Source organism: Kitasatospora sp. NPDC101183 (assembly GCF_044767945.1).
Classification (GTDB): Bacteria; Actinomycetota; Actinomycetes; order Streptomycetales; family Streptomycetaceae; genus Kitasatospora.
On the sequence record NZ_JBIWOW010000009.1, the window covers coordinates 1 to 55180 of the forward strand.

Here is a 55180-nt window from a genome sequence, read left to right on the forward strand (position 1 = left end):
CTGGGCCCCGGCGCTATCCCCCCCAACTGCCCAAAATCTCACCCCGTGACAACCGTATACACTAAAAAGAAGACTGATAAAAGGCACCCCCCCCCCCCCGCGGGGGGGGGGGCGGCCCGGCCGCCCGCGCGGGACGGCCCCTCGGCCGTGAGCGGAAAACACCGAGCCCCCGGCGTTCAGGCCGGGGGCTCGGTGGCTGTGAAGTTGACTGTTAAATGTTGCTTACTTCGTCAGGTCCGGACCGGACGAGGCGACCTCGGCGGGGGTGTCCGCGACGGCCGACTTCTCCTCGCCGCGGAAGGTGAACTTGGCTTCCTTGCCCTCGCCCTCGACGTCCACGACGACGATGTGGCCGGCCCGCAGCTCGCCGAAGAGGATCTTCTCGGAGAGGTGGTCCTCGATCTCGCGCTGGATGGTGCGGCGCAGCGGACGGGCACCCAGGAGCGGGTCGTAACCGCGCTTGGCCAGCAGCTTCTTGGCCTCGACGCTGAGCTCCAGGCCCATGTCCTTGTCCTTGAGCCGCTCGTCCACCTTGTCGATCATCAGGTCGACGATCTTGATGATGTCTTCCTCGGACAGCTGGTGGAACACCACGATGTCGTCGACGCGGTTCAGGAACTCGGGGCGGAAGTGCTGCTTGAGCTCCTCGCCGACCTTCGCCTTCATCCGCTCGTACCCGGACTGGGAGTCACCCGTGGCCGCGAAGCCCAGGTTGAAGCCCTTGGAGATGTCCCGGGTGCCGAGGTTGGTCGTCATGATGATGACGGTGTTCTTGAAGTCGACCACGCGGCCCTGGGAGTCGGTCAGTCGACCGTCCTCCAGGATCTGCAGCAGCGAGTTGAAGATGTCCGGGTGGGCCTTCTCGACCTCGTCGAAGAGGACGACGGAGAACGGCTTGCGGCGGACCTTCTCGGTCAGCTGGCCGCCCTCCTCGTAGCCCACGTACCCGGGCGGGGAGCCGAACAGCCGCGAGACGGTGTGCTTCTCGGAGAACTCGGACATGTCGAGCGCGATCAGCGCGTCCTCGTCGCCGAAGAGGAACTCCGCGAGCGTCTTGGAGAGTTCGGTCTTACCGACGCCGGACGGGCCGGCGAAGATGAACGAACCGCCGGGGCGCTTCGGGTCCTTGAGGCCCGCACGGGTGCGCCGGATGGCCTGGGAGAGCGCCTTGATGGCGTCCTTCTGGCCGATGACGCGCTTGTGCAGCTCGTCCTCCATGCGCAGGAGACGGGAGGTCTCCTCCTCGGTCAGCTTGAAGACCGGGATGCCGGTGGCGGTGGCCAGGACCTCGGCGATGAGCTCCTCGTTGACCTCCGCGACGACGTCCATGTCGCCGGCCTTCCACTCCTTCTCGCGCTTGGCCTTGGCCTGAAGGAGCTGCTTCTCGTCGTCGCGCAGGGACGCGGCCTTCTCGAAGTCCTGCGCGTCGATCGCGCTCTCCTTCTCGCGGCGGACGTCGGCGATCTTCTCGTCGAACTCGCGCAGGTCCGGCGGCGCGGTCATCCGGCGGATGCGCATCCGGGAGCCGGCCTCGTCGATCAGGTCGATGGCCTTGTCCGGCAGGAAGCGGTCCGAGATGTAGCGATCGGCCAGGGTCGCGGCGGCGACCAGGGCGGCGTCCGTGATGGAGACCCGGTGGTGGGCCTCGTAGCGGTCGCGCAGGCCCTTGAGGATCTCGATGGTGTGCGGCAGCGAGGGCTCCGCGACCTGGATCGGCTGGAAGCGGCGCTCCAGCGCGGCGTCCTTCTCCAGGTGCTTGCGGTACTCGTCCAGCGTGGTGGCACCGATGGTCTGCAGCTCGCCGCGGGCCAGCATCGGCTTGAGGATGCTGGCGGCGTCGATGGCGCCCTCGGCGGCGCCCGCGCCGACCAGGGTGTGCAGCTCGTCGATGAACAGGATGATGTCGCCGCGGGTGCGGATCTCCTTGAGGACCTTCTTCAGGCGCTCCTCGAAGTCACCGCGGTAGCGCGAGCCGGCCACCAGGGCGCCCAGGTCCAGCGTGTAGAGCTGCTTGTCCTTGAGCGTCTCCGGGACCTCGCCCTTGACGATCGCCTGGGCCAGGCCCTCGACGACGGCCGTCTTGCCGACGCCGGGCTCACCGATCAGGACCGGGTTGTTCTTGGTGCGGCGGGACAGCACCTGCATGACCCGCTCGATCTCCTTCTCGCGCCCGATGACCGGGTCGAGCTTGGCCTCGCGGGCGGCCTGGGTGAGGTTGCGGCCGAACTGGTCCAGGACCAGGGAGGTCGACGGGGTGCCCTCGGCGGGCCCGCCGGCCGTGGCCGACTCCTTGCCGCCGCTCGTCTGGTAACCGGAGAGCAGCTGGATGACCTGCTGGCGCACCCGGTTGAGGTCGGCGCCCAGCTTCACCAAGACCTGGGCGGCGACGCCCTCGCCCTCGCGGATCAGGCCGAGCAGGATGTGCTCGGTGCCGATGTAGTTGTGGCCGAGCTGCAGGGCCTCCCGGAGCGACAGCTCCAGGACCTTCTTCGCCCGGGGGGTGAAGGGGATGTGGCCGGACGGGGCCTGCTGCCCCTGGCCGATGATCTCCTCGACCTGCTGGCGAACGGCCTCAAGAGAAATCCCGAGGCTCTCCAGGGCCTTGGCGGCGACGCCCTCGCCCTCGTGGATCAGACCCAGGAGGATGTGCTCGGTGCCGATGTAGTTGTGGTTGAGCATCCGGGCTTCTTCCTGAGCCAGGACGACAACCCGCCGCGCGCGGTCGGTGAACCTCTCGAACATCGTTTATCGCTCCTCAGAGCGGTCGGGCAGTTCGGGGTCCGTCCCCGCCCTGTCCTTCCGCATGCTAGTCCCGCTCAGCGGCGCGGCCCACGGATTCACTCCCCGGTAGAGGAGCGAGATGCTGCGCGACCAGCCGACACCAATCCCAACCTGATGCTGGGAATCGGTGTTCCCACAGGTGGGCCGGATGCACCGGAATCCGCTACGCCATCGGCGAACAAGAGCCGCCGGGGCGGAGCCGGACCGGCTGCGGCCGGTCGCCCATACTGCCCCTGGACGGGCTCCTGGAACCCGTCCACCTGCATTCATACCCGGTATCGGGACGGTTCTCGCGCAGTTTCCGCGGTGGCGGTGTTCGCCTGGCGAGAAGTCCGGCCGCGGCGGCGGCCGTTCAGCCTCTCCGGAACGGTCCGTACGCCGTCCCGGGGGTGTCCGCGTTACCGCTTCGCCCCTACAGCGTTGCACAGGCCGTGATTGTTCCGCCGTCCGAACCCGTGCCCCCGACGCCCCTCGGCGCCGGCCCCGGGGCGTGCGCCGCGGGGCGCGGAGGAGGTTCCTCCGCGCCCCGCGCGTGTGTCATCGTCGCCGTCCGCGGCCTCCGGAGCCCCGCACCCGCTCCGGTCCGCCGTCGGCGCCGGGGTCAGGACGCGTTGGCCTTGTCGTAGGCCTCGCGCACGGTGCTCGGCACGCGGCCGCGGTCGTTGACCTCCAGGCCCTGCTCCTTCGCCCACGCCCGCACCTTGGCGGTGTCCGGGGCGCTGCCGGCTGCCGGGCGCTGCGCGGCGCTGCGGCCCGGGCGGCGGGCGCCGGCGAGCCGGCCGCTCTGCTTGCGGCCCTTCTCCACGTACGGCGCCAGCAGGCCGCGGAGCTTGTCCGCGTTGGCGCTCTTCAGATCGATCTCGTAGGCAACGCCGTCGAGCGCGAACGTGACCGTCTCGTCCGCCGAGCCGCCGTCGAGATCGTCTTCAAGAATGACCTGCACCCTCTGTGCCACGGGCTTCCCTTTCCGCTAAACGACGCATTGCCTGAGGAAAGGAAAGCGCCTTTCTCCGGAAAACACAAACCCTTGACCGGCGCGGAGCCGCTCAGAGGTGCAGCAGCATGCGCGAGTTGCCCAACGTGTTGGGCTTCACCCGCTCCAGGTCAAGGAACTCGGCGACACCTTCATCGTACGAGCGGAGAAGTTCTTCATAGACGTCCGTGGCGATCGCCGCCGGGTCCGCGGCGGTCTCTTCCGCTTCGTGAAGCTCGCCGATCTCGACGAAACCGTGTTTCGCGAAGAAGGACACCTCGAACGTCAAGCAGAAAATCCGACGGACGCCGAGCCAGCGCGCCGTCTGCAACAGCTTCTCCAGCAACAGGTGGCCGACTCCCGTTCCCCGGCAGGACGGATCGACCGCGAGCGTCCGGACCTCGGCGAGGTCCTCCCACATCACATGGAGTGCTCCACAGGCCACGACGGTTCCGTCGTCGTCCCGTTCCGCGACCCAGAACTCCTGAACGGATTCGAACAGTGTGACAGTGGGCTTGTCCAGCAGAATGCCGTCGCGCGCATAGGTGTCGATGAGGCTGCGCACGGCCCGTACGTCGGTGGTCCGCGCACGGCGGATGGTGACCTCCATGGCGGGGACGTTATCGCGTCGCGCCGGGCGCGGTCTCCCCGGTATCCGGTTCGGGCCGCGGGGAATCCGCCGGGGGCGGATCGGAGGGGAACAGGGCGGCCACCCGCAAGGCGTCCCGCAGGGCCTCGCGCTGCTCCGGGGACATCAGGCCGAAGAAGTGCACCAGGGCCGCCGCCGGATTGTCACTGGTGGCCCAGGCGTCGTTCATCAGGGCCGCCGTGTAGGCCTCTCTCGACGAGACCGGTTCATATCGATAGGCCCGGCCGGCCCGCTCGCGGCGGAGCCAGCCCTTTCTGTGGAGCTTGTCCAGGACGGTCATCACCGTCGTGTACGCGATTTCGCGTTCCGACTGCAGATCCAGGAGAACCTCGCGAACCGTCACCGGTCGGTTCCACCGCCACACCCGGGTCATGATGGCGTTCTCAAGTTCGCCGAGTTGCCGGACCATAGTGCCGCCAGGATAGGGAGTGAATGGGGCAAATCTTGTGAAGTGCGCCAAACCGGCGCGCCGCCACCCCCTAATCGGGAATGGCGGCGCGAGGGGTCCTGCGGGGCGGCCGACGGACGCCGGGCGGATCAGTCCAGGTCTTCCTTGGCCTTCTGGGCACCGCCCTGGCTGCGGATGATCGCCCGCACCAGGAACCCGAAGCCGATCGCCATGACCAGCGGCGGCACGATCGCGCTGACGTAGTCCATCAGGTCACTCCTCCTCGGTCTTCTCCGCCGACGCGGCGGAAGCCTTCGGCTCCGGCTTCACCAGCGGGAAGAGCACCGTCTCCCGGATGTTCTTGCCGGTCAGCAGCATGATCAGGCGGTCCACGCCGAGGCCGAGGCCACCGGTCGGGGGCATCGCGTACTCCAGGGCGCGCAGGAAGTCCTCGTCCACCTGCATCGCCTCGACGTCGCCGCCGGCCGCCAGCAGCGACTGCGCCGTGAGGCGGGCGCGCTGCTCGACCGGGTCGACCAGCTCCGAGTAGGCGGTGCCGATCTCGGTGCCGAAGATGACCAGGTCCCACTTCTCGGCCACGCCCGGCTGCGAGCGGTGCTGGCGGGTCAGCGGGGAGACCTCGGTCGGGTAGTCCTTGATGAAGGTCGGCCGGACGGCGTTCTCCTCCAGCAGGCGCTCGACCATCTCCAGCACGATCTGCCCGTGGCCCCACTCCTTCTCGAAGGGGATGCCGTGGGCGGCGGCCAGCTTGCGCAGCTCCTCGACCGTGGTGTCCGGGGTGACCTCGGCGCCCAGGCGGGCGGAGATGCCCGGGTAGACGGAGACCTCCTCCCACGGCTCGGCCAGGTCGATCTCGTGCTCCACGCCGTGCGCGTCCACGCCCGTGATCACCGTGGTGCCCAGGGCGTCCCGGGCCGCGTTGACGATCGTCGCGCGGATCAGCTCGGCCTGGGTGTCGTAGTCGCCGTACGCCTCGTACGACTCCAGCGAGGTGAACTCCGGGTTGTGCGTGGAGTCCGCGCCCTCGTTGCGGAAGTTGCGGTTGATCTCGAAGACCTTCTCCGCGCCGCCGACCACGAGCCGCTTGAGGTACAGCTCGGGGGCGATGCGCAGGTAGAGGTCGATGTCGTACGCGTTGATGTGCGTGACGAACGGGCGGGCGTTGGCGCCGCCGTGCACCGGCTGCAGCATCGGGGTCTCGACCTCGATGTAGCCGCGGTCCTCGTAGGTGCGGCGGATCGAGCGGACGACCTTGCTGCGCAGCTGCAGGATCTCGCGCGCCTCGGGGTTCACGATCAGGTCGACGTAGCGCTGGCGGACCCGGGCCTCCGGGTCGGTCAGGCCCTTGTGCTTGTCCGGCAGCGGGCGCAGGCACTTGGCGGTGAGCTCCCAGCGGTCCACCATCACCGACAGCTCGCCGCGGCGGGAGGTGATCACCTCGCCCTCGACGCCCACCTGGTCGCCCAGGTCGATGTCGGACTTCCAGGCCGCCAGCCGCTCCTCGCCCAGCTTGTCCAGGGAGAACATCACCTGGAGGTCGCCGCTGCCGTCGCGCAGGGTGGCGAAGCAGAGCTTGCCGCCCGTACGGGACAGGACCACGCGGCCGGCGATGCCGACCCGCTCGCCGGTGGCGGTGTCGGGCTCGAGGTCCGGGTGCTTGGCACGCAGGTCCGCGATGGTGCTGGTGCGGGGGAAACCGACCGGGTACGGGTCGACACCGGCCGCCCGGAGCCGGTCGAGCTTCTCGCGCCGGACGCGCATCTGCTCGGGAAGGTCGTCGGTCGCGGGAACAAGGCTCTGATCGCTCACCCCACAAGGGTAGCCAGCCCCACACCGTGCTCCGCGACCGGATAAACCCCTGAGGGGGCCGCCCCCGTCCGGGGCGGCCCCCTCAGGGGCGGGGGCGGGGCGGGTCAGCCGGTGCCGGTGGCGAGTTCGATGTCCTCGGGGGTGGAGCCGGCGGGGGGCTGGGGGGCGGTGGGGGGCTTGGGGCGGCGGCCGAAGAGTTCGGCGGGGGTGGGCATCCGGTGGGGGCGGGGCGGGGCCGGCGGGGTGGCGGCGGGCTGCGACGGGCGGGGGTCGCGGGGGTCGCTGCTGCTCATGGTGATCCGTCCTCCAACAGGGATGGGGAGACTGCTCGGGCGTGCGGCGGGGTTCGGTACGGCCACCAGGTGGCGCGGCTGCCCCGCGGTGAGGGCGAGCCGCTCGCGCACGGCCGCCTCGGCCAGCGCGTGGCAGCGCCCGGCGAGGCGGGAGCGGCGGGACCGCTCGTGCTGCCCGCAGGGCTGGCGGCTGAGCCCGCGCAGGGCGGTGAGGTCCTCCGGGCCGGGCAGGTAGCCGTCCGAGACGGCCTCCTCCAGCCGCTCCAGGTACCCGGGGGCGCTGCCCGGCAGGGCGGAGCGGTAGCGGCCGAGGTCGGCGAGCAGGAAGGCGCGCAGGCGGCCGCCCTCCTGGACGGCCTCGTCGATCGCCTCGGTCAGGTACAGCGCGTCCTGGACGTCCTCGGCCCACAGTTCGGCGCCGGGCCCGGCGAAGGCCGTCCGGTCGGGGCCCTGGAGGTGGACGGGGACGGCGGGGTGCAGGGCTTGGGCGAGGGCGCGGCGCAGCACGCGGACTTCGTCGGCGCTGAAGGCCATGCCGCCGCGCGATCCGTGTGGCGTAGGCATGGGTTGACACTACGTGAGGAATATCCGATTTGTCGGTAGCGTCGCGCCGAACACCGCACGATCGGCCCGCACGGGAAGGCCGGTCAGGTCGGGCGGTTGCGCTCGAAGACCAGGCGCAGGCCGATCAGGGTCAGCCAGGGCTCGTGCACGTCGATGCTGGTCGCCTCGCCGAGGACGAGGGTGGCGAGGCCGCCGGTGGCGATCACCTGGACGTCGTCCGGGTCCTTGGACAGCTCCTTGGCCATCCGCTCCACCAGACCGTCGACCTGCCCGGCGAAGCCGTACAGGATGCCGGACTGCATGCCCTCGACGGTGTTCTTGCCGATCACGTTGCGCGGGCGGGCCAGTTCGATCTTGCGCAACTGGGCGCCGCGCGCGCCCAGGGCGTCCACGGAGATCTCGATGCCGGGGGCGATCGCGCCGCCGACGTAGTCGCCGCGGGCGTTGACGGCGTCGAAGGTGGTCGCCGTGCCGAAGTCCACGACGATGCACGGGCCGCCGTACAGGTGGTTGGCGGCCAGGGCGTTGACGATCCGGTCGGCGCCGACCTCCTTGGGGTTGTCCATCAGGACGTGCACCCCGGTCTTCACGCCGGGCTCCACGATCACCGCGGGGACGTCGCCGTAGTAGCGGCGGGTCACCTCGCGGAGCTCGTGGAGCACGGCGGGGACGGACGAGCAGATCGCCAGGCCCTCGACCACCGCCTCGTGCACGGCGGTGTGGTTGCCCATCAACCCCTGCATCAGCACGGCCAGTTCATCGGCCGTGCGGCGCGGATCGGTGGAGATCCGCCAGTGTTCCACCACGTCCTCGCCGTCGAACAGGCCGAGTGTGGTCTGGGTGTTGCCGACGTCGATGGTGAGGAGCATGGGGCGCTTTCTGCGAGTCGGGGCAGGCCTGCGGCGTCCGGGCGGACGGTCAGGCGCGCAGGTCCAGGCCGATGTCGAGGATCGGGGAGGAGTGGGTGAGCGCGCCCACGGCCAGGAAGTCGACACCAGTCTGGGCGACCTCGCGGGCGGTGGCCAGGGTCAGTCCGCCGGAGGCCTCCAGCTTGGCCCGGCCGGCCACCAGCGCGACGGCCTCCTTGAGCTGCTCGACGGTGAAGTTGTCCAGCAGGATGAGGTCCGCACCGGCCTCCAGCACCGGCGGGATCTGCTCCAGGGTGTCGACCTCGACCTCGACCTCCAGATCGGGGTAGGCCGCGCGGACGGCCCGGAAGGCCTCGGCCACGCCGCCGGCGGCGATCACGTGGTTGTCCTTCACCAGCGCGGCGTCCGAGAGCGCCATCCGGTGGTTGACGCCGCCGCCGCAGCGGACCGCGAACTTCTGCAGGGCGCGCAGGCCCGGGGTGGTCTTGCGGGTGTCGCGCACGACCGCGCCGGTGCCCTCCAGGGCGTCCGCCCAGGCGGCGGTGGCGGTGGCGATGCCCGACAGGTGGCAGAGCAGGTTGAGGGCGCTGCGCTCGGCCGTCAGCAGGTCGCGGGTGCGGGAGCGGATCGAGAGCAGCACCTGGCCGGCCTCCACCCGGTCGCCGTCCGCGACGTGGCGCTCGACCTCGAACTCCTCCTCGCAGACCAGCGAGACGACGGCCTCGGCGATCCGCAGGCCGGCCACGGTGCCCGCCGCGCGGGCGGTGAAGTCGGCGACGGCGACGGCGTCGGCGGGCACGGTGGCCACCGAGGTGACGTCCTCGCCGCCTGCCAGGTCCTCGGCCAGGGCCAGGGTGGCGACGTCCTCGACCTCGATCGGGTCCAGCCCGGCCTCCTCCAGCAGCTCGGCGAGCTGCGGGTCCAGGCCGGTCTCGTAGCCCTCGCCGTCCCCGCAGGCGCAGCCGTCGCCGCAGCCGCCCTGGTCCGCGTCGGCCAGGGGGAGTTCCTCGTGGGAGTGGGTCATGGTTCTACTGCTCCTCAGGGGTGCTGACAAGGTCGCCCGAGGGGGCGAGGGTGGTGATCAGGTGGCGCCGCCAGTGGGCGTCGTCGCGCTCGGGGAAGTCCTCGCGCCAGTGGCCGCCGCGGGTCTCCTCGCGCTGCTCTGCGGCCGCGACTAGGGCGGTGGCGACCAGCAGCAGGTTGGCGGCCTCCCAGGTCTCCACCCGGGGGTCGGCCGGCTTCTCCTCGGCCACGTGGGTGCGGGCCTGCTCGGCGAGCAGGGCCAGCCCGGCCGAGGCCTCGGCCAGCGAGGCGGCCGAGCGCAGGACGCCCGCGCCGTGCGACATCAGCCGCTGGATCTCGGCGCGCGCCTCGGAGGCCGGCAGCGGCACGGCGCGGGCGGCCTCCGCGGCGGCCGTGTCCACGGTGCGCTCGGGCAGGTCGCCCGCCGCGTGGCGCTCGGCCAGGTCGGCGGCGATCCGCTCGGCGAAGACCAGGCCCTCCAGCAGGGAGTTGGAGGCCAGCCGGTTGGCGCCGTGCACGCCGGTGCAGGCGACCTCGCCGCAGGCGTACAGGCCGGGGACGGAGGTGCGGCCGTGCCGGTCGGTGCGGACGCCGCCGGCGGCGTGGTGCGAGGCCGGGGCGATCGGGATCGGCTCGGTGACCGGGTCGACGCCGTGCGAGCGGCAGGTGGCGAGGATGGTCGGGAAGCGCTGCTCCCACATCTCGGCCCCGAAGTGCCGCCCGTCCAGGTACATGTGGTCGGCGCCCTTCTCCTGCATGCGCCGGGTGATCGCCTTGGCGACGATGTCGCGCGGGGCGAGTTCGGCCAGCTCGTGCTGCCCGACCATGAAGCGCACGCCGTCCGCGTCCACCAGGTGGGCGCCCTCGCCGCGCACGGCCTCGGAGACCAGCGGCTGCTGGCCGGCGGCGTCCGGGCCGAGCCAGAGCACGGTCGGGTGGAACTGGACGAACTCCAGGTCGGCGGCGGCGGCGCCGGCCCGCAGGGCCAGGGCTACGCCGTCGCCGGTGGAGACGGCCGGGTTGGTGGTGGCGGAGAAGACCTGGCCCAGGCCGCCGGTGGCGAGCACCACCGCGCGGGCCCGGACGGCGCCGACGCCGTCGCGCTGGCCCTCGCCCATCACGTGCAGGGTCAGCCCGGCGGTGTGGCCCTCGGCGTCGGTCAGCAGGTCCAGGACGAGGGCGTGCTCGATCAGTTCGAGGTCCGGGTCCTCGCGGACGGCGGCGACCAGGGCGCGGGACACCTCGGCGCCGGTCGCGTCCCCGCCCGCGTGCACGATCCGGTGGCGGTGGTGGCCGCCCTCGCGGGTGAGGAGGATCTCGCCGTCCGCGCCGCGGTCGAAGGCCGCACCGACCGCGATCAGCCGGCGGACGGCGTCGGGGCCCTCGGTGACGAGGGTGCGCACGGCCTCCTCGTCACAGATCCCGGCCCCGGCGACCAGGGTGTCGTCCAGGTGCTGCTCGGGGGTGTCGCCCTCGCCCAGGGCGGCGGCTATGCCGCCCTGGGCCCAGCGGGTGGAACCCTCGTCCAGGACCGCCTTGGTGACCACCATGGCCCGCAGGCCGGCCTTGCGGACGTTGAGGGCGACGGTGAGGCCGGCGATGCCGGAGCCGACCACGACCACGTCGGTGGCAGCGGTCCAGCCCGGGGCCGGGGCGGTCAGGCGGTGCGTAACGGACATGGCTCAGCTGCTCCTTCAGCGCGTGGCCGAGGTGGCCGCGCCTTCCTCGCCACGGTACGCCGCGTCCCCGCGCAGCAGTCCGCTGCCCTCCGGGGCCTCGGCGGGGTCGCCGCCGAAGCCCGTGATGCGGTTGTCCCCGTCCACGAAGACGACCTTCGGCTCGTAGCCCTTGGCCTCGGCCGTGTCCATCTGCCCGTAGGCGATGAGTATGACGAGGTCGCCGGGGTGGACCAGGCGGGCGGCGGCGCCGTTGATGCCGATCACGCCGGTGCCGCGCGGGCCGGCGATGGTGTACGTCTCCAGCCGGGCGCCGTTGTTGATGTCGACGATGTGGACCAGCTCGCCGGGGAGCAGGTCGGCGGCGTCGAGCAGGTCCTCGTCCACCGTGACGGAGCCGACGTAGTGCAGGTCGGCCTGGGTCACGGTGGCCCGGTGGATCTTGGACTTGAGCATGGTGCGGAGCATTGCGGGTCACGCCTCCTGTGAGTGCATGCCTGAGGGGGTGTTTGAGCTAGCGAACGATGATGCGGACGTTGTCGATCAGGCGGGTCGAGCCCACCTTCGCGGCCAGCGCCAGCACCGCCTCGCCCTGGAAGTCGTCCGCCGCCTCGGTGAAGGCGTGCGGGTCGATCAGGGCGAGGTAGTCGAGCTCGACGCCTTCGGCGTCCTCGAGGACGGCCGTGGCGGCCTCGCGCACGGCCTTCGGGCCCTGCGCGGCGGCGTCCCGGCCGGCGAACAGGGCCTTGGAGAGGGCGAGCGCGCGGGCGCGCTCCTCCTCGGAGAGGTAGCGGTTGCGCGAGGAGCGGGCCAGGCCGTCCTCCTCGCGGACGGTCGGCACGCCGACGATCTCCACGTCGAAGTCCAGGTCGGCCACCATCCGCTGGATGATCGCCAGCTGCTGGGCGTCCTTCTCGCCGAAGAAGGCGTAGTCCGGGTCCGTGATGTGCAGCAGCTTGGCGACGACGGTGAGCACCCCGTCGAAGTGGCCGGGGCGGGTGGCGCCCTCGAAGCGCTCGCCCATCGGGCCGGCGGTCATGCGCACCTGCGGCTCGCCGTTGGGGTAGACCTCGTCGACGGACGGGGCGAAGACCACGTCGGCGCCGTTGTCCTCGGCGAGCTTCACGTCCTCGTCGAGGGTGCGCGGGTAGCGCTCCAGGTCCTCGCCGGCGCCGAACTGCAGCGGGTTGACGAAGACCGTCACCGCGACCCGGCCCTCCGGGCCGACCTGCTTGCGGGCGGCGCGGACCAGCGCGGCGTGGCCCTCGTGCAGCGCGCCCATGGTCATCACGACGGCGTTGTCCACGGGCCGCTCGTCCGGCCAGAACGCGGCCTCGAAGTCGTCCACGGTGCGGGTGACGACGGCCCGGTGGACCTTCGGCGCCCGGTGGGCCTTGTTCGGCTGCTTGCCGCGTGCCATCAGCGCGTCTCCTCGTTCAGTACGTCCAGCAGCGCCGCCGCCGACGTCTCGTCGATCGTTCCGCCCGCGAGCGCGCGCTGGGCGGTGGCGCGGGCCATCGCCCGGTACGCGGCCGGGATGTCGGGGGACACCGTACTGAGCTGCGCCAGGTGGCGCCGTACGGTGCCCGCGTCGCCCCGCGCGACCGGCCCGGTGAGGGCCGCGTCGCCGGAGCGCAGGCTGTTGTCCAGGGCGGCGCCGAGCAGCGGGCCGAGCATCCGGCCCGGCTCGGCGATCCCGGCGGTGCGCAGCAGGTCCATGGCCTGCGCGACCAGGGTGACCAGGTGGTTCGCGCCGTGCGCGAGGGCCGTGTGGTAGAGCGGGCGGACGTCCTCGGGCACCCACTCCGGCTCGCCGCCCATCTCCACGACGAGCGCCTCGGCGACCGGCCGCAGCTCCTCGGGGGCGGTCACGCCGAACGGGCAGCCGGCCAGCCGGGCGAGGTCCACGGAGGTGCCGGTGAAGGTCATCGCCGGGTGCAGGGCCAGCGGCAGCGCCCCGGCCCGGGTGGCGGGCTCCAGGACGGCGACGCCGTGCGCGCCGGAGGTGTGCACCAGCAGCTGGCCGGGCCGTACGGCGCCGGTGGCGGCGAGCCCGGCGACCAGGTCGGCCAGGGCGTCGTCGGGGACGGTCAGCAGCACGAGGTCGGCGGCGGCCATGACCTGCGGCGGGGTGACGATCCGCACGCCCGGCAGCAGCGCGTCGGCGCGGCGCCGGGAGGCGGCGGACACCCCGGAGGCGGCGACCACGGTGTGCCCGGCCAGCTGCAGCGCGGCGCCCAGCGCGGGGCCCACCCGGCCGGTGCCGACCACACCCACCGCGAGGCGGGCCGGCCGGCTGCCGGGGTCGCTCGGATCGTCGAGCGAGGAGAATTCGGAGGAACCCAACGTTTCGTCCCTGAATATCCGTTCCGGTCCACCTGCGGGTACCGGACGTACCGCACCAGTCTACGGGGCCGTCAGTCCGCCGCTCCGGCCCGGATCAGGCCCGCCTCGTAGGCGAGGACGACGGCCTGGACGCGGTCGCGCAGGCCGAGCTTGGCCAGGATGCGGCCGACGTGGGTCTTCACGGTGGCCTCGGAGAGGACCAGCCGGGCCGCGATCTCGCCGTTCGACAGGCCCTGGGCGACGAGCAGGAACACCTCCCGCTCGCGTTCGGTCAGCGGCGCGATCGCATCGGAGCCGGGGGCGGTGTTCGGGGTGGGCAGCACCTCGGCGAAGCGGTCGATCATCCGGCGGGTGGTGGTCGGGGCGACCACGGCCTCCCCGCCGTGCACCGAGCGGATCGCGGCCACCAGCTCCGTCGGCGGGACGTCCTTGAGCAGGAAGCCGCTGGCACCGGCCTTGAGCGCGGCGAAGGCGTACTCGTCCAGGTCGAAGGTGGTGAGGATCAGCACCCGCGGGGCGTTCGGCAGCGGGCTGCCGTCCTCGGCCAGGCAGATCCGGCGGGTCGCCTGGACGCCGTCCAGGCGCGGCATCCGGACGTCCATCAGGATCACGTCCACCGGGGTGTGCCGCAGCCGTTCCAGGGCCTGGGCGCCGTCGCCCGCCTCGGCGGCGATCTCGATGTCGCCCTGGGACTGGAGGATCATCCGGAAGCCGGTGCGCAGCAGCTCCTGGTCGTCGACGAGCATCACGCGGATGGTCAAAGGTGGCTCCTGGGCAGTCAGTGCGCGGTCTTGAGGGGGAGGGTGGCGCGGATGCGGAAGCCGCCGCCGGGGCGGGGGCCGGTTTCGAGGTTGCCGCTGACCATGCCGACGCGTTCGCGCATGCCGATGAGGCCGTGGCCGAGGCCGTCGGCGCCGCCGGTGGTGAGGTGGTCGGTGGTGGTGGTGCCGCGGCCGTCGTCGTCGATCTGGACGGCGAGTTCGCGGTCGCCGTAGTCGACGGTGACGTGGGCGTGGGCGTGGGGTCCGCCGTGTTTGCGGACGTTGGTGAGGGCTTCCTGGACGATGCGGTAGACGGTGAGTTCGACGCCGCGGGGGAGGTCGAGGGGGTCGCCGGTGGTGGTGTAGTCGACGCGGAGCCCCGCGGTGCGGACCTGGTCGAGGAGTTCGGGGAGCTCCTCGACGCCGGGCTGGGGGACGTAGTCGTCGGTGGTGTCGCTGGTGCGCAGGACGCCGAGGAGGCGGCGCATCTCGACGAGGGCCTGGCGGCCGGTGGTGGCGATGGTGGTGAGGGCCTGTTTGGCCTGGTGGGGGTTGTTGTCGAGGACGTACGCGGCGCCGTCGGCCTGGACGATCATGACGGAGACGTTGTGGGCGACGACGTCGTGGAGTTCGCGGGCGATGCGGGCGCGTTCGGCGGCGACGGCGACCTTGGCCTGGGCGTCGCGTTCGCGTTCCAGCCGGGCGGCCCGGTCCTCCAGCTCCGTCAGGTACGCGCGGCGCACCCGGGTCAGCCGGCCCCAGGCCCAGCACAGGATGAACGGCGTGCTCATCAGCAGCATGATCAGCGCCGCCTCACCCAGGCCGTACGGGTGGGTGTGCGCGTCGCCCGAGTTGTCGATCACGGTCTTGACCGGGTGCATCCGCCAGTACACCAGCGGCCCGGCGGCGGCCCCGGCGACCAGGGCCAGCCGGGAGGTCCACTTGTGGCCGAAGGCGGCGCCCGTGTAGGCGAAGACGAGGTAGGCGATGGAGGAGATGCCGGGGTCGACGTTGGCCGCGATCTGGCCGAGGGCGACGCCGGTGGCGCCGCCCACGGTGACGTCCGGGTAGCGCCGCCGGAAGACCATCAGCAGCGGAAGCAGCAGCGCGACCACGATCTGCGCGTCGAGGCGCCAGCCGGTGTCGGAGCTGCCGTCGTTCGGCAGGACGCCGAGGAACAGCACGACCGCCGCCCAGGCGGAGTCGACCACCATGGGGTGTCGGCGGAGCCAGGCGTTGAGTCGATGCACGTGTCCAGCGTAGGCAGTCGGGCACGGTGCCCAGGTCCGCCGGTAGGGCGATCCGCCCCTACTCCGTAGGTCGGAGACGTCCCCGTGGTGGGGGGAGGGGCGGCTCCGGGGCCCGGTAGCGTCCCGCTGCATGACGTGGATGCGGTGGGCGCCCGCCCTGGAGAAGGCGCTGTACGACCCGGAGGGCGGTTTCTACCGCAGGCCCGAGGGCCCGGCCGGGCACTTCCGCACCTCGGTGCACGCCTCGCCGAGGTTCGCCCGTGCGGTGGCCCGGCTGCTGCTGGAGGTTGACGAGGCCCTCGGCCGGCCGGAGGAGCTGGCCCTGGTCGACGTCGGGGCCGGGCGGGGGGAGCTGATCACCGGGGTCCTGGCCGAGCTGCCCGAGGGGGTGCGGGCGCGGCTGCGCCCGTACGGCGTCGAGATCGCGGACCGGCCGGCCGGACTGTTGTCCACAGCCCTGTGGACGAGCGAGCCGCCGCGCGGGGTCAGCGGGCTGCTGTTCGCCAACGAGTGGCTGGACAACGTGCCGCTGGACGTCGGGGAGGTGGACGACGCCGGGGCGCTGCGCTACGTCGAGGTGGAGACCGCGACGGGCGAGGAGCGGCTCGGCGGGCCCGTCTCGGCGCAGGACGCGGCCTGGGCCGCCCGCTGGTGGCCCGTCGAGGAGCCGGGGGAGCGGGTGGAGTTCGGCGGCCCCCGCGACGCCGCCTGGGCGCGGGCCGTCGCCGGTCTGGAGCGGGGCCTGGCCGTCGCCGTCGACTACGGGCACACGGCCGGGCGGCGGCCGCCCTTCGGCACGCTGGCCGGCTTCCGGGACGGCCGCGAGGTGGCGCCCGTACCGGACGGCTCCCGCGACGTGACCGCGCACGTGGCCCTGGACGCGATCGCCGTGCCCGGTCTCCACAGCCTGTGGACGGAGCAGCGCGCCGCCCTGCGCGCCCTCGGCGTGAGCGGCGGGCGGCCGCCGCTGGCGCTCGCCTCCACCGACCCGGCGGGGTACCTGCGCGCGCTGAGCGGCGCGGGGGAGGGGGCCGAGCTGACCGACCCGGCGGGGCTGGGCGGCTTCGGGTGGCTGGTGCAGGCCGTCCGCATCTCGGTACCGGAAAGCCTGGAGCCCCTGGCGGGATGGCAGACTCTGGGGTCATGAGGGAGACCACGGTCGGCATCGGGGCGGGAGCCGAGAACTTCACCGGCGAGGCGGGCACCACCGACATGGTGCTCAACATCGGCCCGCAGCACCCCGCCACCCACGGCGTGCTGCGGCTGCGCCTGCTGCTGGACGGCGAGCGGATCGTCACCGCCGAGCCGGTGATCGGCTACATGCACCGCGGCGCGGAGAAGCTGTTCGAGGCCCGGGACTACCGGCAGATCATCATGCTGGCCAACCGGCACGACTGGCTCTCCGCCTTCTCCAACGAGCTGGGCGTCGTGCTCGGCGTCGAGCGGATGCTCGGCATGGAGGTCCCCGAGCGGGCGGTGTGGGTCCGCACCCTGCTCGCCGAGCTCAACCGGGTGCTCAACCACCTGATGTTCCTCGGCTCGTACCCGCTGGAACTCGGCGGCATCACGCCCGTCTTCCACGCCTTCAACGGCCGCGAGGACCTCCAGCACGTCCTGGAGGAGGCCTCCGGCGGGCGGATGCACTACATGTTCAACCGGGTCGGCGGCCTCAAGGAGGACCTGCCGGCTGGCTGGCTCGGCCGGGTCCGCACCGCCGTCGGCGTCGTCCGCTCGCAGCTGCCCGTCTTCGAGGACCTCGTCCTCGGCAACGAGATCTTCCGCGCCCGCACGGCCGGCGTCGGCGTCCTCACCGCCGCGCAGGCCCAGGCGTACGGGGTCAGCGGGCCGATCGCCCGCGCCAGCGGCCTGGACCTCGACCTGCGCCGGGACGAGCCCTACCTCGCGTACGGCAGCGAGGAGTTGAGGCAGGTGCTCACCGTCGTCACCCGCGAGGAGGGCGACTGCCTGGCCCGCTTCGAGTGCCTGCTGGAGCAGACCCACAACTCCCTGGACCTCGCCGACGCCTGCCTCGACAAGATCGCCACCCTCGCACCTGGGCCCGTCAACCAGCGGCTGCCCAAGGTGCTCAAGGCCCCCGAGGGCAGCACCTACACCTGGACGGAGAACCCGCTCGGGATCAACGGGTACTACCTGGTCTCGCGCGGCGACAAGACGCCGTGGCGTCTCAAGCTGCGCTCAGCGTCCTTCAACAACATCCAGGCGCTGACCGAGCTGCTGCCCGGGACGCTGGTGGCGGACATGGTGGCGATCCTGGGGTCGATGTTCTTCGTGGTCGGGGACATCGACAAGTAGTCGACAGGCAATGGGGACTACGGCTTCTTCTTGGCCTTGACCGGGTCCGCCGGGTGCGGGGCCACCTTGCGGTCGCCCTTGGTGGCGATCCGCTCCTCGCACAGGCGGGCCAGCACCCCGTACGCGGCCTTGCCCATCAGCTCGGTGAGCTCGGGGCGGTAGCTGACGTACACCGGCTCGGCGCCCTGGTGCGCGGCAGGGGCGCCGGTGCACCACCAGTGCAGGTCGTGGCCGCCCGGGCCCCAGCCGCGGCGGTCGTACTCGCCGATCGAGACCTGGAGGTAGCGGGTGTCGTCGGGGCGGTCGATCCAGTCGTAGGTGCGGCGGATCGGCAGCTGCCAGCAGACGTCCGGCTTGAACTCCAGCGGCTCGTGGCCCTCCTTGAGCGCCAGCGCGTGCAGGGCGCAGCCGGCGCCGCCCGCGAAGCCGGGGCTGTTCACGAAGATGCAGGCGCCGTTGACCCGGCGGGTCTGGCGGTCGCCGTCCTCGTCCAGCATGGTGACGCCGCCGTCCGTGACGAGCCGCCCCTTGGCGTCGGTGCCGTGCGGGTGGTTCTCCCACAGCTCGGGGGTGAGGCGCTTGGCGTGCTTCATGACGCGCTTCTCGTCGTCCTCGTCCGAGTAGTGCGCGCCCAGCGTGCAGCAGCCGTCCGAGGCGCCCCGGCCCTCGCGGATGCCGTGGCAGCCCTGGCCGAAGACGCAGGACCAGCGGGAGGTCAGCCAGGTGAGGTCGCAGCGGAAGACCTGCTCGGCGTCCTCCGGGTCGGCGAACTCGACCCAGGCGCGCGGGAAGTCGAGCGGGACCTCGTCGCGGGGGATCTCGCGGCGCAGGGTCGGCATCGCGAGATCGACGGGGGTGGGGGAGGCCGCGGGCTTCGCCTTGGCCTTCTTCTTGGACGTTTCTGCTGGTGCCACCCGGTAAGGGTAGAGCTTTCGCGCGGCCCGGGAGGGACGGGCGTGCGGCGCGGGGGCGAATTGCGGCGTGCGCCCGCGGCGCCGGGAGGTACGGTCTTCGACGACCGGGAGAACTGGCGGGCCGTCAGATTCGAGCGCTTTTGGGGCGGTTTGAACCGAATCGGCCCTCCGGTCCGTCGCACCGGACAGACGCCCACCCCGAGCAGGAGCCACCCCCGCCGTGACCGTGCAGCCCCGCGCCGCCGCCCAGACGGCCGTCCTCGCCGCCCTCGCGGTGCTGGCCGCCGGCTGCGCCTCCGCCGGCCCCGCGCTGCGGGCCCGCTCCGCCTCCGCGCCGCCCGTCTGCGACACCCCCTTCGTGGTGGGCCACCGGGGCTCCCCGCGCACCGCGCCCGAGAACACCATGGCCTCCTTCGACAGCGCCCTCGACCAGGGCGCCGACTGGCTGGAGACCGACGTCCAGACCACCCGCGACGGCGTCCCGGTGCTGATGCACGACGCCACCGTGGACCGCACCACCAACGGCAAGGGCGCCGTCGGCGACCTCACCGCCGCCCAGGTCGCCGCCCTGCGGGTGACCATCGGCCCCGGCCCCGCCCAGCCCGTCCCCACCCTGGAGCAGCTCCTCGAGCGCCTCGACGGCAGCAACGCCACGCTGCTGATGGAGATCAAGTGGCAGCGCACCCCCGAGGACGTCACCCGGATCGCCCGGATCGCCGCCGGCAGCGGCGCCCACGTCGTCCTCTACAGCTTCTCCGCCGACCACCTGCGCCGCGCCCACGCCGCCGCCCCCGCCCTGCCGATGGTGCTCATCCAGGGCTCCGGGCTCGCCGAGAACCCGGGGGACCTGCCGCTGCGCGGCGTGGCCCTGGAGTCCACGCTGGCCGGCGCCGCCCGGATCGCCGAGGAGCGCAAGGCGGGCCGCGAGGTCTACGTCTGGACGGTCGACGACGAGGAGAACTGGCAGACCATGGCCGCCCGCGGCGCGGACGGCCTGATCACCGACCTCCCCGGCCCGGCCCGCCGCTGGGCGGACGCCAACTGCCGCCCCGAACGCCGCGTCGCGCCCCGAGGTCACTGACCGCGTACCGTCAGTGACCAGCGCGAATACCTCCGCAACCGGCCTGCCCCGGGGCCGGATCGCGTAGCGTGGAGAGTTATGCGACTCGGTGTACTCGACGTAGGTTCCAACACGGTCCACTTCCTCGTGGTGGACGCCCATCCGGGCGCTGCCCCCGTACCCGCGTACTCCCACAAGGCCGAGCTGCGCCTGGCCGAACTGCTCGACGAGGACGGCGCGATAAGCGAGACCGGCGTCGAGCGGCTGGTCGGCCACATCGCCTCCTCGCTGCGCGTCGCCGAGGACAAGGGCGTCGTCGACATCCTGCCCTTCGCCACCTCCGCCGTCCGCGAGGCCGCCAACGGCGAGGCCGTGCTGCGCCGGGTCGCCGCCGAGACCGGCGTCGAGCTGCGGGTCCTCTCCGGCCAGGACGAGGCCCGGCTGACCTTCCTCGCCGTGCGCCGCTGGTTCGGCTGGTCCTCGGGCCGGCTGCTCAACCTCGACATCGGCGGCGGCTCCCTGGAGATCGCCTGCGGCCCGGACGAGCAGCCCGACGTGGCCTGCTCGCTGCCCCTGGGCGCCGGCCGCCTCACCGCCCGCTGGCTGCCCGAGGACATCGCCGACCCGGACGGGCTGCGCGACCTCAGGCGCCACGTCCGCGCCGAGATCGCCACCGTGGTCGGCGAGATCACCCGGCTCGGGCCCCCGCAGCACGCCGTCGCCACCTCCAAGACCTTCAAGCAGCTCGCCCGGATGACCGGCGCCGCCCCCGCCGACGCCGGCCCGTACGCCGACCGCCGCCTCACCCGGGGCGGGCTGCTGGCCTGGCTGCCCCGGCTGTCCGCGATGACCGTCGCCCAGCGGGCCCAGATCCCGGGCGTCTCGGAGGGCCGCGCCAAGCAGCTGCTCGCCGGCGCGATCGTCGCCGACGCCGCGATGGACCTGTTCGGGCTGGAGGAGCTGGACGTCTGCCCGTGGGCCCTGCGCGAGGGCATCATCCTGCGCCGCCTGGACGCCATGGACAGCCCCGCCGACCGCCGCCCCGCGCTGACCAGCTGAGCGCCGAGGAGCGGGGACCCGTTCCCCGTTCGGAGCGCGGTCCGCTTACGCTGTCTCCCGTGGTGCAACCAGCGGACGAGGACGGGGCGCGGGAGGGCCGCGCTCCCGGGGACGGGCGGCAGCGGTCGGACGGCCCGCGCCGTCGGCTCGGCGAGGCGGTCAAGGGCGCCACCGCCGCCCAGGCCGCCAAGGCCGTCCAGGCGGCGCAGCGCACGGCCAAGAAGGCCGCCGCGAAGAAGACCACCGCCCGGAAGCCGCAGAAGCAACAGAAGCCGCAGGCGCTGCAGAAGCCGAGCAGGCGGACGGACGCCGACGGGCAGGCCGCCGAGACCCGCACCGCCCGCGCCGCGGGCGCCGCCAAGGCCGCCGTCCAGTCCGTCCGCTCGGTCAAGGCCGCCAAGCGCGACGCCGCCCGCCCCCCGCTGCTGCGCACCACCGACCGCCTCGTCCTGCCCCGCCACCCCGGCCTGCACATCCCCGACACCAAGGTGGCCCTGTCCACGGCCTCGGTGTACCCGGCGAGCACCGTCGTCGCCTTCGAGCTGGCCGCCAAGCTCGGCTACGACGGCGTCGAGGTGATGGTCTGGAACGACCCCGTCAGCCAGGACCTCGACGCCCTGCGCAAGCTCTCCGACACCCACCAGCTGCCCATCCTGGCCGTGCACGCGCCCTGCCTGCTGATCACCCAGCGGGTCTGGACCACCGACCCCTGGACGAAGCTGGTCCGCGCCCGCGCCGCCGCCGAGAAGCTCGGCGCGAGCGCCGTCGTCGTCCACCCGCCGTTCCGCTGGCAGCGCCAGTACGCCCGCGAGTTCGTCGAGGGGATCAACCGGATGGCGGGGGAGACGGACGTCCGGTTCGCCGTCGAGAACATGTACCCCTGGCGCTACAAGGACCGCGAGGTCCTCGCCTACGCCCCCGGCTGGGACGTCACCGACGAGGAGTACCGGCACTTCACCATCGACCTCTCGCACGTCGCGACCTCCCGGATCGACACCTTCGCGATGGTCGAGCGGATGGGGGACCGCCTCGCCCACGTGCACCTCGCGGACGGCAGCGGCTCCGGCAAGGACGAGCACCTGATCCCCGGCCGGGGCAAGCAGCCCTGCGCCGACCTGCTGGAACACCTCGCCCGCACCGGCTTCGACGGCCACGTGGTGCTGGAGGTCAACACCCGCCGCGCCACCTCCCCCGCCGAACGCGAGGCCGATCTCGCCGAGGCCCTCGCCTTCACGCGCCTGCACCTGGCCGCCCCCTCGCGCGTACGCTGACGGCCGGGCCCGCACGGGAACGAACGGCCGTACCGAGGGGGACCGGTGACGAACGGCCAGGACTTCAGCGAGCCGTGCGACTTCCGCGAACCGGCCGCGAGTTCCGGCTCGGTGGCAGCCGCGTACGACCGCGGGCGGCCCGGCTAGCCGGACGGGCAGGTCGTTGAGCCGTACGTCCTGGACCTCACCGTCGCCGTCACTCCGGCCTGAAGCAGGCCTGAAGTCCGCCGGAAGCCCGCCAGGAGCCCGCCCGATCCCGGCTCGACCGGGGTGACCGCATCGCGGACGGCCCGTCCGTCCGCCGGACGGCGGGCGTAGGCTCGGTACCCACAACGGCCCCCGCACCCTCCCACCGGCGGGGCGCCGGCGAGAGCCCCGAAGGAGTGGAGCACAGTGCCCGAGCTGAGGTCCCGTACGGTCACCCACGGTCGCAACATGGCAGGCGCCCGGGCGCTCCTCCGGGCCGCCGGCGTAGCCCGCGAGGACTTCGGCAAGCCGATCATCGCGGTCGCCAACTCCTTCACCGAGTTCGTCCCCGGCCACACCCACCTCCAGCCGGTGGGCCGGATCGTCTCCGAGGCGATCAAGCAGGCGGGCGGCATCCCGCGCGAGTTCAACACCATCGCCGTCGACGACGGCATCGCCATGGGCCACGCCGGCATGCTCTACTCGCTGCCCTCGCGCGACCTGATCGCCGACTCCGTGGAGTACATGGTCAACGCGCACTGCGCCGACGCCCTGATCTGCATCTCCAACTGCGACAAGATCACCCCCGGCATGCTGATGGCCGCCCTGCGCCTCGACATCCCGACCGTCTTCGTCTCCGGCGGCCCGATGGAGGCCGGCAAGGCCACCCTCGTCGACGGCACCGTGCGCAAGCTCGACCTGATCGACGCGATCTCCCAGGCCGTCAACGAGAACGTCTCCGACGAGGACATCGCGATCATCGAGGAGAACGCCTGCCCCACCTGCGGCTCCTGCTCGGGCATGTTCACCGCCAACTCGATGAACTGCCTCACCGAGGCGATCGGCCTCTCCCTGCCCGGCAACGGCTCCGTCCTCGCCACCCACACCGCCCGCAAGGCCCTCTACGAGAACGCCGGACGGACCGTCGTCGAGATCGCCCACCGCTACTACGACGGCGACGACGCCTCCGTCCTGCCCCGGGCGGTCGCGAGCCGCGCCGCCTTCGAGAACGCCATGGCCCTCGACATCGCCATGGGCGGCTCGACCAACACCATCCTCCACCTGCTCGCCGCCGCCCAGGAGGCCGAGCTGGACTTCGACATGCAGGCCATCGACGCGATCTCGCGCAGGGTGCCCTGCCTGTCCAAGGTCGCGCCCAACGGCTCGTACTACATGGAGGACGTCCACCGGGCCGGCGGCATCCCCGCCATCCTCGGCGAGCTGTACCGCGCCGGGCTGCTCAACGAGGACGTCCACACCGTCCACGCCGACTCGATCGCCGAGTGGCTCAAGACCTGGGACGTGCGCGGCGGTTCGCCCTCCGCCGAGGCCGTCGAGCTGTGGCACGCCGCCCCCGGCTGCGTCCGCTCCGCCGAGGCCTTCTCCCAGTCCGAGCGCTGGGAGTCGCTGGACACCGACGCCGCCGAGGGCTGCATCCGCAGCGTCGAGCACGCCTACTCCGTCGAGGGCGGCCTCGCCGTGCTGTACGGCAACCTCGCCGAGGACGGCTGCATCGTGAAGACCGCCGGCGTCGACGAGTCGATCTGGACGTTCAGCGGCCCCGCCGTGGTCTGCGAGTCCCAGGAGGACGCCGTCGAGGCGATCCTCGCCAAGCGCATCACGGAGGGCGACGTCGTCGTCATCCGCTACGAGGGCCCCAAGGGCGGCCCGGGCATGCAGGAGATGCTCTACCCGACCTCCTTCCTCAAGGGCCGCGGCCTCGGCAAGGCCTGCGCCCTGATCACCGACGGCCGCTTCTCCGGCGGCACCTCGGGCCTGTCCATCGGCCACGCCTCCCCGGAGGCCGCCTCCGGCGGCACCATCGCGCTGGTCGAGGACGGCGACACCATCGCCATCGACATCCCCGGCCGCACGATCTCCCTGGAGGTCCCGGACGAGGTCCTCGCCGAGCGCCGCGCCGCCCTGGAGGCCGCGGGCGGCTACCGGCCGAAGAACCGCGACCGCCAGGTCAGTCAGGCCCTGCGCGCCTACGCGGCGATGGCCACCTCCGCCGACAAGGGCGCCGTCCGGGACGTCACCCTGCTCGGCTGAGCACCGCCCACCCCGGGGAGCCGTTCCGAACGACGGGACGGCTCCCCGGGCTCTGCGGCTTCCGGGGGATAATCGACGGCGTGAGCGAGCAGCCCCCCACCACCGCACCCGCCCCCGGCGCCCCCGAGCCCGAGGCGATCCGTTTCTTCGGCACCACCTGGCTGAACCGTGACGGCGACTACTGGCTGCGCCGGATCGGCTTCTCCGCCGGCGCCCTGCTGGCCACGGCCGCCGCCGCCCTCGTGCTGCGCTTCGGCGTGGAGGGCGTCAGCCTCTCCAAGAGCGGGGGCTTCCTCAACGGGCTGCTGACCGCCGCCATCGCGATCTGTTCGATGATGGCCGTCATGCGCACCTGGAAGGTGCTCACCGAGGGCAAGGACCGGCTCAGCGGCTGGATGGCCGAGGACAAGTCGCTCGCCGCGGTCTGGCTGATCGGCGGGGCCGGCACCCTCGCCGCGTACTTCGCCCGCAGCCTGGTCGAGGCCCCCGGCGAGTCCGTCAAGCGCGCGGCCTACGAGCAGGCCCTCGCCCAGCACGCCGAGCGCCGGGCGGGCCGCAGCGGCCGGCCCGACGCCAAGGCGCCGGGCCGGGGCAAGCGCAAGCGCTGACGGCGGTCAGCTGCGGCTGACCGTGCCACACCCGGCGGGGCTCTCCGACAGGCCCTTGCTGCGGTCGTACGGGTCGCTGGTCGGACCGGTCCGCTCGGGGCCGGGGACGGCCCGGGCGAACTGGCGGAACTGCGGGTGCAGGAAGCCGTCGTAGACGTAGCAGGCGCTGTTGCCCTTCGTCGCCTGCGACTTGGCGACGACCAGCTTCTTCGGCTCGACCTGGTAGTGCTTCGGGTCGTAGAAGCGGTAGTCGTCGACCCTGCGGACGATCGTGCGGGCCGTCCAGTCGGCGCCGGAGGACTCGGACGCGCGGACCACCAGGCCCACCGGGTGGGCGGTGCCGCCCTGGGGGTCCGGCTGCGGCGGGGTGCCGGGCGAGGCCTGCCGGTCGTCGGCCAGCTTCTCGGCGTCGGGGCCGGGCGCCACCGGGTAGACGTACGTGAAGTCGGTGTGGACCAGGATGCCGCCGTCGCCGTCGCCCTCGTAGGTGAGCTGGCCCTGGACCTTGACGACCTCGCCGATCAGGCGCGCCTCGCGCGGGTCGAATCGGGCGAACCAGCCGGTGGCGTTGGCGCTCTCCTTGGGGTGGTCGAGCGCGTTGACGGCGTCGGCGCGGTCCTGGCTGTCGAGGAGCGCCAGCGCGGCGTCCGGGCGGGCGCCCGCGATGACCTTGGGGTCGAGGTTGGCGGCGGTCAGGTAGTCCTTGACCAACTGCAACCGCGTGGCGACCTGGTCGGCGGAGAAGACGCCGACGTCCTTGGCCTCGGGCAGCACGAACGCCTCGGCGCCGTTCGGCCAGCCCTCGGCCGGGGAGCCGGCCCAGGGGCGGGTGAGGGTCGGCTGGTCCGGGTCGGTGGTGGGCGGCGCGGTGGTGGGCCTGGCCGTCTCCGGGGCGACGGTCGGCACGGGCACGGGCGCGGGGGCGCCGGAGGTGTCCGAGGAGCCGCCGTGCAGCCAGGTGCGCAGCCCGTCCACGTTCAGCGCGGCGAGCAGCACGGCGACCGTCAGCAGCACGAACAGCGGCGCCTGCCAGTTCCGGGAGCGGACCGGCTTCAGGTTGCCCCACGCGTCGTACGCCAGGGCCTTCGGCTTGCGGCCGAAGCGGCGCTCGGGCTCCGGCCCGTCGTTGACCGAGCGGCGGCCGCCCGGGTCGACGGGCGGGGTGTGCTTCCACCGCGCGGAGAGCATGCGGGTGCGCCCGCTCTGCTCCTTGACGCTGGCGCCCTTGACGAACTCCTCGTCCAGGACGAGGTCCGCGAACGGGTCCTTCCCGCCCGCCTCGTCACCCTCGTCGGGGCGCGGTTGCGGATCTTCGGCTATCGGCATCGCGCCAGTATGCCGACGGGGTGTGACGATTGGTCGATCGGGGGCACACCTTGTGGTGAACTCGCGCGCATGGCGCGCGAGTTCGGTGCGTTTTACCCCGGAATGCGCCGGTCTCAGCCCTTGCGGGAGCGCTTCACCGACCCGACCACGCCGACCACGCCCAGCAGCAGGGCGGCGGGCAGGAGCGATTCGAAGAACGCCCAGATCAGGCCGGCGTCACTGAGCAGCCACTGCGCCAGGGTGTTCAGCACCAGCAGTCCGCCGGCCGCCGGGAGCGCCGACTTCCACGGGTGCGCCTCCGCCCAGCGCGCCAGCCGCCGGTCGGTCGTGTCGCGGCGCAGCTGCCCGCCGACCGAGCCGACCAGGAAGAAGAAGAACAGCCCCCAGCCGGCCGGACCGGCCAGCATGCTGAGCGTCCAGTTCCCGGTGATCGCCTCGATCCCCAGGGCGGTCGCTCCCACCACCGCACCGACCCCCGCGGCCGTCCGCCACGGGCCCACCGTCGCCGAGGCGACGGCGAGTTGCCGGTTCTCACGTCGGGACATCTCGTCGTGTGCCATACCTCCACGGTGCTCCCGTGCGGCCCCGCGGGCCATAGGGGAAACCCCCGAGTTTCCCCTGAGGGCCTCCTCCACCCGGCAGAACCGCCCACGGGCCGGACACTCCCGCCCCGCCCGCCCGTACGGTGCGAGGATGGCGGCAGTACCGAGGTGAGGAGCCGGACATGGCCAGCAGTGGGGCACGCGGGGCGAGCGGACAGAAGATCGCCTTCCTGGGCACCGGAAAGATCGGCGAGGCGCTGCTCTCCGGACTGCTGCGGGCCGGCAAGGACCCGGCGGACGTGCTGGTGACCGCCCGCCGCCCCGAGCGGGCCGCGGAACTCGCCGGGCGCTACGGCGTGACGGCCGTCTCCAACTCCGAGGCGGCGAAGCTCGCCGACACCCTGATCCTCGCGGTGAAGCCCCAGGACATGGGCGCCCTGCTGGAGGAGCTCGCCCCGCACGTCGGCGCCGACCGGCTGGTGATCTCGGCGGCGGCGGGCGTCCCCACCGCCTGGTTCGAGGAGCGGCTCGCCGCCGGGACGCCCGTCGTCCGGGTCATGCCCAACACGCCCGTCCTGGTGGACGAGGGGATGAGCGTGATCTCCGGCGGCTCGCACGCGACCGAGGAGCACCTGGTGCGGGCGGAGGAGATCTTCTCCTCCGTCGGCAAGGCCCTGCGGCTGCCCGAGGCCCAGCAGGACGCGGCGACCGCGCTGTCCGGCTCCGGCCCCGCGTACTTCTACTTCCTGGTCGAGGCGATGACGGACGCGGGCATCCTGCTCGGCCTGCCCCGCCAGGTGGCGCACGACCTGATCGTGCAGTCCGCGATCGGCGCCTCGGTGATGCTGCGCGACTCCGGCGAGCACCCGGTGAAGCTGCGCGAGGCGGTCACCTCCCCGGCCGGCACCACCATCGCGGCGATCCGCGAGCTGGAGAACCACGGGGTGCGGGCCGCGCTGCTCGGCGCCCTGGAGGCGGCCCGGGACCGCTCCCGGGAGCTGGCCTCCGGCGGGAAATGACCGCTGCGCGACCCCTCCCGCAAACGCCGTACACCCCCTACGCTCTCGGCCAACATCGTCGTACCGGCCAGTAGCGAGGTCCCGCATGAGCGTCGAAGCACCCCTGGCCGTCCCGCCCGTCCCGCCCGGCCTTCGCGCCGGGCGGGCCGCGCTCGCCGTCAGCTTCCTGCTCCAGGGTGTCACCTTCGCGCTGCTGGTCACCTGCATCCCGGAGATCCAGCACCGGTACGGGCTGAGCGACGGCCTGCTGCCCGTCTTCCTGGCCGCCGTGCCGATCCTCGCCGGGGTCGGCTCGCTGACCTCCGAGCAGCTGGTCAGGCGCACCGGCGCCCGGGCCGTGCTCCGCGTCGTCCAGCCCGCGATCTGCCTCAGTCTGGCGGCCGTCGGCCTCGGCGACGCCCTGTGGCAACTCGCCCTCTCCCTCGGCGCGTTCGGCCTGCTGGTCGGCGCCCTGGACGCCAGTATGAACATGCTCGGGGTCGGCCTCCAGCACCGCTACGGCCGCTCGATCATGATCGGCTTCCACGCCGCCTTCAGCCTCGGCGGCATCCTCGGCGCCGCCGTCGCCGGGCTCGGCTCGCACTACGACCTCGGCCTGCCGCCGCTGTTCGGTGTCAGTGCCCTGGTGATCGCCCCGCTCGCCCTCCTCACCGGCACGCGGTTCGCCGGACCGGCCGAACTCGGCGACGCCGTACGGGAGGCCGCCGAGGCCGCCGCCCGCTCCATCCCCTGGCGCCCGCTGCTGCCGCTCTGCCTGGCGATGGCCTTCGCGTACATCGCCGACGCCTCCGTCTCCAACTACAGCGTCAAGTACCTCACCGACGGCCTCGGCAGCCGCGAGGACCTCGCCAAGCTCTCCTACCTCGGCTACATGGTCGCCATGCTGCTCGGCCGCGCCCTCGGCGACCGCGCGGTGCAGCGCTTCGGCGCCGTCCCCGTGGTGCGCGTCGGCGCCGCGCTGGCCGCCCTCGGCTTCGCCCTCGCCGCCGCCGCGCCCGGCACCTGGGCGGGCATCGCCGCCTTCACCGTGCTCGGCTTCGGCATCTGCGCGATCATCCCGCAGGTGTTCGCGGCCGGCGGCCGGCTCTTCCCCGCCGACTCGGACGCCGCCGTGGCCCGGCTCAACCTCTTCAACTACGTGGGCTTCCTGATCGGTTCGCCGCTCGTCGGCGCCATCGCCGACGCCGGCTCCTACCGCTGGGCGCTGCTCGCCCCGATGCTGCTGGTGCTCGCCGTCCTGCCGCTGGCCGAGCGCTTCGCGCCGGCGCCCGTCCTCGCACCCGCCACGCCCTGACACCGGGGCGGACACCTCCACCCGCTACGGTGGAGGCCATGCCCGAAGCCGAGCGTGACACCCCCTGCGGCCTGCACCTCTTCTGGGACGAGGCCGTCACCGCCTACGACTTCGGCCCCGGCCACCCGATGGACCCGACCCGGCTCGCGCTCACCATGCGCCTGGTCGAGGCCCTCGGCCTGAGCACCGGCCCCGGGGTGAGCGTCCGCTCCGCCCCGCCCGCCGGGGACTCCACCCTCGGGCTGGTGCACACCCGGGAGTACGTCGAGGCCGTCAAGCACGCCGCCGCCCACCCCGAGCTCTCCGACCCCCGCCACGGCCTCGGCACGGAGGACAACTGGGGCTTCGCGGCCGTCCATTCGGCCTCCGCGCTGATCGCCGGCCAGTCCGTCGCCGCCGCCGAGGCCGTCTGGCGCGGCGAGACCCCGCACGCCGTCAACTTCACCGGCGGCCTCCACCACGCCATGCCCGACAGGGCCTCCGGCTTCTGCGTCTACAACGACCCGGCCCTCGCCATCGCCCGGCTGCTCGAACTCGGCGCCGAGCGCGTCGCCTACGTCGACGTGGACGTCCACCACGGCGACGGCGTCCAGCAGGCCTTCTGGAACGACCCCCGGGTCCTCACCGTCTCCCTGCACGAGCACCCCGCCACCCTCTTCCCGCAGACCGGCTGGTCCACCGAGACCGGCGGCCCGGCCGCCCCCGGCTCCGCCGCCAACCTCCCGCTGCCCGCCGGCACCGGGGACGCGGGCTGGCTGCGCGCCTTCCACGCCCTCGTGCCCGACCTGCTCGCAGCCTTCCGCCCGCAGGTCCTGGTCACCCAGCACGGCGCGGACACGCACCTGGAGGACCCGCTCGCCCACCTCGCCGTCACCGTCGACGCCCAGCGGCTGATCGCCGAGGAACTGCACGGCCTCGCCCACCGGCTGACCGGCGGCCGCTGGGTCGCCACCGGCGGGGGCGGCTACGCCGTGGTCGACGTCGTCCCGAGGACCTGGACCCACCTCGTCGCCACCGCCGCCGGCCGGCCCGTCGACCCCGCCACCGAGACCCCCGAGGCCTGGCGCGCCGAGGTCTACCGCCGCACCCGCCGCCCCGCGCCCCTGCGCATGACGGACGGCGCGCGCCCCGCCTGGCGCGACTTCGACGCGGGTTACGATCCGGCCGACCGACTCGATCAGGCCATCCTGGCGGCCCGCCGCGCGGTGTTCCCCCACCACGGACTGCTGGCCTGAAAACGGCGTTTCGGCCGCCGGGGGACCGGGCGGTGCGTACCCCGACCGGGGCCATCCGCCGGGCGGCTACGTACTGCAACAGTCCTATCTCTCACCGTACGAGGACTGCATCTCCCCTCTTCCCACTGGTACCACCCATAACTACTCTGGGGATACACGTGTGCCGGTGGAGTCACCGGAGGGGAAGCCGGTGCCTTGCACACGGGTTAAGGGTCGGGTGATGGTCATGAGTTCCGTCGAGCGCCCCCTGCAGGAAGTCGTCTTCCTGACCGTGGCGGAGGTCGCCGCGGTCATGCGGGTGTCCAAGATGACGGTGTACCGCCTGGTGCACAGCGGAGAGCTGCCGGCCATCAGGGTCGGACGTTCCTTCCGGGTGCCCCAGCAGGCGGTGCACGAGTACCTGAAGGAGTCCTACGTGCGGCTCGAGAGCGCGTAGTCCGCGGCGTTCGAGCCCGGGTCCGCACCAGTGGGCCCGGGCCCGTTCGCCGTGGATTTCCCGGGCGTTCCCCGGATCACAGGAGTGCGATTTAGGGCCCCGGGCACCCGACGGGTAGGCTAGGCCCTCACGTCAGTCGTATGGACTCCGTCTCACTAGGGCGAGAGTCTCAGTGAGCGAGGGTTGTTCCGTGGGCTCTGTCATCAAGAAGCGTCGCAAGCGTATGGCCAAGAAGAAGCACCGCAAGCTTCTCAAGCGCACGCGTATCCAGCGTCGCAACAAGAAGTAAGCGCCCCGGCCGCGCCTAGCGCGCCCAGCGCCCCCATCGCCCGCCCAGGCCCTCGTGGCCAGGGCGGGCGATGTCGTTTCACGGCCCGGCAGGGCGGCGCGGTACGGTGCACGCAGGCCGCTCGGTCGAGGGAATGGGGTGTGGCACCGTGGGCGTCGTCGTGCTCGTCACCGGCGTGGCACGCCATCTGGGTGCCCGGTTCGCCGCCGAGATCCGCCGCCGCCCGGGCGTCGACCTGGTGGTCGGCGTGGACGTGCAGCCGCCCCGCCTCCCCCCGGAGGAGCCGCAGGGCCCGGCCGCCCCGTACCGCTTCCACCAGCTGGACCTGCGCCGCCCGGCCGTCTCGCGGGTGATCGCCGAGCACCGGGTGGACACCGTGGTGCACCTGAGCGTCAGCGCCACCGGACTGGGCTCCACCAACCGCTCCGCGGTGAAGGAGTCCAACGTCATCGGCACGATGCAGCTGCTCGGCGCCTGCCAGAAGGCGCCCGGCGTGCGGCGGCTGGTGGTGAAGTCGACCACCGGCGTCTACGGCTCCGCGCCCCGGGACCCCGCCGTGTTCAGCGAGCGGATGCAGCCCAAGGACCAGCCCGGCGGCGGCTTCGCCAAGGACGCGGCCGAGGTCGAGGGGTACGTACGGGGCTTCGCCCGGCGCCGCCCGGACGTCGCGGTGACGGTGCTGCGTTTCGCCAACATCGTCGGCCCGGACGCCGAGTCCCCGCTCATCGAGTACTTCGGGCTGCCCGTCCTGCCGACCGTCCTCGGCTACGACCCCCGGCTGCAGTTCGTCCACGAGGACGACGCCGTCGCCGTGCTCTGCCGCGCCGCGGGCGAGCCGGAGCCCGGCACCGTCAACACCGGGACCTTCAACGTGGCCGGGGAGGGCGTGCTGTTGCTCTCCCAGTGCGCCCGCCGGCTCGGTCGCCCCATGCTGCCGCTGCTGCTGCCCGCCGTCTCCTGGATGGCCGTCCTGGCCCGGCAGACCCGGCTGGTGGACGTCTCGCCCGAGCAGCTGCGGCTGCTCACCCACGGCCGGGTCGTGGACACCGCCCGGCTGCGCGAGACCTTCGGCTACCGCCCGGCCTTCGGCACCCCGGAGGCCTTCGCCGACTTCGCGGACGCCCAGCGGCCCGGGCTCCTGCCGCCCGAGCGGCTGGCCGCCCTCACCGACCGGATGTCCGCCCTGCTGGGGCCGGAGCAGCCGGCCGCACCGACCCGCCCCCGCAGCCCGAGGAGCTGAACCCGCGATGAGTGCCGCAGCCGAGAACACGCCGGGCGAGGCCAAGGTCATCCCGATCGAGTCCGCGCCGAGCTGGACGACCCCCGAGCCGCCGGCCCTGGCCGACCGGATCGCCACGGCCGTGGGCGGGGCGCTGTCCGGGCAGCTCGGCCCGGCGGCCACCCGGGTGCTGGGCAAGGGCTGGGAGGGCAGGGCCGCCGAGGGCCTGTCCTTCCTGCGCCGCCGGCTCACCGGCGACTACGAGGTGGACGAGTTCGGCTTCGACCGGGAGCTCACCGAGGAGGTGCTGCTCTCGCTGCTGCGCCCGCTGGCCGAGAAGTACTTCCGGATCGAGGTCCAGGGCGTCGAGAACATCCCGGCCGAGGGCGGCGCGCTGATCGTCGCCAACCACTCCGGGACGATCCCGCTGGACGCGCTGATGACCCAGGTCGTCATCCACGACCACCACCCGCGGCAGCGGCACCTGCGGATGCTCGCCGCCGACCTGGTGTTCGTGCTGCCGGGGATCAACGAGCTGGCCCGCAAGGCCGGTCACACCCTGGCCTGCAACGAGGACGCCCAGGCGCTGCTGGAGCGCGGCGAGGTCGTCGGGGTCTGGCCGGAGGGCTTCAAGGGCATCGGCAAGCCCTTCTCGGAGCGCTACAAGCTGCAGCGCTTCGGGCGCGGCGGCTTCGTGGCCTCGGCGCTGAGGGCGAAGGTGCCGATCGTGCCCTGCTCGATCGTCGGGGCGGAGGAGACGTACCCGATGATCGGGAACGTGAAGACGCTGGCCCGGCTGCTGGGCCTGCCGTACGTGCCGATCACGCCGACCTTCCCGTGGCTGGGCCCGCTCGGGGCGGTGCCGCTGCCGACGAAGTGGACGATCCGCTTCGGTGAGCCGATCGCGACCGACGGGTACCCGGCGGAGGCGGCGGACGATCCGATGCTGGTCTTCGACCTGGCGGACGAGGTGCGCGAGACGATCCAGCACTCCCTGTACCAACTCCTGGTGCAGCGCCGCTCGGTGTTCTTCTGACCCGCACCCGTACGGGCCCCGGTGAAACGTCCACCGGGGCCCGTACGGGTTTCAGCCGCCGAGGATGCGCAGCCCGGGCAGCAGCCCCGGGATGAGCGGGGGCACGTCCACGCCCTGTGGCGGGGCCGCTCCGGCCGGGTTGGGGGTGGCGACCTGGGGCGGCTGCGGCGGGGCCGCGTCGGTGCTGGGCGAGGGCTTGGCGCCGGTGAGGCCGTTGGTGAGGTTGCCCACCAGGCCGTTGACGGCGTCCGCGCCGCCGGGCAGGGCGCTCGGCAGGCCGCCGCCCTTGGTGCCGTTGCCGGTGGCGCCGTTGCCCGGGTTGGCCGGGGTGCGGTCGCCGGTGGCGGGGTTTCCGGCGCCGGCGGAGCCCGCGCCGCCCTGGGGCTGGTCGGTGCCGGGGGTGGTGCCCGCGCCGGCCGGGGAGCCGGCGGAGGTGCCGGGGGCCTGGCCGGTGGTGCCGTCGCCCGCTCCGTCGCCGGGCCGTCCGTCGCTCTTGGCGGCGGGCTGGGCCAGGTGCAGGGGCGCGACGTCCTCGCTTATGTCGTCGAAGAGGCGGTTCACCAGGTCGGCCTGTTGGGTGAGTTGGACGGGCAGTCTGCCCTCCAGCTCCGTCCAACGGCCGTCCTCGTCCTGGGCGAAGCCGGCGAGGGCGCGCATCGGTTCGAGCGAGCCGTTGCTGCGGTAGATGGAGCGCAGCAGGTCGCGGCCCTTGAGGGCGTCGCTGTGCATGTCGTCCAGGGCGCGGCGGACCTGGTCGACGGTGGCCGGGCTGAGGGCGCCGGCGTGGTCGGTGCGGCCGACCAGGCTCTTGGCCTCGCCGAGGCGGGTGGCGGCGTTGTCGAGCAGGAGCCGGCCGCGCTCGGAATCGGAGTTCGCGAAGTCGAGGCGGAGGCCTTCGAGGCCGCGCTTCATGCCGTACAGCGTGTCGCCCGGGAGGGCGTTGGAGCTGGCCGCCGCGGCGCCGGCCAGGCTGCCGACGGCGAGTCCGGCGACCAGGCCCCCGATCGCGAACCGGCGGCTCCAGCGGCCGCGCGGCGCGGTGCGGACGGCGCGGTGGCGGCGCTGGCGGGGCACCGTGGCGCCGCCTCCGCCGGCGAAGGCCTGCTCGAACGCGGCCATCAGCTGGGCGCGTTGGACGGTCCGGACCTCGTGGTCGAGTTCCGGACCGGGCAGGGCTCCCAGCGCGTCGGCCACGCCGACCAGTTCGGCCATCGCGGCCGATCCGGCGCCGGTGGCGGGGTCGGCCGTCTCGGCGCCGGCCGTGCGGCGCTGCTCCGTCTGGTGGGCCTCCAGCGCCTCGGCGAAGGCCTTCGCCCGTCGGTGCTCCAGCACGTTTGCCGTCACGGGCCACACCTCCCTTCGTCGTTGTCGACTGCCCGGCCAGCCGGACGGTTGCCCCGGCGGGCCAAGGCCACTCCATCGGGTGACAGGTCGCAATTCGACTTGACGGTATGCCCGGTGGTGGCTTGCACGCTGGCCAACGAGTGGTGCGGGCGGTCGGTTACGCGTGGCTGATCATCGGATCGACCGTTCACCCGGACGTGTCGGCCGCACACGGATGGTGACGGGCCGTCGGCGGAGCGCCCGGCTATCGCGCCCTCGGTCACGGCCGCCTCACCGCGCGTCGGGCGGGAGCAGCCGGGCCAGGGTGCGGACGGCCCGGTACTGGAGGGTCTTGATGGCGCCCTCGTTCTTGCCCATGATCCGGGCGGTCTCGGCGACCGAAAGCCCTTGCAGGAAGCGGAGGGTGACGCACTCCTGCTGCTGCGGGTTGAGCCGGCGCACGGCGTCCAGCAGGGCGGCGTTGGAGAGGGACTCCAGCACCGACTCCTCGGGGCTGCGCTCGCACTCGTTGGAGTCGAGCATCTCGCCGGTGGTGACCTCCAGCCGGAAGCGGCTGGACTTGAAGTGGTCGGCGACGAGGTTGCGGGCGATGGTGACGAGCCAGGCGCCGAAGTCGCGGCCCTGCCAGGTGAAGGTGCCGATCCGCCGCAGTGCGCGCAGGAACGTCTCGCTGGTGAGGTCCTCGGCCGTGGCCCGGCTGCCGACCCGGTAGTAGATGTAGCGGTAGACGGTGTCCGCGTAGTGGTCGTAGAGCCGGCCGAAGGCGTCGCTCTCGCCGTTCTGGGCCCGTTCGACGAGCTCCATGATCGGGTTGTGCTCGGTCTCGTACCCGGGGCTGGGGGCGGTGCGGGTGCGGCCGCGCCCGAGGCCGGTGGTGCCGGTGCGGCTGCGCGAGCCGGTGCCGGCGGAGCCCGCGGCGGTGGTGCGCAGGGCGAGGCCCGGGCCGGGCTGGGGGCCGAACGCGGCTCCTGCGGGGACGAGTTGGGGCGTGGCGACGAGCTGGGTGCGCAGCAGGGTGCGCAGCAGGTCGAGGCCGGTGGAGATCTGCCGCTCGGCCGGTCGGCCGCGCTGACCGGTGCGGGGGCGCAGGGGCGCGGACGACGGGCGGGAGGGTGCAGGCGCGTCGTTCCGGACGGGTGGGTACACGGGACTCCCAGAGGCAGAACTGTGGACGGATCACCTCCGCCTGCGCGGAGAGCACGTCCCGTTCCGCCCGTTCGAGCGGGGCGGTTGGGTGACGCGCATCCAGGAGAGAATAACGCTTTGTGCAATGACAGCTACACCGTGTGGTCGAAGTGGTCGTTTGAGATCCACTTGATGCGCATATTCGGCTGACACTGACCGGAGATGTCATCGTTCATCCGGCTCAACGTGATCGAACGGGCGCCCAGGGTGACCAATTCGGCGCTGTGGCGGGCGGTTTCCCAGCCTTGGGGCTCGGCAACCCCTGACTTTCCCGGCCTGGCGAACGATCAGAACCGGTCACCGGCCGACAGCTTCGCGCAGTGCGGGGTGAATTGCCTGGTGGGGGCGGGAGTTCGCCCGTACGAGGGGGCGGAAAACGGGTCCTGTTGACGCCTCGTCGCCCGTCCGGGGGAGAGGGCCTGACCGTCGGAGTCGTGCCGGAGGCGGGAGTTCAGCCCCGCCGGCGCCGCCGGTGCAGCGCCACGCCGGCCGCCGCCGCCCCGGCGAGCACCCCGAGCGCGGCCGCCGCCGGCAGCCCGACCCGGGCCGCCCGGCGCCCGGTGCGGAAGTCCCGCACCCGCCAGCCCTGGGCCCGGGCGTGGCGCCGCAGCGCGCCGTCCGGGTTCACCACGTACGGGTGGCCGACCAGCGAGAGCATCGGGATGTCGTTGGCCGAGTCGCTGTACGCGGCGCAGCGGTCGAGGTCCAGCCGCTCGCGCCGGGCCAGCGCGCGCACGGCGGCGGCCTTGGCGGGCCCGTGCAGCATCTCGCCGACCAGCCGGCCGGTGTAGCGGCCGTCCCGGGCCTCGGCGACGGTGCCGAGCGCGCCGGTCATGCCGAGGCGGCGGGCGATGATCCGGGCGACCTCCAGCGGCGCGGCGGTGACGAGCCAGACCCGCTGCCCGGCGTCCAGGTGCATCTGGACGAGGGCCCGGGTGCCGGGCCAGATCTTGTCGGCCACGACCGGTTCGAAGATCTCCTCGCAGATCGCCTCCAGGTCGGCGGTGGGCTTTCCGGCGACGATCCCGAGGGCGGTGTGCTTGGCGTCGGAGATGTGGTCCGGGTCCTCGGTGCCGTGCAGCCGGAAGAGTGCCTGCTGCCAGGCGAAGCGGGCGATGTCGCGGCGGGTGAGGAAGCCCCGGCGGAAGAGGCCGACGCCGAGGTAGAAGATCGCGGCGCCGCGCAGGATGGTGTTGTCGCAGTCGAAGAAGGCGGCGGCGTGCGGGTCGTCCGGGTCGGGGGTGTGGTTCCCGGCGGGGGCCTTGGGCGCCCGGCGTGCCTGGGCGGTGGCGGGTGTCTCCGCGGTGTCCGGAAGGGGCTGCGGCGCGGCGCGCAGCGCGGCCTCGGCGGCCTCCGCCGCGGCCTCGCCCGCCAGGGCGCTCCGCTCGGTGGTGGAACGCCTTGCCTGGGTGAGCCTTCGGAGCACGGCCATGTCACCGAGCATAGCCAGCCGGGCGGGGAGCGGCCGTGGCGAAGCGGTGCCGGTGCGGTGAACGGGGGGTTCCGGGCGCGGGAGAATGCTCCGGTGAGCCCTTTGCTGCGACGCAGGACCCCCAAGCCCGAGGACCGTACCGTCACCCTCCTCGCCAAGCCCGGCTGCCATCTGTGCGACGAGGCCCGCGAGGTGCTGCTGCGGGTGACGGCGGAGCTGGGCGCGGCCTTCGAGGAGAAGGACATCACCGGGGACGAGGAGCTGTTCCGCCGGTACTGGGAGCAGATCCCGGTGACCCTGATCGACGGCCGCCAGCACGACTTCTGGCGGGTCGACGAGGCCCGGCTGCGGGCGGCGCTCGGCGCCTGACCAGGGATCATCGCCCCCGCCGTCCGGCGGGGGGCCTTCGCCGAATCGTTGTCGAAGGCACCCCGTTCCGGCTTGGTTCGGGGCGGCATCGTCGGCTTACGATCGAACGCGTTTGCGCCCATGGGGGGCTGAGCACACGAGGAGTGCCGCCATGCTTCCCCGCCCGACCTCCGGCACGCCCGAAGCCCCCGCCGGGGCCCGGGGCTTCGCCGTGGTGGACGTGGAGGCGACCGGCCGCAGCCCGTGGCGGCACCGGGTGGTGGAGATCGCCGTGGTGCTGCTGGACGCGGGCCTGCGCCCCGAGGGCGAGTTCGCGACGCTGCTGGATCCGCTGGGCCCGGTCGGCCCGACCCACGTCCACCGGATACGCCAGGCCGACGTCGAGGGCGCCCCGCGCTTCCGCGAGATCGCCCCGCGCCTGCTGGAGCTGCTGTCCGGCCGGGTGCTGGTGGGCCACCACGTCTCCTGCGACCACGGGTTCCTGGACCGCGAGTTCGCCCGGATCGGGGTGCCGCTGCCGCCCGTCCCCCTCCTGTGCACGATGCGGCTGGCCCGCGAGCACCTGCCCCCGGCGCCCGGCTACGGCCTGGCGGCCTGCGTGGAGGCGGCGGGCCTGGGCTGGTACCCGGCGCACACGGCGCTGGGCGACGCCCGGGTGACGGCGGAGCTGCTGCGGCACTGCCTGGGCGCCCCGTCCTGCCCGCCGGAGGACTGGGCCGTCCCGCTGCGCGAGGCCGCCGGGGTGCCCTGGCCCCGGCTGGGCCGGGCCCGCTCCCGCCCGTCCGGCGACGCCGTCCCCCTGGTGCGCCGGGAGGCGCCGTACGGCCCGTGGCTGCCCGGTTCCCAGGCCCCGGCAGTCGTCCTGACGCGGTGCGGTGCTATGGGCTCCACGGCGTGATGCGCATCACTGTGTGGGGACAAATCGGACACCATCTTTGTGCACACGTTCACAAACGCATAGCCTGGCTGCCAAAGCCCAGCTTCACCCACAGGAGCACCGTGGCAATCGGCCGATCACCACAGAGCAGTTCGCAGACGCCCGACCAGGGCGCCGCGCGCCGACCCTCGCGTGCCCGGGGCATCCCGGAGGCGACGGTCGCGCGCCTGCCCCTCTACCTGCGGGCCCTCACCGCTCTCTCCGAGCGCTCGGTGCCGACCGTCTCCTCCGAGGAGCTGGCCGCCGCGGCCGGCGTGAACTCGGCCAAGCTGCGCAAGGACTTCTCCTACCTCGGCTCCTACGGCACCCGGGGCGTCGGCTACGACGTCGAGTACCTCGTCTACCAGATCTCCCGCGAGCTCGGCCTGACCCAGGACTGGCCCGTCGTGATCGTCGGCATCGGGAACCTCGGCCACGCGCTCGCCAACTACGGCGGCTTCGCCTCCCGCGGCTTCCGCGTCGCCGCCCTGCTGGACGCCGACCCCAACGTGGTCGGTTCCACGGCGGCCGGCCTGCCGGTGCGGCACATGGACGAGCTGGAGTCGATCGTCGAGTCCCAGCACGTCTCCATCGGCGTCATCACCACCCCGCCCGGCGCCGCCCAGCAGGTCTGCGACCGCCTGGTCGAGGCCGGCGTCACCAGCATCCTGAACTTCGCGCCGACGGTGCTGACCGTCCCGGACGGCGTCGACGTGCGCAAGGTGGACCTCTCCATCGAGCTGCAGATCCTCGCCTTCCACGAGCAGCGCAAGGCCGGGGAGGAGCCGGACCGCACCGAGTCCGTCCTCGACCGCGCTCCCGGCCCCGTCCGAGCGGCAGCCGCCAAGCTGAGGCGGGCGGCCGGCGGCAGCGGCAAGCCCCGCAGTGCCGCCGAGCCGGCGGGCAAGGACCAGGCCGAGCAGGCCAAGGGCAAGAGCGCCAAGGGCGGCGAGGGGGACCTCTCCGCGGTGATGCCCGCATGAACACCGAGAGCCGCTGGGGGCGGGCATGAGTCTTCTCGTCGTCGGACTGAGCCATCGCACGGCTCCGGTCGGCGTGCTGGAGCGCGCCGCGCTGACGGGTGAGGTCCCGACCCGTCTGCTGCACGACGCCGCCGCCACCGCGACGGTGGCCGAGGCCGCGCTGCTCAACACCTGCAACCGGATCGAGCTGTACGCGGACGTGGACAAGTTCCACGCCGGCGTCGCCGAGCTGTCACTGCTGCTGGCCCACCACAGCGGGGTGGACCTGGAGGAGCTGACCTCCCACCTGTACGTCCACTACGAGGACCGCGCCGTCCACCACCTCTTCTCGGTGGCCTGCGGCCTGGACTCGATGGTCGTCGGCGAGGGCCAGATCCTCGGCCAGCTGCGCGACGCCCTGGCCAAGGCCCAGGACGAGCACACCGCCGGGCGCGGCCTCAACGAGCTGTTCCAGCAGGCTCTGCGGGTCGGCAAGCGCGCCCACAGCGAGACCGGCATCGACAAGGCCGGCCAGTCCCTGGTCACCTTCGGCCTGGAGCAGGTCGCCGTCGGCGCGGGCGAGATCGCGGGCAAGCGCGCCCTGGTGGTCGGCGCCGGCTCGATGAGCTCGCTGGCCGCCGCCACCCTGGTCCGCTCCGGCGTCACCGACCTGCTGGTCGCCAACCGCACGCCCGCGCGCGCGGAGCGCCTGGTCGAGATCCTCGGCCCGGAGGTCGCCCGCACCCTGGACCTCGCCAAGGTGCCCGAGGCCCTGGCCGACGTCGACCTGGTGATCTCCTGCACCGGCGCGGCCGGCACGGTGATCAAGGCCGAGGACGTGGCCGCCGCCGTCGCCCTGCGCGGCGGGGGCGAGCCCCTCGCCCTGCTCGACCTCGCCATGCCGCGCGACGTCGACCAGGCCGTGCACGAGCTGGACGGCGCCCTGCTCGTCGACCTGGAGAGCCTCTCCCACGCCCACGCCGCCACCCCCGGCGCCGGCGACGTCGACCAGGTCACCCGGATCGTCGCCGACGAGGTGACGGCCTTCGGCGCGGCCCAGCGCGCCGCCCGGATCGCGCCGACCGTCGTCGCGCTGCGCTCGATGGCCTCCGACGTGGTCGCCGCCGAGCTGGGCCGCCTGGACTCCCGGCTGCCCGACCTCGACGAGCGCTCGCGCGCCGAGATCACCCAGACCGTCCGCCGCGTCGTCGACAAGCTGCTGCACGCCCCGACCGTCCGGGTCAAGCAGCTGGCCGCCGAACCCGGCGGCGCCTCCTACGCGGAGGCCCTGCGCGAGCTGTTCGACCTCGACCCCGCGGCCGTGCACGCCGTGTCGGGCACGCCGGTCGGCGGCGCCGCGCCCCAGCCCTCCGCCGGGGGCACCAGATGAACCGTCAGCCATCCCACGAGTACCACCGGGACGATCACCTCATGAATGGTCAAGCGATCACGGAGCAGGCCCCGGCCGACTCCGCCCCCCTGCGGCTCGGCACCCGGCGCAGCGCGCTGGCCATGGCCCAGTCGGGCATGGTGGCCCGCGAGGTGACCAGGGTCACCGGGCGCCCCGTCGAGCTGGTCGAGATCACCACCTACGGCGACACCTCCCGCGAGGCGCTGGCGCAGATCGGCGGCACGGGCGTGTTCGTCTCCGCGCTGCGCGACGCGCTGCTGGAGGGCCGGATCGACTTCGCCGTGCACTCGCTCAAGGACCTGCCCACCGCCGCGCCCGAGGGCCTGGCGCTGGCCGCCGTCCCCGTGCGCGAGGACGTCCGCGACGCCCTGGTCGCCGCCGAGGGCCTGACCCTGGACGAGCTGGTCGAGAAGCTGGCCGGCGCCGGGCGCCCGGCCCGGATCGGCACCGGCTCCCCGCGCCGGATGGCCCAGCTCAACGCCTGGGCCGTCGCCCGCGGCGCCGAGCTGGAGACGGTCGCGATCCGCGGCAACGTGGACACCCGGATCGGCTACGTGGCCTCCGGCGAGCTGGACGCCGTCGTGCTCGCCACGGCCGGCCTCAACCGGCTCGGCCGCAGCACCGAGATCGCTCAGCACCTCGACCCGGACCTGATGATCCCGGCCCCCGGTCAAGGCGCGCTCGCGATCGAGTGCACCGCCGCCCGCACCGACCTGACGGCCGCGCTCGCCGCCCTCGACCACGCCCCCACCCGGGTCGCCGTGGCCGCCGAGCGCGCCCTGCTGGCGACCCTGGAGGCCGGCTGCTCGGCCCCGGTCGCCGCACTGGCCACCTGGGCCGGAGAGGCCGGGGACGCCGGGGAGAACGAACTGCGGCTGGACGGCGTGGTCGGCGACCCCGACGGCTCCGCCCTGCTGAAGATGTCCGCCAACGGTCCGATCGTCCTCGACGAGACCGCCGAGCAGCAGGCGCGGGCCCTCGGCCACGCGCTCGCCGATCGGCTGCTCGCCGGGGGCGCGGCCGCCCTGATGGGGGAGCGAGCCCGATGAGCGAGCGAAGCGAGCGAATCATGACGAGGTGCGCGTTTCGCGAAGCGACCGCCGAGCACAGCGAGGTGGGCGCATGAGCCCCGCCGCCGCCACCGACGCCCTGTTCCCGGCAGGGCAGCCCGCCACCGGGCGGTGCACCTTCCTGGGCGCCGGCCCCGGTGACCCCGGCCTGCTGACCCTGCGGGCGGTCGAGGTGCTGGCCACCGCCGACGTCCTGGTCGCCGACCCGCTGACCGCCGTCGCCGTGCGCAGCCACTGCCCCGCCTCCGTCCAGGTGCACAACCCGGCCGCCGAGGGCGCCGACTTCGATCTGGCCAAGCTGGTCGGCGAGGCCGTCCGCTCCGGCAAGCACGTGGTGCGCACCGTCGACGGCGACCCGGGCCTGGACGGCTGCGCCGCCGAGGAGATGCTCAGCTGCGCGGGCGACGGGATCGCCTTCGAGGTGATCCCGGGCGTCGCCCAGTCCGTCGGCGTCCCGGCGTACGCGGGCGTCCCGCTGCGCGGCGCGGCCGGCGCCGACCTGCGCTTCGTCGAGGCCGCCGCGCTGCTGGCCGGCGGCCCGGTGGACCTCGGCTCCGCGGCGACGACCCTGGTGGTGCGCACCACCCTGGGCCAGCTGCCCGCCACCGCGAGCGCGCTGGTGGCCGGCGGCCGTACGGCCGACTCGGCGCTGAGCGCCACGCTCTCGGGCACCACGACCCGTCAGCGCACCTTCGCCTCGACCCTCGCGGGCATCGCCGCCGACCTCAAGGCCGCCCGGGTGCTGCCCTCCCCGGTCTCGGCCCCCGTCGACCCGGCCACCCCGGTGATAGCCGTGGTGGGCGAGCAGGTCGCCCACCGCGCCTCGCACTCGTGGTTCGAGACCAAGCCGCTGTTCGGCTGGAACGTCCTCGTGCCGCGCACCAAGGAGCAGGCCCACGGCCTGTCCGAGCAGCTGCGCTCGTACGGCGCGGTGCCGCAGGAGGTGCCGACCATCGCGGTCGAGCCGCCGCGCACCCCGCAGCAGATGGAGCGGGCCATCAAGGGCCTGGTCACCGGCCGCTACGAGTGGATCGCCTTCACCTCGGTGAACGCCGTCCGGGCCGTCCGGGAGAAGTTCGAGGAGTACGGCCTGGACGCCCGGGCCTTCGCCGGGATCAAGGTCGCGGCGGTCGGCGAGACCACCGCGCAGGCCCTGGTGGACTTCGGCGTGAAGCCCGACCTGGTGCCCTCCGGCGAGCAGTCCGCCGCCGGCCTGCTGGAGGACTGGCCGCCGTACGACCCGGTGTTCGACCCGATCGACCGGGTCCTGCTGCCGCGCGCCGACATCGCCACCGAGACCCTGGTGGCCGGCCTGGTCGAGCTGGGCTGGGAGGTCGACGACGTGACGGCGTACCGGACGGTGCGCGCCTCGCCGCCGCCGGCCGAGACCCGGGAGGCGATCAAGGGCGGCGGGTTCGACGCGGTCCTGTTCACCTCCTCCTCGACGGTGCGCAACCTGGTCGGCATCGCCGGCAAGCCGCACAACGTGACCGTCATCGCCTGCATCGGCCCGGCCACCGCCAAGACCGCCGAGGAGCACGGCCTGCGGGTCGACGTGATGGCCCCGGCGCCGTCGGCGGCCGCGCTGGCCCAGGCGCTGGCAGACTTCGGGGCCAAGCGCCGCGACACCGCGACGGCCGCGGGCGAGCCGGTCTACCGGCCCAGCGAGCGCCGTCCGGGCTCGCGCCGCAAGGCCGCCCGCTGATGTAGGAGCCGGGGGCGGTGACCACCGCCCCCGGTGCTGCCCGACCGTTCGGAGAGAGAAGCCGTGTCCGCTGAATTCCCGTACGTCCGCCCCCGCCGGCTGCGTCAGAGCCCGGCGATGCGGCGCCTGGTCGCCGAGACCCGGCTGCACCCGGCGGAGATGATCCTGCCGCTGTTCGTCCGCGAGGGCGTCAGCGAGCCGGTGCCGGTCACCTCGATGCCCGGGGTCGTCCAGCACTCCCGGGACACGCTGCGCAAGGCCGTCGTGGAGGCGGCCGAGGCGGGCCTGGGCGGCGTGATGCTCTTCGGCGTCCCCGAGGTGCAGGACGCGACCGGCAGCGAGGGCACCAACCCGGACGGCATCCTCCAGCAGGCGATCCGCGACGTGGTCTCCGAGGTCGGCGACTCCCTGGTGGTCATGTCGGACCTCTGCCTGGACGAGTACACGGACCACGGCCACTGCGGCGTGCTCGCCGCCGACGGCAGCGTGGACAACGACGCCACCCTGGAGCGCTACGCCGAGATGGCCCGGGTGCAGGCCGACGCGGGCGTCCACCTGGTCGGCCCCTCCGGCATGATGGACGGCCAGATCGCCGTCGTCCGGCGGGCGCTGGACGAGGCCGGGCACCAGGACACCGGCATCCTCGCCTACACCGCCAAGTACGCCTCGGCGTTCTACGGCCCGTTCCGCGAGGCCGTCGGCTCCTCGCTCAAGGGCGACCGCAAGTCGTACCAGCAGGACCCGGCCAACGCCCGCGAGGCGCTGCGGGAGCTGGAGCAGGACGTCGCCGAGGGCGCGGACATGGTGATGGTCAAGCCGGCCATGGCCTACCTGGACATCCTGCGCCAGGTCGCCGACGCCTCCCCGGTGCCGGTCTCCGCCTACCAGGTGTCCGGCGAGTACGCGATGGTCGAGGCGGCCGCCGCGAACGGCTGGATCGACCGCGAGCGGATGATCATGGAGACGCTCACCTCGATCCGCCGCGCGGGCGCCGAGCAGATCCTCACCTACTGGGCGGTCGAGGCCGCCGCGATGCTCAAGTAGCGCGCACGGCCGGAAGGGCCCCTCCGCTCGGCGGAGGGGCCCTTCCGTCGTACCGGGGCCGTTACTTCCAGCCGTTGGTGTGCGCGAAGCCCTCGATGCCGCCCATCACGTCGGTGCTGGTGGCGGCGAAGCCGCCGATGGCGCCGGCGGCGGTGTTGGAGGTGTGGGCGATGCCGAAGCCCTCGGCGGCCGCGAACGGGTCGTGCGCGGAGGCGACGAACTGGCCGCCGCCCAGGAGGCCGGTGTGGGCGAACGCCGGGGTGGCGGCACCGGCGATCGCCAGCGCGGCGGTGGCGGTGAGCGCGGCCTTGGCCAGCGTGCTCTTCATGGAACTGCCCTCTCTCTCGAAGGGCGCCCGGGCGGGCGCCCTTGACACGTGATCACACCCGTCCGTCGGGCCCGGCGCCCCACGCGCCGGGCCGGACGGACGGTCACCCGGTCGGACCGCAGGCCCGGCCGGACACCTCGTCACAAGCCCGGAGGGCCCGGGGAGACCTTCCTCCCCGGGCCCTCCGTCCGTACCGTGCGCCTGGATCAGCCGATCAGGTGCGAGACACCCGCGTCGCCCGACGACTGGGTGTTCTGGCCGACGTTGCAGATCTGCTTCGGGGTGCTGTTCAGGACGGGCACCTCGACCGGAACCGCGACGCCGATGACGGCGACGGCGATGTTGTGGACCTCCGGCAGGCAGATGTTGGCGTTGTCCAGGGTGTGGAAGTTCGGGCTGCCGTTGCCGTGGGTGCCGGTCTGGTTGGTACCGCCGTTGCCCTGAACGGAGGTGGCGGCGCCGTCCGAGTCGATGATGGCGGAAGCCGAGCCGGCGGACATCGCGATGGCGGCGGCGGCCAGGCCGGCGGCGGCGAGGGACTTCTTGATCATTTCCGGTTTTCCTCTCGAGGGTGAATCGGGGAGCGATTCGAAGGTGGTCAGAAGGTTCGGTGCGGCTGGGGGAGCGTCAGCCGACCAGGTGGGACACGCCCGCGTCGCCGTGGCTCTGGGTGCCCTGGCCCTGGGTGCAGTACTGCTTGCCGCCGCTGTTGGCGATCGGGACCTCGACCGGGACGGCCACGCCGAGCACGCCCACCGCGATGTTGTGGATCTCGGGGAGGCAGACGTTCGCGTTGTCCAGGAAGTGGAAGTTCGGGCTGTTGTTCCCGACGGTGCCGGTGAAGTTGGTGCCGCCGTTGCCCTCGATCGAGGCGGCGGCGCCGTCCGCGTCACCGATGGCGGAGGCGGGCGCGGCGGCGCCGGCCAGCGCGGCGACGGCCAGGCCGGCGGCGGCGAAGGACTTCTGGATCATGGGGAGATCCCTCTCTGAAATGCTCTCTTCGGTTTCCGTGCGTACAACGCGTAGAACGCCCAGACCCGGTCTGCAGTCACTGACGTCCAGATCAAAGAATGACGGCACGGAAGGTTACGGGGATTTTTGAAATGAGTCCGGGAGGCGCGTCCGGGGGTGGTTTCCGGTCGGATTATTCAGCCGAACCGGTTAACGCCCGCAATCCGTACGCCCGGCCGCTCGTTGAAGCGGATGGCTTTCCGATCGCGTGCGCGCTGCAATGCGCGCACACGTTCCATCGGTACGAATAGATCTCCAGTACGGACAGGCAGAACGGTGAAAAGCATGAAGTTCTCCAAGCGGGCCGGCGCGATGCTGCTGGCGGTCGGTGCGGGCGTGCTCGCCTCCCAGGGAGCGGCCTCCGCGGCCCCGGTCGGTGCCGACCAGGTCGGAGCCCTGGAGGACAAGCTGGCGACCCAGCAGGTCCCCGCGGACATCCCGCTGGCGCCGCTCGGCAGCCACCTCCAGGCGGGCATCCCGGCCTCGCTGCTCATGCCGCCCGCGCCCGGCCGCACCACGAGCACGGAGCTCGTCCCCGACCACCTCCTCCCGCAGCTGAGCACCGGCCGGGTCGGCCCCAGCGCCAAGGCCGAGCTGCCCCTGCCGCTGGTCGACCAGGGCGCCGACCTCGGCCAGGTGCTGCTGGACGCCCCGTCCGCGCCGCTGCACGCCGACACCCCCGGCGTGGCCGTCGGCAAGCCGCTCTCCCTCGTCCAGGACGGCACCGGGCAGCTCGCGGACGGCCGGCTCAAGGTGGACGAGGTGGACCCGCGCCTGGTCACCGGCGCCGTCCAGGCCGTCCCCGGGGCCAGCGCGAGCCTCGGCGGCGACGACGAGCGGATCTCCGTCACGGACAAGGTCAACGACCTGGCCACCACCGCCACCGCGACCACCACGGGCGTGGTCCAGCAGTCCGGCCTGACGGACCTGACTCAGCTCTGACCCGGCTCTGACCCAGCTCTGACTCCTCGTACGGCGAAGTACGGCGAAGGGCCGGCCACCCCGCTCGGGTGTCCGGCCCTTCCACGTGACGCGGCGCGGGCTCAGCCCGGCAGCACGCCGCTCAGTCCGCCGACCAGCGGCAGGTCCTTGACGCCGCCGCCGGCGCTGAGCGGCCCGGTCAGCAGGTCGGTGCCGACCGGGGCGAGGCCCTGGTCGGGCTTGACGGTCGCGCCGTTGTTCAGCACGTCGGCCGAGGAGTTCGCCCACGGGTCCAGGCGCAGGCTCTTGATCGGCGCGACGCCGTAGCCCAGCCCGGAGGTCGTCCCGTTCAGGGCCTGGCCGACGTCCGTCTTCGCCAGCGTCGCCGGGCCCGGGCCCGCGGCGGGGGCCGGGGCGGCCTGCGCCGTACCGGCGCCCAGCAGCACCACGGCGCCGACGGCGGCGGCCAGGCCGGCCCCGCTCTTCATCGAGGTCTTCGGAAGCATGCGGATCACCCTTCGGTGGATCGGGGGTCCGGGCGGTTGCTCGCCCGGGGATGCCGAACAGCCCCCCGGCCGGTCGGTCGGGGGGCGGTACGGCCGCTGGGGGTCCCCCGGCCGGGGCCGGGGGAGGCTGCCGATCGGAGATCAGCAGTCGTCCGCGGGGTGCGGGTGGGCGTCGGCGTTGATGCAGGTGTTGCCGAAGGCCGGGTTCAGCAGGCCGACCACGTCGATCGAGTTGCCGCACAGGTTGATCGGGATGTGCACCGGAACCTGGATCTGGTTGCCCGAGGCGACACCGGGGGAGCCGGCGGCGACGCCCTCGGCGCCCGAGCTGGCGGCGGCGGAGCCGGCCGCGCCCAGGAGCATGCCGGCAGCGGCGGCGGAGAGGACGGCGGCCTTCTTCATGTTCTGCATGGGGGTTGATCTCCTCGATCACACACGGGTGGAGCGTGCCGCGCCCCGCACTCCGGGGCGCGGCACGGGCTCGGTCGAATCAGTCGTCGCCGGTGCGGCGACGGCCGGTTCAGCCGGCGTTGACGCAGGTGTTGCCGAACGCCGGGTTGAGCAGGCCGATCACGTTGATGGAGTTGCCGCAGACGTTGACCGGGATGTGGATCGGGATCTGGAGCTGGTTGCCCGAGAGCACACCCGGGGAGCCGGCGGCGACACCCTCGGCGCCGGAGCTGGCGAACGCGCCGCCGGCGGCACCGAGGACCAGGCCGGAAGCGGCCAGGGACAGGGCGGCGGCCTTCTTGAAGTTACGCATCTGTTCTTCCTCCGTTTTCTGCCCGACCGTTGGGAAATGTCGGGAGGCGGGCGAGCGGGAATTGCTCGCCCGAGGTCTGCTGGGATTTCCGGATTGTCACTCCGGCGGCGCACACCGGCGTGTGGACGCCCATGGCTCGGGCGTGGACGCAGCCGCCGCGTCGTAGGGGAGAACGAGACGGAGGCGGAGGGGAAACGGTCCGGCCGAAGGTGATCACCCGAATGCCGGTCGGGGTCGCCATTGCTCCAGACGGGTGACTGTGCGCGCACCGTCGCAACCGGTCAGGGCGGGTCTCGTTCTAGATGTCGCACTCCCCGTGCATCTCTGTTTGAACAGCTAGGAGGCTCGCATGAGCATCAAGAAGACCGCCGCCGTTGGCGCGGCCGTGGTGGGCATCGTGGCCGCCGGCGCCGGCACCGCGATGGCCAGCTCCGGCGCCGAGGGTGTCGCCGCGGGTTCCCCCGGTGTCATCTCGGGCAACCAGGTTCAGATCCCGATCCACGTTCCGGTCAACCTGTGCGGCAACACCATCAACGTGATCGGCCTGCTGAACCCGGCGTTCGGCAACCACTGCGCCAACCTGGGCTGACCCAGCACCCGGTTCGGCCGGTGCGAGCCGCCGCTGCGCGCTTCCCTCCTGGGGCGCGGAGCGGCGGCTCTTCGTCGTTCCCGGGGTCCTCCCGGGGTCCTCCCGGGCCTGAGGTGCTGTCAGAAGCCTTGTTGCACTACTTGTCAGTACCTAATGTGAGACCTGCTCATCTTTTGCTCCTCCTGCTCCGAGCCGCGCGGCACCCCCAGTCCGGGCGGTTCCCCCACCCCCGCAAGGAGTTGCGTGTGATCAGGTTCCGATCGCCGGGTGCGCTGCTCGCCACCGGCGCCCTCGTCGCGGCCCTCGGCCTCGTCGGCGCCCCCGCCGCCCTCGCCGACACCCCCACCGCCCCGGCCCCCGCCACCGCCCGCCCCGCCGCGATCGTCTCCCTCGGCGACAGCGCCATCTCCGGCGAGGGCGCGGGCACCGACACCAACGACGGGTACTTCCCGGAGACCGACACCCCCACCAACTACTGCCACCGGCACCCCAAGTCGGAGATCTTCGTCACCGACATCCCCGGGGTGACCCCGGTCGACCTCGCCTGCTCGGGCGCCCAGACCGGCGACCTGGTCAGCGACCCGGCGCTCGCGAAGATCACCGGCCCCGGCAGCGGCGACTTCGGCGAGCCCAAGCAGGACGTCAAACTCGCCGACACGGCAGCCAGGTTCGACGTCAAGATGGTCGTGGTGACCATCGGCGCCAACGACGACTTCGACTTCAGCGGCGTCATGATGCACTGCCTCGCGCAGTACTTCCCGGTGCCCAAGGACCAGGGCTGCCGCGACACCATCGGCAGCGACGAGATCCGCCGCCGCGCCAAGGCCGTCCAGCCGAAGGTCGTCGCCGCGCTGCAGAACATCCGGCAGACCATGCGCAACGCGGGCTACGCCGACTCCTCGTACCAGCTGGTCTACCAGTCCTACTTCAACCCGATCACCCCGGACATCCGCCGCAACGACTACCTCGGCAAGATCACGGACGGCTGCCCGGCCTTCCCCGAGGACCTCGCCTGGGGCCACAACTGGGTGGTGCCCACCTTCAGCGACGCCCTGCGTGGAGCGGCCGAACAGGTGCCGGGCGTACGGTACTTGGACCAGCGCAGGGTCGCCTTCGGGCACGAGGTCTGCGCGGAGTGGACGAGCTCCCCGTACGAGTACACCAACGGGGACGTCATCAACCTCGCCGAGTGGGCCCGCAACGGCTGCGACTCGCAGATCGGCATCCCCGGCCTGTGCATGAACATGGTCCGCCAGTCGTACCACCTGCGGGTGGCCGGCTACCGCGGCGAGGGCGTCTGCCTCGGCCAGTTCTTCGCCCGGCCCGAACTGCCGCAGGCCTACTGCTCCCTGAACCAGCAGAACACCACCTCCATCCAGCCGCTCAGCCCCGGCAAGCCCTTCGGGGACGCGCCGGAGGACGGCTCCTGGTACCAGCTCACCAACGCCGCGAGCGGCAACGCCCTCGACCTCACCGGCGGCGGCACCTACGGCGACTCCACCAACGGCCGTGCGGCGATCACCTATCCGGCCACCGGAGGGCTCAACCAGTCCTTCGTCCTGGAGGCCAAGGCCGGCGGCAGCTACGAGCTGGACTTCAGCGGCAACCGGAACATGTGCGTGGACGCCGACGCGGCCGCCACCGCCCCCGGCACCCGCATCCAGCAGTGGGGCTGCAACGCCGGCGCCAACCAGCACTGGGTCTTCAAGCCCGTCGGCGACGGCACCTACACGATCGCCGACTCCGCCGACCCCACCAAGGTCCTCGCCGCCTCCAGCGCCCTCGACCCCAAGGGCAACCCCTACGTCCAACTCGCCACCGACACCGGCGACCCCGCCCAGCACTGGCAGCTCACCAAGCTCGGCATCGTCTACCTCCACGGCTGAGCCCGGCCCCTCAGACCGTCGCCGCCCCCACCCGGGCGGCGACGGCCGCACCCACCGGGTACGGCGTCTCGACGGGCAGCAGCGCCGGGTCCCGCGTCAGCCGCACCTGCTCGGCCAGCGCCGTCACGTCCGTGATCCGCGTGATCCACTCGTCCGCGTAGGCGCGCGACGCCTCCCCGCGCAGCCCGACCTGGATCGCCCGCCAGGCCAGCGGGCCGAGGTCCACCCCGCGCTCCGGGTCCCACTGCACCCGCACCGGGCTGCGCCGCAGCTCGCGCTGCCAGGCCGCCCGCGACTCGTGCACCCGGCCGGTGTAGCCGCTGAGCACGGCCCGCTCCAGCGCCCCGTCGAAGCCCGCCCGGCTGATCTCCAGCGAGAGGACCCGCTCCTGGCCGGGGCTGCGGCCCCAGTCGCTGCGGTGCATCATCCAGAGGAACGAGGGCTTGATCCACATCATCCTCGTCCGTGAGAACGCCTCCGGGAACCGCCCCTCGGCCACCGCCGGCCCGGCGATCTCCGGCCCGAAGGCCTGGTAGACGGTCAGCGTGTCCGCCGTGTGGGCGGCCCTGATCTCACGCACCGGTATGTCGCGTGCCGGTGTCTCACGCACCGGTGTCTCGCGCGCCGGCATCCGGCGCATCGGCTCTTCGCTGGGCATGGCGGCATCGTCCAGCGCCGCACCCGCCGGGCGCCACGGGATTTACAGGCCGTGGCAGGGGCGGGGGAGGGGGTGTGCCGTAGGCTCTCGGGACATCGCTGCGCCGAAGCCGCGCGGGAGCCATGAGCGGGGCGGAGCACCGAGAGCAGATGAGCACGGCATCGAGCACCGAGTCGTCCAGCGCCGATCCCGCCGCGGAGCCGGTGGCGCCGGGGGAGGAGGAGCGGCCCCGGGAGTCGTCCGGGCGGTTCGGGGAGCTGGTGGACCGGTTCGCGCCCGCGCTCGGCGCGTACGCGGTGGTCAAGGCGATCGGGCTGACCGTCTTCATGGTGCTGCTCTCGCACACCGGTGACTACCTCAAGAAGGACGTCGGCCGCGGCGGCGGCGCCCAGCCCTGGGACGTGCTGGGCACCTGGGACGGCCCCTGGTACCAGCGCATCGCCGAGAACGGCTACGACCCGCAGCTGATCCCGCTGCACGGCTTCCCGCTCGCCACGTACTACGAGAACTCCTCCGCCTTCTTCCCGCTCTACCCCTGGCTGATGCGGCTGGTCGGCGCCGTCACCGGCCTCGGCCCGTACGGCTCCGGCATCGCCGTCTCGGTGGTGGCCTCCTTCGTCGCCGCGGCCGGGATCTTCGCCGTCGCCGAGCGGCTCGGCGGCTACCGCGCCGGGGTGATCGCCGCGGTGATCTGGGGGCTGTTCCCCGGCTCCGGCGTGGAGTGGGCCGTCTACTCGGACTCCCTCTTCGTCGCCCTCTCCGCCTGGGCCTGCTACTGCGTGATGACCCGCAGCTGGCTGACCGCCGGTGTGCTGACCCTGGTCGCGGGCCTCAACCGACCGACCGCCGCCGCACTGATCGCCGCCGTCTCGATCTCCGCGCTGGTGGCGCTGATCCGCCGTACGGACGGCGTGGCCCGCCCGCTGACCGCGATGCTGATCACCCCCTGGGGCCTGATCGGCTACATCGCCTGGGTCGGCTGGCGGATGGGCGACTGGGGCGGCTACTTCAAGCTCCAGCGCGGCGCCTGGAACCGCTACTTCGACGGCGGCGCCTCCACCCTGCGCACGATCATGGACGTGATCACCGGCCACTGGACGTTCTGGCAGTCCAACCCCGCGCCGGACCTCATCGCCATCGCCCTCCTGATGGCCCTGCCCGGCCTGCTGGTGCTGCTCCGGCACGCCCGCCCGCCGCTGGTGCTCTGGCTCTACACCGGGTTCACCATCGTCACGGCCCTGAGCAGCAACCAGATCTTCGGCAACATCTCCCGCTACCTGCTGCCCGCCTTCCCGCTGTTCATCGGCCTGGCGGTGGCCCTGCGCCGGGTGCGGACCTCGACCCTGGTCGGGATGTTCGCGATGCCCGTCCTGGCGGCCGGCTGGTACGCGGGGTACGCGCTCTTCGAGCTGGGCATCCCGTAACCGGCCGAGGGACGCGCGCAATGGTTCGCAACGGGATCATCCGCTCCTGGACGGGCCGTTGCTAACCTCGACCGCATGACGACGACCCCGCCCGCGCACCACCACGTGCGCGACCTGTCCGGCCTGCTGGACCACGCGAGCCACGTGCTCGCGACCAGGATGGCGGCGGCCTTCGCCGAGCTGGGGATCACCCCCCGCGCGTACAGCGTGCTGTTCCACGCCCAGCAGGCCGAGCGCACCCAGATCCAGCTGGCCGAGCTCGCGGACGTCGACAAGACCACCATGGTGGTCACCGTCGACGAGCTGGAGAAGGCCGGCCTGGCCGAGCGCCACCCCTCCACGGCAGACCGCCGGGCCCGGATCGTCACGGTGACGGAGGCCGGCGCCCGCGCCGTCGAGCGCGGCAGCGCGATCGCCGACCGCGTCCACCGCGAACTCCTGGACGCCCTGCCCGGCCCCGAGCGCGAGGTCTTCGTCTCCGCCCTCTCCCGCCTGGTGGAGGGCCACCTCGCCGAACCCGTCGAGGGCGAACGCAGCGTCCGCCGCGCCCGCCGCCCCCGAGCCCACTGAAAGCCCGCTGACGGCCCGTCAAGCCACCCGTACGAGCGGTTTGTTACGGCCAGACCAGGCAGTACAGCTGGTGCCCCGCGTCGTGCAGCCGGTTCGCGAAGTCCTGCCACTCGTGCAGCATCGTGTAGATGACGAAGGCGTCGCGCGGCCCCCGCCGGTCCGGAACCGTGGACCAGATGAACGCGGCCGCGCCGAGCTCCGTCTCGTCCGCCTTGCGCAGCGGCTCCACCACGTTGTGCGGGAGCTGGACGACGGCGTAGTCGGGGTGCAGGACGACGAGTTCGAGCGGCGGCACCTGGTGCAGCGGAACGCCCTGGATGCCGGTGAGCACCATGGCGCTCATCGTCTCCGGCTTGATCTTGGTCGAGAGGTGCCCGTTGGGAGAGCCGCTGGTCTCCATCAGGTCGCCGAGCCGCCCGAGCGCGCCGAGCTCGCCCGCGTCGAGCCCGAGCCCGCCGGGGCCGAGCGCGGTGGGCACTCTCGCGGCGGTCGCGCGGTCCGGTGCGCCGAAGTACTTGTACGTCACCCCCACGCGACCCTCACCCCGCCTCTCGCCGCCGCGACGGCCACGCCCCGTACCCGCTCCCGTACCCCCGCGTGCGGCTTCGGCAGGCCTGCGGGAGCCACCCGCCGCCTCGTCGTAGCCGTCCTGCGCCTCGGACACTCGGACCATCCTCACCGGAATTCGCCGGAATCGACAGACCCCCGCACGCCCGGCGTCCCTCCGGACGTGCTCCTTACCCGTCATGCGCCGCCGTACCCATTCGCGGTACGCGGCAGTCCTCTCCACACCCCTGCCACCCACCCGGCGCGCTCACGCGCCCGGTGTGCTCACAGTCTGACCGGTCCGCGCACGCGAGTGACCGGCGGCCCCTCACGGCATGGACTCTACGGACTGTACGGACAACCGTACCGACAACGGTGCCCGGATCATCGTTCCAGATGATCGGGTCCGACATGCAGAGGGCAAGGACACGATTTGAGACCATGTCCTTTGTGAGCTACCCCTATGAAGCCCCTCAGTCCCAGTCGCTGTTCGACCGCGCCTCGGTCGTGACGCCCGGCGGCGTCAACTCCCCGGTGCGCGCCTTCCGCGCGGTCGGCGGCACGCCGCGCTTCATGGTGTCCGGCACCGGCCCCTACCTCACCGACGCCGACGGCCGCGAGTACGTCGACCTGGTCTGCTCCTGGGGCCCGATGATCCTCGGCCACGCGCACCCCGCCGTGATCGACGCCGTGCAGACCGCCGTCACCCGGGGCACCAGCTTCGGCACGCCCGGCCAGGGCGAGGTCGAGCTGGCCGAGGAGATCGTCTCCCGGGTCTCCCCGGTCGAGCAGGTCCGCCTGGTCTCCTCCGGCACCGAGGCCACCATGTCCGCCATCCGGCTGGCCCGCGGCTTCACCGGCCGGGCCAAGGTGGTCAAGTTCGCCGGCTGCTACCACGGTCACGTGGACGCCCTGCTGGCCGCCGCCGGTTCCGGCGTGGCCACCTTCGGCCTGCCGGACACCCCCGGCGTCACCGGCGCCCAGGCCGGCGACACCATCGTGCTCCCGTACAACGACCTCGCCGCCGTCGAGGCCGCCTTCGCCGCGCACCCGGGCGAGATCGCCTGCGTCATCACCGAGGCCTCGCCCGGCAACATGGGCGTCGTCCCGCCGCTGCCCGGCTTCAACGGCGGCCTGGCCCGCCTCTGCCGGGAGAACGGCGCGCTGTTCGTCTCCGACGAGGTGATGACCGGCTTCCGCGTCTCCAAGGCCGGCTGGTACGGCCTGGAGGCCGCGCACGAGGGCTGGGCGCCGGACCTCCTGACCTTCGGCAAGGTC

At 73.1% G+C, this 55180-nt stretch carries 55 protein-coding genes (1 of these 55 cut by a window edge); 27 read left to right on the top strand and 28 right to left on the bottom strand.

What is annotated here, in order from left to right; all coding sequences use genetic code 11:
* Positions 1 to 222 precede the first annotated feature (222 nt).
* From ACIRRS_RS14180 to ACIRRS_RS14245, 14 genes are all read right to left on the bottom strand, one after another.
* Positions 223 to 2742, bottom strand: coding sequence for an ATP-dependent Clp protease ATP-binding subunit (locus tag ACIRRS_RS14180; protein WP_402969702.1), 2520 nt, complete (start codon positions 2740 to 2742; stop codon positions 223 to 225).
* Positions 2743 to 3382: 640 nt separating this feature from the next.
* The gene (locus ACIRRS_RS14185) at positions 3383 to 3736 is read right to left on the bottom strand and encodes an Lsr2 family protein (protein ID WP_402969705.1); all 354 of its coding nucleotides are present in this window, start codon (positions 3734 to 3736) and stop codon (positions 3383 to 3385) included.
* 91 nt (positions 3737 to 3827) lie between these two features.
* Entirely contained in the window at positions 3828 to 4364 is a 537-nt protein-coding gene (locus tag ACIRRS_RS14190; protein ID WP_402969708.1) for an amino-acid N-acetyltransferase, read from the bottom strand.
* Positions 4365 to 4374: 10 nt separating this feature from the next.
* Positions 4375 to 4812 carry a BlaI/MecI/CopY family transcriptional regulator gene (locus ACIRRS_RS14195; RefSeq protein ID WP_402969711.1) on the bottom strand — a complete coding sequence of 146 codons (438 nt, stop codon included), beginning with the start codon at positions 4810 to 4812 and terminating at the stop codon, positions 4375 to 4377.
* A 252-nt stretch (positions 4813 to 5064) separates the two neighbouring features.
* Positions 5065 to 6621 carry a bifunctional lysylphosphatidylglycerol synthetase/lysine--tRNA ligase LysX gene (gene lysX, locus ACIRRS_RS14200; protein ID WP_402969714.1) on the bottom strand — a complete coding sequence of 519 codons (1557 nt, stop codon included), beginning with the start codon at positions 6619 to 6621 and terminating at the stop codon, positions 5065 to 5067.
* Between the two features lie 104 nt (positions 6622 to 6725).
* Positions 6726 to 7478: a hypothetical protein gene (locus ACIRRS_RS14205; protein ID WP_402969719.1), complete on the bottom strand. Its 753-nt coding sequence runs from the start codon at positions 7476 to 7478 to the stop codon at positions 6726 to 6728.
* An 83-nt stretch (positions 7479 to 7561) separates the two neighbouring features.
* Complete coding sequence (locus tag ACIRRS_RS14210; protein ID WP_402969721.1) at positions 7562 to 8347, bottom strand: type III pantothenate kinase; 786 nt, start codon at positions 8345 to 8347, stop codon at positions 7562 to 7564.
* A gap of 49 nt (positions 8348 to 8396) precedes the next feature.
* On the bottom strand, positions 8397 to 9371 hold the full coding sequence (gene nadC / locus ACIRRS_RS14215) for a carboxylating nicotinate-nucleotide diphosphorylase (RefSeq protein WP_402969724.1): 975 nt from the start codon (positions 9369 to 9371) through the stop codon (positions 8397 to 8399).
* 4 nt (positions 9372 to 9375) lie between these two features.
* On the bottom strand, positions 9376 to 11049 hold the full coding sequence (locus ACIRRS_RS14220; RefSeq protein WP_402969727.1) for an L-aspartate oxidase: 1674 nt from the start codon (positions 11047 to 11049) through the stop codon (positions 9376 to 9378).
* A gap of 15 nt (positions 11050 to 11064) precedes the next feature.
* Positions 11065 to 11514, bottom strand: a complete 450-nt coding sequence (gene panD / locus ACIRRS_RS14225) for an aspartate 1-decarboxylase (protein WP_402969730.1) — start codon at positions 11512 to 11514, stop codon at positions 11065 to 11067.
* Positions 11515 to 11560: 46 nt separating this feature from the next.
* Positions 11561 to 12466 (bottom strand): pantoate--beta-alanine ligase, encoded by a 906-nt coding sequence (gene panC, locus ACIRRS_RS14230; RefSeq protein WP_402969732.1) that lies wholly within the window; start codon positions 12464 to 12466, stop codon positions 11561 to 11563.
* Positions 12466 to 13392 (bottom strand): Rossmann-like and DUF2520 domain-containing protein, encoded by a 927-nt coding sequence (locus ACIRRS_RS14235; protein WP_402969735.1) that lies wholly within the window; start codon positions 13390 to 13392, stop codon positions 12466 to 12468. The genes panC and ACIRRS_RS14235 overlap by 1 nt, the downstream gene beginning before the upstream one ends.
* A gap of 71 nt (positions 13393 to 13463) precedes the next feature.
* Positions 13464 to 14153, bottom strand: a complete 690-nt coding sequence (locus ACIRRS_RS14240) for a response regulator (protein WP_402969738.1) — start codon at positions 14151 to 14153, stop codon at positions 13464 to 13466.
* A 17-nt stretch (positions 14154 to 14170) separates the two neighbouring features.
* Positions 14171 to 15367 (bottom strand): sensor histidine kinase, encoded by a 1197-nt coding sequence (locus ACIRRS_RS14245; RefSeq protein WP_402970451.1) that lies wholly within the window; start codon positions 15365 to 15367, stop codon positions 14171 to 14173.
* A gap of 166 nt (positions 15368 to 15533) precedes the next feature.
* Between ACIRRS_RS14245 and ACIRRS_RS14250 the strand changes: the two genes are divergently transcribed.
* On the top strand, positions 15534 to 16550 hold the full coding sequence (locus ACIRRS_RS14250; RefSeq protein ID WP_402969740.1) for an SAM-dependent methyltransferase: 1017 nt from the start codon (positions 15534 to 15536) through the stop codon (positions 16548 to 16550).
* Positions 16547 to 17716 (top strand): NADH-quinone oxidoreductase subunit D, encoded by a 1170-nt coding sequence (locus ACIRRS_RS14255; protein WP_402969742.1) that lies wholly within the window; start codon positions 16547 to 16549, stop codon positions 17714 to 17716. Before ACIRRS_RS14250 ends, ACIRRS_RS14255 begins: the two co-directional genes overlap by 4 nt.
* Before the next feature lie 17 nt (positions 17717 to 17733).
* Here the strand turns inward: ACIRRS_RS14255 and ACIRRS_RS14260 are convergent, their stop codons facing one another.
* The gene (locus tag ACIRRS_RS14260) at positions 17734 to 18555 is read right to left on the bottom strand and encodes a hypothetical protein (RefSeq protein WP_402970454.1); all 822 of its coding nucleotides are present in this window, start codon (positions 18553 to 18555) and stop codon (positions 17734 to 17736) included.
* A gap of 295 nt (positions 18556 to 18850) precedes the next feature.
* Here ACIRRS_RS14260 and ACIRRS_RS14265 point away from each other — a divergent pair, with 295 nt between their 5' ends.
* From ACIRRS_RS14265 to ACIRRS_RS14285, 5 genes are all read left to right on the top strand, one after another.
* On the top strand, positions 18851 to 19711 hold the full coding sequence (locus ACIRRS_RS14265) for a glycerophosphodiester phosphodiesterase (protein ID WP_402969745.1): 861 nt from the start codon (positions 18851 to 18853) through the stop codon (positions 19709 to 19711).
* Positions 19712 to 19789: 78 nt separating this feature from the next.
* Complete coding sequence (locus ACIRRS_RS14270; protein WP_402969748.1) at positions 19790 to 20749, top strand: Ppx/GppA family phosphatase; 960 nt, start codon at positions 19790 to 19792, stop codon at positions 20747 to 20749.
* A 467-nt stretch (positions 20750 to 21216) separates the two neighbouring features.
* On the top strand, positions 21217 to 22020 hold the full coding sequence (locus tag ACIRRS_RS14275) for a sugar phosphate isomerase/epimerase family protein (protein ID WP_402970456.1): 804 nt from the start codon (positions 21217 to 21219) through the stop codon (positions 22018 to 22020).
* 393 nt (positions 22021 to 22413) lie between these two features.
* Entirely contained in the window at positions 22414 to 24258 is a 1845-nt protein-coding gene (gene ilvD, locus ACIRRS_RS14280; RefSeq protein ID WP_402969751.1) for a dihydroxy-acid dehydratase, read from the top strand.
* Positions 24259 to 24338: 80 nt separating this feature from the next.
* Positions 24339 to 24866 carry a hypothetical protein gene (locus tag ACIRRS_RS14285; protein WP_402969754.1) on the top strand — a complete coding sequence of 176 codons (528 nt, stop codon included), beginning with the start codon at positions 24339 to 24341 and terminating at the stop codon, positions 24864 to 24866.
* Between the two features lie 6 nt (positions 24867 to 24872).
* Here ACIRRS_RS14285 and ACIRRS_RS14290 read toward each other — a convergent pair whose 3' ends face one another.
* Complete coding sequence (locus tag ACIRRS_RS14290; protein WP_402969757.1) at positions 24873 to 26192, bottom strand: hypothetical protein; 1320 nt, start codon at positions 26190 to 26192, stop codon at positions 24873 to 24875.
* Between the two features lie 113 nt (positions 26193 to 26305).
* Positions 26306 to 26752, bottom strand: coding sequence for a hypothetical protein (locus ACIRRS_RS14295; RefSeq protein ID WP_402969760.1), 447 nt, complete (start codon positions 26750 to 26752; stop codon positions 26306 to 26308).
* A gap of 164 nt (positions 26753 to 26916) precedes the next feature.
* Between ACIRRS_RS14295 and proC the strand changes: the two genes are divergently transcribed.
* The 7 genes from proC (at position 26917) to ACIRRS_RS14330 (ending at position 33262) form a co-directional block, all read left to right on the top strand.
* On the top strand, positions 26917 to 27753 hold the full coding sequence (proC, locus tag ACIRRS_RS14300) for a pyrroline-5-carboxylate reductase (protein ID WP_402969763.1): 837 nt from the start codon (positions 26917 to 26919) through the stop codon (positions 27751 to 27753).
* 85 nt (positions 27754 to 27838) lie between these two features.
* Positions 27839 to 29047, top strand: coding sequence for an MFS transporter (locus ACIRRS_RS14305; RefSeq protein ID WP_402969766.1), 1209 nt, complete (start codon positions 27839 to 27841; stop codon positions 29045 to 29047).
* Between the two features lie 38 nt (positions 29048 to 29085).
* Positions 29086 to 30282: an acetoin utilization protein AcuC gene (locus ACIRRS_RS14310; protein ID WP_402969769.1), complete on the top strand. Its 1197-nt coding sequence runs from the start codon at positions 29086 to 29088 to the stop codon at positions 30280 to 30282.
* Positions 30283 to 30508: 226 nt separating this feature from the next.
* Complete coding sequence (locus ACIRRS_RS14315; protein ID WP_045699258.1) at positions 30509 to 30718, top strand: helix-turn-helix domain-containing protein; 210 nt, start codon at positions 30509 to 30511, stop codon at positions 30716 to 30718.
* 190 nt (positions 30719 to 30908) lie between these two features.
* Positions 30909 to 31007, top strand: coding sequence for a 30S ribosomal protein bS22 (locus ACIRRS_RS14320; protein WP_182446382.1), 99 nt, complete (start codon positions 30909 to 30911; stop codon positions 31005 to 31007).
* Between the two features lie 148 nt (positions 31008 to 31155).
* Entirely contained in the window at positions 31156 to 32247 is a 1092-nt protein-coding gene (locus ACIRRS_RS14325; RefSeq protein ID WP_402969774.1) for an NAD-dependent epimerase/dehydratase family protein, read from the top strand.
* Positions 32248 to 32254: 7 nt separating this feature from the next.
* On the top strand, positions 32255 to 33262 hold the full coding sequence (locus tag ACIRRS_RS14330) for a lysophospholipid acyltransferase family protein (RefSeq protein ID WP_402969777.1): 1008 nt from the start codon (positions 32255 to 32257) through the stop codon (positions 33260 to 33262).
* A 51-nt stretch (positions 33263 to 33313) separates the two neighbouring features.
* On the opposite strand, the gene ACIRRS_RS14335 is transcribed toward ACIRRS_RS14330, so the two are convergent.
* From ACIRRS_RS14335 to ACIRRS_RS14345, 3 genes are all read right to left on the bottom strand, one after another.
* Positions 33314 to 34606, bottom strand: a complete 1293-nt coding sequence (locus ACIRRS_RS14335) for a DUF5667 domain-containing protein (protein ID WP_402969780.1) — start codon at positions 34604 to 34606, stop codon at positions 33314 to 33316.
* A gap of 270 nt (positions 34607 to 34876) precedes the next feature.
* Positions 34877 to 35650, bottom strand: a complete 774-nt coding sequence (locus ACIRRS_RS14340; RefSeq protein WP_402970459.1) for an ECF subfamily RNA polymerase sigma factor, BldN family — start codon at positions 35648 to 35650, stop codon at positions 34877 to 34879.
* Between the two features lie 592 nt (positions 35651 to 36242).
* The gene (locus ACIRRS_RS14345) at positions 36243 to 37223 is read right to left on the bottom strand and encodes an HAD family hydrolase (protein ID WP_402969783.1); all 981 of its coding nucleotides are present in this window, start codon (positions 37221 to 37223) and stop codon (positions 36243 to 36245) included.
* 93 nt (positions 37224 to 37316) lie between these two features.
* Here ACIRRS_RS14345 and ACIRRS_RS14350 point away from each other — a divergent pair, with 93 nt between their 5' ends.
* The 7 genes from ACIRRS_RS14350 to hemB all read left to right on the top strand — a co-directional run bounded on the left by ACIRRS_RS14350 (position 37317) and on the right by hemB (position 44700).
* A complete protein-coding gene (locus tag ACIRRS_RS14350) occupies positions 37317 to 37592 on the top strand; it encodes a glutaredoxin family protein (protein ID WP_402969786.1) in 276 nt (91 codons plus the stop codon).
* Positions 37593 to 37743: 151 nt separating this feature from the next.
* The gene (locus tag ACIRRS_RS14355; protein ID WP_402969789.1) at positions 37744 to 38490 is read left to right on the top strand and encodes an exonuclease domain-containing protein; all 747 of its coding nucleotides are present in this window, start codon (positions 37744 to 37746) and stop codon (positions 38488 to 38490) included.
* A 101-nt stretch (positions 38491 to 38591) separates the two neighbouring features.
* A complete protein-coding gene (locus ACIRRS_RS14360) occupies positions 38592 to 39491 on the top strand; it encodes a redox-sensing transcriptional repressor Rex (protein ID WP_402969792.1) in 900 nt (299 codons plus the stop codon).
* Between the two features lie 25 nt (positions 39492 to 39516).
* Positions 39517 to 40860, top strand: a complete 1344-nt coding sequence (locus ACIRRS_RS14365) for a glutamyl-tRNA reductase (RefSeq protein ID WP_402969795.1) — start codon at positions 39517 to 39519, stop codon at positions 40858 to 40860.
* Between the two features lie 41 nt (positions 40861 to 40901).
* The gene (hemC, locus tag ACIRRS_RS14370) at positions 40902 to 41930 is read left to right on the top strand and encodes a hydroxymethylbilane synthase (protein ID WP_402969798.1); all 1029 of its coding nucleotides are present in this window, start codon (positions 40902 to 40904) and stop codon (positions 41928 to 41930) included.
* Positions 41931 to 42003: 73 nt separating this feature from the next.
* Positions 42004 to 43656, top strand: coding sequence for a uroporphyrinogen-III synthase (locus ACIRRS_RS14375; protein WP_402969801.1), 1653 nt, complete (start codon positions 42004 to 42006; stop codon positions 43654 to 43656).
* Positions 43657 to 43719: 63 nt separating this feature from the next.
* The gene (hemB, locus tag ACIRRS_RS14380) at positions 43720 to 44700 is read left to right on the top strand and encodes a porphobilinogen synthase (protein ID WP_402969804.1); all 981 of its coding nucleotides are present in this window, start codon (positions 43720 to 43722) and stop codon (positions 44698 to 44700) included.
* 61 nt (positions 44701 to 44761) lie between these two features.
* On the opposite strand, the gene ACIRRS_RS14385 is transcribed toward hemB, so the two are convergent.
* From ACIRRS_RS14385 to ACIRRS_RS14395, 3 genes are all read right to left on the bottom strand, one after another.
* Positions 44762 to 45028: a hypothetical protein gene (locus ACIRRS_RS14385; protein WP_402969807.1), complete on the bottom strand. Its 267-nt coding sequence runs from the start codon at positions 45026 to 45028 to the stop codon at positions 44762 to 44764.
* A 206-nt stretch (positions 45029 to 45234) separates the two neighbouring features.
* Positions 45235 to 45579, bottom strand: a complete 345-nt coding sequence (locus ACIRRS_RS14390) for a rodlet layer protein (protein ID WP_402969810.1) — start codon at positions 45577 to 45579, stop codon at positions 45235 to 45237.
* Between the two features lie 76 nt (positions 45580 to 45655).
* Entirely contained in the window at positions 45656 to 46000 is a 345-nt protein-coding gene (locus ACIRRS_RS14395) for a rodlet layer protein (protein WP_350507669.1), read from the bottom strand.
* A 324-nt stretch (positions 46001 to 46324) separates the two neighbouring features.
* Here ACIRRS_RS14395 and ACIRRS_RS14400 point away from each other — a divergent pair, with 324 nt between their 5' ends.
* Positions 46325 to 46981: a hypothetical protein gene (locus tag ACIRRS_RS14400; RefSeq protein WP_402969813.1), complete on the top strand. Its 657-nt coding sequence runs from the start codon at positions 46325 to 46327 to the stop codon at positions 46979 to 46981.
* A 101-nt stretch (positions 46982 to 47082) separates the two neighbouring features.
* Here ACIRRS_RS14400 and ACIRRS_RS14405 read toward each other — a convergent pair whose 3' ends face one another.
* The 3 genes from ACIRRS_RS14405 to ACIRRS_RS14415 all read right to left on the bottom strand — a co-directional run bounded on the left by ACIRRS_RS14405 (position 47083) and on the right by ACIRRS_RS14415 (position 48229).
* Positions 47083 to 47466: a hypothetical protein gene (locus ACIRRS_RS14405; protein ID WP_402969816.1), complete on the bottom strand. Its 384-nt coding sequence runs from the start codon at positions 47464 to 47466 to the stop codon at positions 47083 to 47085.
* A 141-nt stretch (positions 47467 to 47607) separates the two neighbouring features.
* Positions 47608 to 47877 carry a chaplin gene (locus ACIRRS_RS14410; protein WP_402969819.1) on the bottom strand — a complete coding sequence of 90 codons (270 nt, stop codon included), beginning with the start codon at positions 47875 to 47877 and terminating at the stop codon, positions 47608 to 47610.
* A 109-nt stretch (positions 47878 to 47986) separates the two neighbouring features.
* Complete coding sequence (locus ACIRRS_RS14415; protein WP_402969822.1) at positions 47987 to 48229, bottom strand: chaplin; 243 nt, start codon at positions 48227 to 48229, stop codon at positions 47987 to 47989.
* A 349-nt stretch (positions 48230 to 48578) separates the two neighbouring features.
* Here ACIRRS_RS14415 and ACIRRS_RS14420 point away from each other — a divergent pair, with 349 nt between their 5' ends.
* Entirely contained in the window at positions 48579 to 48818 is a 240-nt protein-coding gene (locus tag ACIRRS_RS14420) for a chaplin (RefSeq protein ID WP_402969825.1), read from the top strand.
* Between the two features lie 245 nt (positions 48819 to 49063).
* On the top strand, positions 49064 to 50704 hold the full coding sequence (locus tag ACIRRS_RS14425; protein ID WP_402969828.1) for an RICIN domain-containing protein: 1641 nt from the start codon (positions 49064 to 49066) through the stop codon (positions 50702 to 50704).
* Positions 50705 to 50714: 10 nt separating this feature from the next.
* Here the strand turns inward: ACIRRS_RS14425 and ACIRRS_RS14430 are convergent, their stop codons facing one another.
* Positions 50715 to 51362: a DUF4291 domain-containing protein gene (locus tag ACIRRS_RS14430; protein ID WP_402969831.1), complete on the bottom strand. Its 648-nt coding sequence runs from the start codon at positions 51360 to 51362 to the stop codon at positions 50715 to 50717.
* Between the two features lie 149 nt (positions 51363 to 51511).
* On the opposite strand from ACIRRS_RS14430, the gene ACIRRS_RS14435 reads away from it, so the two are divergent.
* Both ACIRRS_RS14435 and ACIRRS_RS14440 read left to right on the top strand, forming a co-directional pair.
* A complete protein-coding gene (locus ACIRRS_RS14435; RefSeq protein WP_402969834.1) occupies positions 51512 to 52786 on the top strand; it encodes a hypothetical protein in 1275 nt (424 codons plus the stop codon).
* Positions 52787 to 52861: 75 nt separating this feature from the next.
* Positions 52862 to 53356, top strand: coding sequence for a MarR family winged helix-turn-helix transcriptional regulator (locus ACIRRS_RS14440; protein ID WP_402969837.1), 495 nt, complete (start codon positions 52862 to 52864; stop codon positions 53354 to 53356).
* A 43-nt stretch (positions 53357 to 53399) separates the two neighbouring features.
* Here ACIRRS_RS14440 and ACIRRS_RS14445 read toward each other — a convergent pair whose 3' ends face one another.
* Positions 53400 to 53888, bottom strand: a complete 489-nt coding sequence (locus ACIRRS_RS14445) for a hypothetical protein (RefSeq protein ID WP_031063450.1) — start codon at positions 53886 to 53888, stop codon at positions 53400 to 53402.
* 455 nt (positions 53889 to 54343) lie between these two features.
* Between ACIRRS_RS14445 and hemL the strand changes: the two genes are divergently transcribed.
* Positions 54344 to 55180, top strand: the 5' portion of a protein-coding gene (gene hemL, locus ACIRRS_RS14450; protein ID WP_402969841.1) for a glutamate-1-semialdehyde 2,1-aminomutase. Its footprint extends 492 nt past the window's final position; the window shows 837 of its 1329 coding nt (coding positions 1-837); the start codon lies at positions 54344 to 54346; the stop codon falls past the right edge of the window.

Excerpts from the sequence above, each read along its gene's own strand:
- ACIRRS_RS14180 (WP_402969702.1), bottom strand. The coding sequence starts at position 2,742 with ATGTTCGAGAGGTTCACCGACCGCGCGCGGCGGGTTGTCGTCCTGGCT.
- ACIRRS_RS14190 (WP_402969708.1), bottom strand. The coding sequence starts at position 4,364 with ATGGAGGTCACCATCCGCCGTGCGCGGACCACCGACGTACGGGCCGTG.
- ACIRRS_RS14195 (WP_402969711.1), bottom strand. The coding sequence starts at position 4,812 with ATGGTCCGGCAACTCGGCGAACTTGAGAACGCCATCATGACCCGGGTG.
- ACIRRS_RS14205 (WP_402969719.1), bottom strand. The coding sequence starts at position 7,478 with ATGCCTACGCCACACGGATCGCGCGGCGGCATGGCCTTCAGCGCCGAC.
- ACIRRS_RS14210 (WP_402969721.1), bottom strand. The coding sequence starts at position 8,347 with ATGCTCCTCACCATCGACGTCGGCAACACCCAGACCACACTCGGCCTG.
- nadC (WP_402969724.1), bottom strand. The coding sequence starts at position 9,371 with ATGACCCACTCCCACGAGGAACTCCCCCTGGCCGACGCGGACCAGGGC.
- ACIRRS_RS14220 (WP_402969727.1), bottom strand. The coding sequence starts at position 11,049 with ATGTCCGTTACGCACCGCCTGACCGCCCCGGCCCCGGGCTGGACCGCT.
- panD (WP_402969730.1), bottom strand. The coding sequence starts at position 11,514 with ATGCTCCGCACCATGCTCAAGTCCAAGATCCACCGGGCCACCGTGACC.
- panC (WP_402969732.1), bottom strand. The coding sequence starts at position 12,466 with ATGGCACGCGGCAAGCAGCCGAACAAGGCCCACCGGGCGCCGAAGGTC.
- ACIRRS_RS14245 (WP_402970451.1), bottom strand. The coding sequence starts at position 15,367 with ATGGTGGTCGACTCCGCCTGGGCGGCGGTCGTGCTGTTCCTCGGCGTC.
- ACIRRS_RS14250 (WP_402969740.1), top strand. The coding sequence starts at position 15,534 with ATGACGTGGATGCGGTGGGCGCCCGCCCTGGAGAAGGCGCTGTACGAC.
- ACIRRS_RS14255 (WP_402969742.1), top strand. The coding sequence starts at position 16,547 with ATGAGGGAGACCACGGTCGGCATCGGGGCGGGAGCCGAGAACTTCACC.
- ACIRRS_RS14260 (WP_402970454.1), bottom strand. The coding sequence starts at position 18,555 with ATGCCGACCCTGCGCCGCGAGATCCCCCGCGACGAGGTCCCGCTCGAC.
- ACIRRS_RS14270 (WP_402969748.1), top strand. The coding sequence starts at position 19,790 with ATGCGACTCGGTGTACTCGACGTAGGTTCCAACACGGTCCACTTCCTC.
- ACIRRS_RS14290 (WP_402969757.1), bottom strand. The coding sequence starts at position 26,192 with ATGCCGATAGCCGAAGATCCGCAACCGCGCCCCGACGAGGGTGACGAG.
- ACIRRS_RS14295 (WP_402969760.1), bottom strand. The coding sequence starts at position 26,752 with ATGGCACACGACGAGATGTCCCGACGTGAGAACCGGCAACTCGCCGTC.
- proC (WP_402969763.1), top strand. The coding sequence starts at position 26,917 with ATGGCCAGCAGTGGGGCACGCGGGGCGAGCGGACAGAAGATCGCCTTC.
- ACIRRS_RS14305 (WP_402969766.1), top strand. The coding sequence starts at position 27,839 with ATGAGCGTCGAAGCACCCCTGGCCGTCCCGCCCGTCCCGCCCGGCCTT.
- ACIRRS_RS14310 (WP_402969769.1), top strand. The coding sequence starts at position 29,086 with ATGCCCGAAGCCGAGCGTGACACCCCCTGCGGCCTGCACCTCTTCTGG.
- ACIRRS_RS14315 (WP_045699258.1), top strand. The coding sequence starts at position 30,509 with ATGAGTTCCGTCGAGCGCCCCCTGCAGGAAGTCGTCTTCCTGACCGTG.
- ACIRRS_RS14330 (WP_402969777.1), top strand. The coding sequence starts at position 32,255 with ATGAGTGCCGCAGCCGAGAACACGCCGGGCGAGGCCAAGGTCATCCCG.
- ACIRRS_RS14345 (WP_402969783.1), bottom strand. The coding sequence starts at position 37,223 with ATGGCCGTGCTCCGAAGGCTCACCCAGGCAAGGCGTTCCACCACCGAG.
- ACIRRS_RS14355 (WP_402969789.1), top strand. The coding sequence starts at position 37,744 with ATGCTTCCCCGCCCGACCTCCGGCACGCCCGAAGCCCCCGCCGGGGCC.
- ACIRRS_RS14365 (WP_402969795.1), top strand. The coding sequence starts at position 39,517 with ATGAGTCTTCTCGTCGTCGGACTGAGCCATCGCACGGCTCCGGTCGGC.
- hemC (WP_402969798.1), top strand. The coding sequence starts at position 40,902 with ATGAATGGTCAAGCGATCACGGAGCAGGCCCCGGCCGACTCCGCCCCC.
- ACIRRS_RS14375 (WP_402969801.1), top strand. The coding sequence starts at position 42,004 with ATGAGCCCCGCCGCCGCCACCGACGCCCTGTTCCCGGCAGGGCAGCCC.
- ACIRRS_RS14385 (WP_402969807.1), bottom strand. The coding sequence starts at position 45,028 with ATGAAGAGCACGCTGGCCAAGGCCGCGCTCACCGCCACCGCCGCGCTG.
- ACIRRS_RS14390 (WP_402969810.1), bottom strand. The coding sequence starts at position 45,579 with ATGATCAAGAAGTCCCTCGCCGCCGCCGGCCTGGCCGCCGCCGCCATC.
- ACIRRS_RS14395 (WP_350507669.1), bottom strand. The coding sequence starts at position 46,000 with ATGATCCAGAAGTCCTTCGCCGCCGCCGGCCTGGCCGTCGCCGCGCTG.
- ACIRRS_RS14400 (WP_402969813.1), top strand. The coding sequence starts at position 46,325 with ATGAAGTTCTCCAAGCGGGCCGGCGCGATGCTGCTGGCGGTCGGTGCG.
- ACIRRS_RS14405 (WP_402969816.1), bottom strand. The coding sequence starts at position 47,466 with ATGCTTCCGAAGACCTCGATGAAGAGCGGGGCCGGCCTGGCCGCCGCC.
- ACIRRS_RS14410 (WP_402969819.1), bottom strand. The coding sequence starts at position 47,877 with ATGCAGAACATGAAGAAGGCCGCCGTCCTCTCCGCCGCCGCTGCCGGC.
- ACIRRS_RS14415 (WP_402969822.1), bottom strand. The coding sequence starts at position 48,229 with ATGCGTAACTTCAAGAAGGCCGCCGCCCTGTCCCTGGCCGCTTCCGGC.
- ACIRRS_RS14420 (WP_402969825.1), top strand. The coding sequence starts at position 48,579 with ATGAGCATCAAGAAGACCGCCGCCGTTGGCGCGGCCGTGGTGGGCATC.
- ACIRRS_RS14430 (WP_402969831.1), bottom strand. The coding sequence starts at position 51,362 with ATGCCCAGCGAAGAGCCGATGCGCCGGATGCCGGCGCGCGAGACACCG.
- ACIRRS_RS14435 (WP_402969834.1), top strand. The coding sequence starts at position 51,512 with ATGAGCACGGCATCGAGCACCGAGTCGTCCAGCGCCGATCCCGCCGCG.
- ACIRRS_RS14440 (WP_402969837.1), top strand. The coding sequence starts at position 52,862 with ATGACGACGACCCCGCCCGCGCACCACCACGTGCGCGACCTGTCCGGC.